The following is a 57,671-nucleotide window of genomic DNA, read 5'->3' as shown; positions in this document are numbered from 1 at the left end:
ACTGACCGGGTAGCGGAAGTACGGGTTGTACTTCTGTGTCAGAGGGATTTCGTCGTCGGTTGACGCCTGGGGTTCCCGGATCACCAGCGCCACTTCGAGAAACTCAAGGCCCAGTGCCCGCAAGACACGGTTCATGTCTTCGATGCCGGGTTCACGACGTTTGTTGAGCCAGTGGCCAATGCCGCCCTGGGACATCCCGAGGCGCTCGGCGAGTATCTCTTGAGTGATTTTGAGTTCACTCATCTTGGCCTTGACCAATTCAATCCATTTATCCATGTGCGGCACGATACGTGGGCGACTCCGGCCATCAAAACACAAATTGTAGTATTTAAATACTCGTCACAAATACAGTTCGTATTAGGATCAATTCACGGATCTGAATCTAACACGGAGCTTGCTATCGCCATGAGCCAACCCACCAATGACCTGCCGGACATGCACATCGACACCACCCTCACCTCGCCCCTGGACTCGGCGGCGGCGCAACGCGCGCTGGACTATTACTTGAAACCAGCTGTTTCAGAGGAAGTGGTCGAGTCGCGTTTTTTTGATGTGAACCGCAATATCAGCGGCGAAGAGGCACTGGTCCATGCCTTGGACCTGTTGCGCTGTGCTGCCGCCACCGCTTACGAGTCAGCCAGTCACCTGCAAGGCGCAAGCCGCGACCTGGCGTTTTCGACGGTGCACATGATCGACATGGCCAAGGCGATGGTCGATCGATCGCTGGAGAAGTATGAAAACGGTTGAGGTGAGAACGCAGATCGAGAAGACAGGAAAGAACTTTCCTGTCGCAAAGGTAAAAACGTTTGACTTGCAAACGAGAATGATTATTATTGCATCGACTGATCGCGAGATCAGTCGATGGACCAGGTGACCTTAGGTCGGTCTCCTGGACTATCTCCTCATCAGGCTAATCACGGTTTTTGACCCGGCTTTTTGCCGGGTCTTTTTTTTGCCAGTTTTTCTGGCTTTGGCTTCAGGCTAATGAAGTCTTTGGGTGCTGCAAATTCGAAGGCGCGGATAATATCAAAAGAATGTCGGTTGGCAAGAGAAGCCCGGCATCATGGGTTGAAACCAGCGACAGATAGCACTTGAGAATCAATCGCACTGTCTCTAAGCTGCGGCAGCGTCAAGGAGGACGCCCCCACCTCTGCACCCCGCAATTTCCCTCGGTTTCACCCCACTCTTGCGTGTAAAGTAGCCGCCATAAAAATCATATTCAGGACCCGATTATGAGCGTGGCTAAATCCTCTTTCGACATCAGTGCCAACTTCGACAGCGGCAACATCCAGGTCATCGACATCAGCGATCCGCTCAAACCGCTTCTGGCCATTCGCCCGGACACACGCAGCGCCCATTTCCAGTGGTTCCACTTCAAGGCCAGCGGCCTGCACGTCGGCCAGGAGCATTGGTTTCGCCTGAACAATGCAAGCCAATCCTCCTACAACAAGGCCTGGACCGGCTATCAGGCGGTGGCGTCCTACGATCACGTCAACTGGTTCCGCGTACCCACCATTTTCGAAGGCGACTGCCTGCGTTTCAGCCTCGAAGCCGAGCAGACCCATGCCTGGTTCGCCTACTTCGAACCCTACAGCCGTGGCCGTCACGACTGGCTGATCGAGCAGGCGCTAACCAAGACCGGCACCGAACTGCTGGCCACCGGCAAGAGCGTCGAAGGCCGCGACATCCAGTTGTTGCGCAAAGGCACCGGGGCCGAAGGTCGACGCAAGGTGTGGATGATTGCCCAGCAACATCCGGGCGAGCACATGGCCGAGTGGTTCATGGAAGGCGTGATCGAGCGCCTGGAAAAACACGACGACCCTGTACTGAACAAACTGCTGGCCAGCGCCGACCTGTACCTGGTGCCGAACATGAACCCGGATGGTGCTTTCCACGGCCACCTGCGCACCAACGCCATGGGCCAGGACCTCAATCGCGCCTGGCAGAGCGCCAGCCAGGAAATCAGTCCGGAAGTCCTGTTCGTACAGCAGCAGATGGAAAAGTACGGCGTCGACCTGTTCCTCGACATCCATGGTGATGAGGAAATTCCTCACGTATTCACCGCCGGTTGCGAAGGTAATCCAGGCTACACACCCCGGATCGAAAAGCTCGAAGAACACTTCCGCAGCCATCTGAAACACACCACCAAAGACTTCCAGACCAAGCACGGCTACACCCGCGACGAACCGGGCCAGGCCAACATGACGCTGGCCTGCAACAGCGTTGGGCAGAAGTACGACTGCCTGTCGCTGACCCTGGAAATGCCCTTCAAGGACCACGACGACCACCCGAACGCGGAAACCGGTTGGTCGGGTAAGCGTTCGAAACAGTTGGGCAAGGATGTGTTGACCACCATTGCCGATATGGTCGACATCTTGCGCTAATTCGACTACATAGCGACGTGGCCTGACAACAGGCCACGTCGCTCACTTGAGCATTTATGGCGTTGTAACAACGGATTTGCTCGGCAGTGAAACCAGTTCAGTAAAGCTGACAGCCTTAACGAAGTACAGGGCCTCACCATAGATATTGGTTGCGGTAAAGGTTAACCCCGTACTGTCTCCAATTTTTTCTGGCAAAGGGCCCAGACCCTCAGCAACTTTCACACTGTATATTTCATATCGAACTGCTTTAGGTGACGCGTTCCAGCTAAAAGTAATTGTGTTAGCGGTTGAACCCGCTTTGGCAAAGTTTACTGGCGCCGTTGGTGGGGATTGGGGGGGAGCGTAAGAGGATAGCCGCACAGCATTTTCGCGCCATACACGCGCTGTATCGGCGATTACAGTATTCCCTAACGGCAAACCATACTGATCCATGACGGCCGGTGTCGAATAATAAATTGAATTTGGACCGTGACATAAGATACTTCGCGACTTCCCATTAAAATATCCAAAATGATAGTTATTCACGCCGTCAACGTTGCAGTGACTACTGCCCGCGTTGTGGCCAATCTCGTGAGCGAATGTCGAAGCGCTACTCGATACACCTATCGCAGAGCCACCTGGTCTCCATCCCCATCCGATTGCCCCTCCCGGCACAATATAAGCAAAATTACCGTACGTAACATCCGGCTGAAACCTGGCCATACCCTCGGCAAAAATTGTACGTAATTTCCCAAGGGTTTCAGTTGTAATAGGATAATCATCTTCAACTACCTGAATACCAACCAGTCTCAATGAAACGTTGTCCACCAATGAGTTGCGCAACATCATATTAACCAACTCTATCTTGGCTAATGCATCTGCATACGCATCGCCACCCGCTCTAATAACCCCTGCCTTGGAATACCCCATCAGTACATCTACAACAAAGTGCTCTGCTTGAGTTGAACCCACAGGTGCAGTAGCGACCTGTTCACTCGGATTGGGGGCAGCGTCTTCAATATCGGTATTAACCTCAGGCTCCGGAATAAAATGACTTATCCCCTTACTATCAACATGTAAAGAACCGAATTGTCCCGGCTTATTGATTAATGCTGTCAAGCTTCCGTCAGCCGAACGAACCGTGACCAATGAACCCTCAGACTTATCCGGCATACGCAGCTTGCCACTCTCGACGGTATAACCATCAATAACCTTTGAACTTGAGCGTTCGAAAACCGCCGGCGCAATCAAATCCGCATACAACTCAGCTGTCGACTTACTGGCAACATTCTCGACAACCCGGCTTTTCGATTCCCCGGAATCAGTCGTCGGCGGATGCGTACAGGCACCGAGTATCACAGCCAGACACACTAACGACAGCCCGGAAAAGGCGCGTCGTTTGGAACGCACACCTGCAGTCTTGAACATGGCTCGTCTCCCTGAATGGCACGATCAGTGCTGTTTGACTGGCCCCCTTTGGGACCACTGCCGTCCTCGAGCATTGAACGTGCTTTTTCAGATCAGCGAAACTGTCAGAGTTGACAGGTGGGCAGGAGATCACTGTGTGACAAAAGCCAAACCACAGTCCTGCGAAATCAACTTCGATCCTTACCCCGCAATATGCTGTCCAGCACTTCATCTCGCCGCACCCAGCCATGAAACAGCGCTGCCGCCAAATGCAGCAACACGGTCAGAAACAGCAGATACGCCAGATACCCATGTGCTTTGCGCAAAAACGCAAACACCTGCGCGTTCGCCGGCACAATCGACGGCAATTGCAGCGAACTGCTGAGCATCACCGGTTCACCCGATGCCGAAATCATCGCCCAACCCAGCAGCGGCAAGACCAGCATCAAGGCGTACAGCAACACATGCGACGCCTTGGCCGCCAGCGCTTGCCAACCCGGCAGGTCCGCCGGCAGCGGTGGCTGCGTGGTGGAAAAGCGCACCACCAGCCGCACGATCACCAACAGCAAAATCGCGATGCCCAAGGGTTTGTGCAAATGAATCAGCCATTCATGACGCTCGGACACCGAGGCAGCCATGCCGGCGCCGATAAACAGCATGGCGATGATCATCAGCGCCATCAGCCAGTGCAGCAGGCGCGCCAGCGGGGCGAAGTGGTTCGGTTGGGTGCTCATTGCCGGGTCTCCTGTTTGGCGGCGGGCAACTGGCTGACTTCGCTGGTGCGACGCAGGTAGGAATTGGCGTAACCGGCTGAACGAGCGGCGAGCAGCGGGTCGTCGGAACCTTCGATCCCGGCAGGCAACACCAGCGGGTCGTAGTTGATGTCACGGCATTCGCCGTTGAGTTGCGGCTGAGCCTTTTCAAGCACCAGAGTGCCAGCGTTCAACACCTTGCGCCCTTCGGGCCAGGCCTTGCTGGCGTCGTTGACCGGATCGCCAGGGTTGGCCAGGGTGATGTTCAACTGCCAGCGCAACGGGCCTGCGGCGATTCGCTGAACCAGGTCTTTCTCCAGGAAATCACTGCCCTCCGGTGCTGTGGCCCCCGGTGCGTCCTGGGCCAGTGGCACCATGTTCCAGCGCACGGCCTGGCGTTGGCCGGCCGCATTGACCAGGTAGAACGCATTGACGCTGTTGTAGTTTTCGGTCACGTAACTGGCCGACGGTTTGGCGGTTTTGATCCAGGCCAGGAACGGTGCGGCTTCCGGGTGTGAAGCAAAGAACGCCGGCACGGCCTTTGGGTCCGGTTTGCCGGTGGCCGGGTCTGGCGACTGGGCTTTTTGCAATTGATAGAACGCCTCGGGCGTGCCCACCGGGAACACCGGCATGCTGTTCATCCCGGTGCGCCACTGCTGGCCGTTGGCCTGAGTAAAACGCAAGGCCATGCTGCGGATCGGCACGGCACTGTCCGGCGCGTATGGATTGCCAGCGGGCAAGGCGAAACGTCCGACCACCGGCGTCCGCGCTTCGTTGAACACTTGAGCGGTGGAATAACTACGTACCTCTCCACTGCTCTCGAAATGCCCGATCACGCACACGCCTTTGGAATGGTTGCGACGGAAACCCGGATGCACGCCGTTGTTGGTTTCCAGCACATTGATGAGTTTCTTCGGGGTCAGGCGCTGTGGGTCGAAGGTGCCATTGACGTAGGCAAACGCCCCGGCCACTGCGGCAACGACCACGGCAATGCCAGCCAGACGCAACGTCAGGCTCGCCGCACTCAAGGGTGGCCGGGATGGCGGTGATGATCGATCTACCATGAAAGACTCCAGGGCCATCGGCCACAAGTGAGAAGAATCAAGCAGACGAACCACACACAGGTTTATTCCAGCGCGCGGTATTTATTTTTTCAGGCGTGGAATAACCTCGGGTGCCGGGCGTCTTCCTAGTCCACAGTCCAGCGTAGTGACTAGCCAGAACTTCATGAACGATATCGACGAACAACTGAGAGAAATTATTCCCGGATTGCGGCGATTTGCTGTGTCGTTGACGCGCAACTCCAGCAGCGCCGACGATCTGGTACAGGCCAGTCTGGAGCGTGCGCTGTCGAGTTGGGGCGACAAACGTGCCGACGGTGATTTGCGCGCCTGGCTGTTCTCGATTCTCTATCGGCAGTTTCTCGATGCGCACCGCCGCTCCCGGCGCTACACGCGCATGCTCGAATTCTTCACCGGCCGTGATGATGCACAGCCCTCGGTGGAGCGCTCCGTGATTGCACAATCCACCCTCAACGCCTTCGATCAACTGCCCACCGAACAACGCGCGCTTCTACTCTGGGTGTCGGTGGAAGGCTTGAGCTACAAAGAGGTCGCCGAGATTCTCGACGTACCCACCGGCACCGTGATGTCCCGCCTGTCCCGGGCCCGCCAGGCCCTGCGCCAACTCAGTGAAGGCGAAATCACCCGCCCTGCTCTGCGGAGACTCAAATGATCAGCATGCCCCCAAGCGAGCGTGACTTTCACGCCTACGTCGACCACCAACTCAGCGAGGACGACCGACGTCTGGTGGAGACTTTTCTCACAAGTAATCCGGAGGTTGCCGACCAAGTGCGGGCCTGGCAGCAAGATGCCCAGCAACTGCGCGCGGCCCTGAGTGGCGTGTTGCAACAACCGGCCAATCCGGAACTCGATCCGGCCATGATTCGCCAACGCCTGAAACGCCAATCGCGGCGACATCTGGCCAGCGCGGCCGTGTTGCTGATCGCGGTCAGCATCGGCGGCTTCAGTGGCTGGCAGGCTCGTGAGATGACCTTCACAGGTGCACAGCTGCCGATGACCGATGCGCTGCAGGCCTATCGTCTGATTGCCCAGCAAGGGATCCTGCCAGCCGACTACAAGGCCAGCGACGACGGCGACATGCAGGGCTGGCTCGACCGTTATTTCACCCAGGCCAATCGCTTGCCTGACCTGTCGGGGGCAGGCTTCAAACCGGCCAGCGGGCGCTTGCTCAGCACCGAACAAGGGCCGGCGGCAATGGTGGTCTACGAGAATCAGGGCGGGCAGAAAATCAGCTTCTACGTGCGCCCACCGGGACCGAAAAACTTCATGTTGCCAAGAGGCAGTCGCAGTGATGGCGACTTGCAGGCCGAGTATTGGTCGGGGGGCGGTTACAACTATGCGATGGTCAGCCCGGCGGATACGCCGGCGGCGCAGATGCTGAGGCAGACCGCTCAGTTCTAATCACCCCCACAGAACATGAATGGAACACTGTTCTATTGTGGGAGAGGGCTTGCTCGCGAAGGCGGTGTATCAGATAAATGAATGTCGACTGATACACCGCCTTCGCGAGCAAGCCCGCTCCCACAGGGGATCTGTGGTGACTCACCCCTGTCCAAACACTTGAGAAGGCCGGCGCAGCAGCGGATCGAACGGATTGATCCGCGGCCCGATCAACGCCGCTTCGCGCTTGAGCATCTCCACCACCGTCGGCAAACGATCCGGCCCCAGGCGGTCACTCACGGTCGCCACGCTCAACGCCGCCACCGCCCGACCCTCACGATCGAGAATCGGCACCGCCACCCCGGCCATACCCTGCAGCACACCGGTGTTGCGCCCGGCGTAACCGAGCTTGCGCACGTTCTCGACTTCCGAGCGCAGGAACACCTCGTCATACAAATGGAAGTCCTTCAGCCGCGGCAGGTTGTAATGGATCACCGTGTCGCGCTCCTCTTCCGGCAGAAACGCCAGGATCGCCAGGCTGCCCTGCCCCACGCCCAGAGCCACGCGTCCGCCGATATCGCCGGTGAAGGTACGAATCGGAAACGGCCCTTCGCTGCGGTCCAGGCAGATCGCATCGAAGCCGCTGCGCGCCAGCAGAAACAAGGAATCGCCCAGCGACGCCGATAGCCGCAGCAGCGCCGGGCGCACCAGTTCGCGCAGGTTGCCGCTGTTGCCCGCGCGGGCGGCCAGGGCGAAAAAGTCCAGGCTCAGTCGATAGCGTTTGCTGCGCGCGTCCTGCTCGACCATGCCCTCGTCCATCAGGTTGCGCAGCAAGCGGTGGGTGGTCGGTTGCGACAAACCGATGTGTTGCGCCAGTTGCGTCACGCGCTCCCCGCCCTCGACGGTATCGCCCAACGCACGCAGCACCGCAAACAGTCGTGAGACGGCGCCGACACCGACGTCATTTTTATTTTCATTCCGCTCAGTGGAATCAGACATGGATTTTCTCGACGATTAATTTACTCACCGAATGAAACTGAAAATAGTCATCGCTTCAGTGAAATAGGCCATTGAGCCCATCCTAGTCTTCGTCCTAATCTGCGTCCAGACAGGGGCGATTCGAACAACAGCGGCAGCCGACTCAAGTCGAGCGCCAACGCACCCCGGAAACATTTTTTCGTATCTGCCCATACAAAAAAGCGCGCCTTCGGGCGACGCATAACAATCTCAGGTGGAGGCGCAGTCATGGCTTTTGTGCAACTTGAAAAACTCGGCAAACGCTACGGTGAAATCGACGCCGTGGTCGCCACCGACCTCTCGGTGGAGAAAGGCGAATTCGTTTCCCTGCTCGGCCCTTCCGGATGCGGTAAAACCACCACCCTGCAAATGATCGCCGGGTTCGTTGAAGTCACCAGCGGGCGTATCGTCCTGGACGGTCGTGACATCACCCATGCCAAGCCCGCCAGCCGTGGCCTGGGCGTGGTGTTCCAGAGTTACGCGCTGTTCCCGCACATGACCGTCAAGGACAACGTCGCCTTCGGCCTGCGCATGCGCAAGGTGCCCAATGCCGAGATCCAGCAGCGGGTTGAGCGGGTACTGAAACTGGTACGCCTGCACCAGCACGCAGAGCGCTACCCACGGGAGCTGTCCGGCGGCCAGCGTCAGCGTGTAGCCCTCGCTCGGGCATTGGTGATCCAGCCACCGGTGCTGCTGCTCGATGAACCGCTGTCCAACCTCGACGCCAATCTGCGCGAAGAGATGCAGTTCGAGATCCGCCGCATCCAGCGTGAGGTCGGCATCACCACGCTGATGGTCACCCACGACCAGTCCGAAGCCCTGTCGATCAGCGACCGCGTGGTGGTGATGCAGGCCGGACGCATCACCCAGATCGACGCGCCCTACACCCTCTACGAACACCCGCGTACCGAGTTCATTTCCGGGTTCGTCGGCAAAGCCAACCTGCTGCCCGGTGAACGCGACACGGCCGGTGTGGTTCAGGTGTGCGGACGTGGCGATGGCGACCTGACCCTGAGCCTGCGTCCGGAGAAAATCGATCTGCGCGAGGCTGGCGTGGGTCGCCTGCAAGGCAAGGTCAGCAGCCGTTTCTTCCTCGGCAGCCAATGGCTGTACGGTGTGTCGACGACCCTGGGCGAACTCTGCGTGGTGCGCCGCAACGACGGCTCGGCACCATTGAGCGAAGGCACGGCGGTCGGCCTTGACTGGGACGTGGCGCTGTTGCGGGTACTGAGCGTCGACGAGGTGACGGCATGAGTGCACTCGCCGCCATTCGCCTGGGGCGTCAGGGTTACCTGCTGTCGGCACCTGCCCTGGCGTTGTATGTCAGCCTGCTGGTGATCCCGCTGATGCTGACGCTGCTGCTGTCGTTCAACGTCTTCGACTACGGCTCGGGGATCAAGGGCGACGCCTACACCGTCGAACACTACGGCAGCCTGCTGGGCGATCCGTACTTCTACGAGATCTTTCTGCGCACCCTGTGGATCAGCGCCCTCACCACATTGCTCTGCGTGCTGATCGGAGTTCCCGAGGCGTACATCCTCAGCCGCATGGGTGCGCCGTGGCGTTCGATTTTTTTGATCCTGATCCTCACTCCGCTACTGATCTCGGTCGTAGTACGCGCTTTCGGCTGGAGCCTGCTGCTCGGCGCCGACGGTCTGGTCAACCAGACCCTGCAAGCCTTCGGTGGCTCGCCGATGAAGCTGCTCTACACGCCGTTCGCAGTGGTGATTGCGTTGGTTCACGTGATGCTGCCGTTCATGATCATTCCGGTGTGGACCTCGCTGCAGAAACTCGACCCGGCCGCCGAACAAGCCGCGCTGTCGCTGGGCGCCGGTCACTTCACGGTGATTCGCCAGGTGGTATTGCCGCAGATCATGCCCGGCATCCTGTCCGGCACCCTGATCGTGTTCGGCCTCGCCGCCAGCTCCTTCGCCATTCCCGGCCTGCTCGGCGGACGTCGCCTGAAGATGGTCGCCACGCTGATCTACGACCAGTACCTGTCGGAACTCAATTGGCCCATGGGCGCGGCTATCGCCGTGGCTCTGCTGCTCATCAACCTGCTGATCATGCTGTCGTGGAACCGCATGATCGAAGGCCGCTACAAGAAGTCATTGGGATAATTCGTCATGTCCAGGAACGGTTCTTTCGCCCTGCTGTTTCACACCCTGGTGGTGCTGTTCATGCTCGCACCGCTGATGGTGGTGTGCCTGGTGGCCTTCACTCCGGAGAACACCCTGAGCCTGCCGACCACCGAGTTTTCCCTGCGCTGGTTCCGGGCCGTGTTCGAGCGCGCCGACTTTGTCGATGCCTTCTACAACAGCCTGATTCTGGCGTTCAGCGCGGCCAGTCTGGCGACGCTGATTGCCGTGCCGGCGGCGCTGGCGATCACCCGCTTCGAATTCCCTGGTCGGGACTTTTTCAACGGGCTGTTTCTGTCGCCAATCATCATTCCGCACCTGGTACTGGGTGTGGCGCTGTTGCGTTTGTTTGCGCTGATAGGGGTCAACGGCAGCTTCGCCTGGCTGATCTTCGCTCACGTGTTGGTGATCACGCCGTATGTGCTGCGCCTGGTGCTGGCGTCGGCCATCGGCCTGGATCGCAGCGCCGAACACGCCGCGCAATCCTTGGGTGCCGGGCGTTTCACGCTGTTCCGGCAGATCACTTTGCCGATGATCCTGCCGGGGGTCGCCGGTGGCTGGCTGCTGGCATTCATCAACAGTTTCGACGAAGTCACCCTGTCGATCTTCGTCACCTCGCCGGCCACGCAAACCCTGCCGGTACGCATGTACGTCTACGCCACCGAATCCATCGATCCGATGATGGCGGCGGTGTCGGCGCTGGTCATCGCGCTGACCGCGCTGACCATGATTCTGCTCGACCGGGTCTATGGCCTGGATCGGGTTCTGGTGGGCAAACAATGAGGACGCCATGGCTCTGCTGAAACGACTGGCCGAAGGCGACCGCCCGGTCCTGGACTTTACGCTCGACGGCCAACCGGCCAGCGGCTTGCTCGGCGACACCGTGCTGACTGCGGTGCTGACCTGCAGCGATCACCTGCGCGGCAGCGACTTCAGCGCCGAACCCCGCGCCGGCTTCTGCCTGATGGGCGCCTGCCAGGACTGCTGGGTGCGCCTGGGCGATGGTCGCCGGGTACGTGCGTGCTCGACGTTGCTGGAAGCCGGGCAACACATCAACCGCGAACCGGGGCGATCGATATGAACACCCATTCCAACTGCAGAAACCGAATCCCCTGTGGGAGCGCGCTTGCTCGCGAAAGCGGCCTGCCAGTCAACATCTCAGCTGCATGTGTCGCCGTCTTCGGGAGCAAGCCCGCTCCCACAAAAGCACAGCAGCCGAGGTGCGCATGAAATCCGTCGTCATCATCGGCGCCGGCCCTGCCGGAATTCGCGCGGCGCAAACCCTGGTCGCCCACGGCGTTCCCCCGGTGCTGCTGGACGAAGCTGCACGCGGTGGCGGACAGATTTATCGGCGTCAACCGGCCAACTTCAAGCGTTCGCCAGTCAAGCTGTATGGCTTCGAAGCGCGCAAGGCCAGTGCGTTGCACCAGACCATCGACGAGTTGCGCGAACAGCTCGATTACCGCCCTGAAACCCTGGTGTGGAATGCCGAGGGCGGCGCCCTCGACACCTTGCAGGACGGACGTGCCGCACGACTGGAATTTTCCCGGGTGATCGTCGCCACCGGCGCCACCGACCGGATTTTGCCGGTGCCGGGCTGGACGCTACCCGGGGTCTACAGCCTCGGCGCGGCGCAAATCGCCTTGAAGTTTCAGGGTTGCGCCATCGGCGAGCGCGTGGTGTTCGCCGGCAGTGGCCCGCTGCTGTACCTGGTCGCGTATCAATACGCCAAGGCTGGCGCCAAGGTGGTCGCGGTACTCGACAGCTCCCCCTTCAGCGCCCAGGCTCGCGCCCTGCCCGGCCTGCTTTCGCAACCGGCCACACTGGCCAAAGGTATCTATTACCGTGGCTGGCTGACCGCCCACGGCATCCCGGTGCATCAGGGTGCAACCTTGAAACACATCGAGGGCGAACAACGAGTGCAGGCGCTGATCTGGTCCGACGCAAAGGGCGAACATCGACTGAACTGCGATGCCGTCGCCTTCGCCCACGGCCTGCGCAGCGAAACCCAGCTCGCCGACCTGCTCGGCTGCGAATTTGCCTGGAACCCGCTCAATCGCGCCTGGCTCCCACAACGCGATCGCGCCGGGCGCAGCAGCGTCGCCGAGGTATACCTGGCCGGTGACGGCGCCGGGATCATGGGCGCCGACGCCGCGGAAGTGGCCGGCGAACTCGCCGCATTGGCGTTGCTCGAAGACATCGGCTTCCTGATCCCGACGCAGCGCGCCACACAGCTTGAACAGGTGCTGGAACGCATCGGCGATTTTCGTCAGGGCCTGGAACGCGCCTTCGCCTTTCCCGAGAACTGGGCCGCCGGCATCGCCGATGACGTGATGGTCTGCCGCTGCGAAGAAGTCCGCGCCGGCGATATTCGTGAAGTGGTGCGTGAGGGTCACTGGGAAATAAATCGGGTCAAGGCCCATTGCCGGGTCGGCATGGGCCGCTGTCAGGGGCGGATGTGCGGCGCGGCGGCAGCGGAGATCATCGCCTGCGAAAGCCAGCGCGCTGTGTCCGACATTGGCCGGCTGCGCGCCCAGGCCCCCATCAAGCCGTTGCCCTTTGGCCTGGAGATCGACGCATGATCGAAGTCGACGCAGTGATCATCGGCGGCGGTATTGTCGGTGCTTCGGCGGCGCTGTTTCTCGGCAAGGCCGGGCATCGCGTGGCGCTGCTGGAGCGGGACTTCTGCGGTTCGCATTCCAGCGGCGTCAACTACGGTGGCGTCCGCCGCCAGGGCCGACCGTTGTCACAATTGCCGCTGTCGCAACGTGCCCACGCCATCTGGGCGCAGCTGCCGCAATTGATTGGCATCGACGGCGAATATCAACGCAGCGGCCACCTGAAACTCGCCCGCAGTACAGACGATTTGCGTGCCCTGCAAGACTACGCTGCCAGCAGCCAGGGCTTCGGCCTCGACTTGCAGGTGCTTGACCGCACCGAGCTGCGCAGCCGTTTTCCATGGGTGGGAGACGTCGCGGTGGGCGCCTCGTATTGCCCGGATGACGGTCACGCCAATCCGCGTCTGGTGTCCCCTGCGTTCGCCCGGGCGGCGCGGCGCCACGGTGTGCAGGTACATGAGCAATGCACGGTCACCGCCGTGGAACACGACGGCCAGCGCTTTTGCGTACGCACGCAAAACGGCCTGCGGTTGCACGCCCCCTGGCTGCTGAACTGCGCCGGGGCTTGGGCGGGCAGCATCGCCGCGCAATTCGGCGAACCGGTGCCGATGCATTCCGGGCACCCGGCAATGCTGGTCACCGAACCCCTGCCCTTGGTGATGGATGCCAGCACCGGCGTCGAGGGTGGCGGCATCTACGCGCGACAGGTCGCCCGCGGCAATTGCGTGTTGGGTGGCGGCCAGGGTTTTGCCCTGGACGACGCCCGCGCCCGCCCCGGTCAAGGCGCCGTGCTGGAAATCCTGCGCCAGGCCGTTGAGCTGTATCCGTTTCTTGAAGGTGCCCAGGCGATTCGTACCTGGAGCGGCACCGAGGGTTACCTGCCTGATCGCCAGCCGGTGATCGGCCACAGCCGTACCCAGCCCGGTCTGTTGCATGCGTTCGGCTTTGCCGGCGCCGGTTTCCAGATCGGCCCGGCGGTGGGCCAGGCGCTCACCGAGATCATCTGTAGCGGCGCGTCAAAGACGTCGCTGGATGCGTTTTCCATCACCCGGTTTCACTCCATCTCCGTAGTTTGATAGAGGAAGGTCGCGCCAATGAAAAACCTCAAACGCAACGCACTGCTCGGTTTGTCCTGCTTGAGCGCCCTGCTCACCATCACCCAGGCCCACGCCGAACCGACGCTTTACCTGGGCATGAACGGCGGGACCATGGAGCGGCTTTACGCCGACAAGGTACTGCCGGCCTTCGAGAAGGCCAACAACGTCAAAGTGGTGATCGTGCCCGGGACCTCCGCCGATATCCTGGCCAAGGTCCAGGCCAGCAAGGACAACCCGCAGATGCATGTGATGTTCCTCGACGACGGCATCATGTACCGCGCCATCGCCATGGGCCTGTGCGACAAACTCGAAGACAACCCGGCCCTCGCGCAGATTCCCGCCAAGGGGCGGATCAAGGATGAAGCGGTGGCCGTCAGTCTCGGCGTCACCGGGCTGGCCTACAACACACGCTTGTTCAAGGAGAAAGGCTGGAGCGCGCCGACCTCGTGGATGGACATGGCTGACCCGCGCTTCAAGGACAAACTGGTGTTCCAGTCGATGGCCTCCTCCACCTTCGGCCTGCACGGTTTCCTGATGTTCAACCGGATCCAGGGCGGCAGCGAAACCAACGTCGATCCGGGGTTCAAGGCCTGGCCGAACACAGTTGGGCGCAACGTACTGGAATACATCCCGAGTTCGGCGAAGATTTCCGAAATGCTCCAGACCGACGAGGCGGCGCTGTTTCCGCTGACACCGACCCAGGTCACCGCCCTGAAGCTCAAGGGCATGCCAGTGGAATACGCACAACCGAAGGAAGGCGCCGTGGTGCTCAACGTCGCTGAATGCGCCATCGCCAACAACACGCAACCGCAACTGGCGCAAAAACTCGCCGCGTTCCTGCTCACCCCCGAAGCCCAGGCCGCCGCGCTTGAGGACGGCGACCAGATTCCTTCCAACCCCAATACCCCGACCTCCGAACGAACCCGTGGGCAGGTCGAAGCGATGAAACAATACCTGGAGACCGCAATCGCGGTGGATTGGGATCAGGTCAACGAACAGCGCCCTGCGTGGAATGCACGGTGGAATCGGAGTATCGAGCGATAGGCGACTGACACGACTGCGCTTCACAAACGACGCCCCCTGTAGGAGCGAGCTTGCTCGCGATGGACGTCAACGATAACGCGTGCTGCCTGAGTGCCCGCGCTATCCAGAGTTTTTCGCGAGCAAGCTCGCTCCTACAGGCCCTTCCAAGTGACCGGTCGGAACCGCTCCGACGCGCACTGACACAACTGGAAGCAAATTCCCTGCTCTGGTTACACTATGGCGCCGCAGCTCGGGGAGCATGCCCGCACACCAGAGGTGACATCTCAGTGGCCGTTCGACCGCCCAATCGTTCGCGAATCAAATCGCGCTGGCAATCGTTGCGTCGCCTTCTCGGCAAGGCACCGGCCGCCGGCAGCGCCGAGGCGGGCGAGGTTATCCACGACTACTTTCGCCACCAGGCCCATTCCCGGGGCTACACCCTCAGCCACAGCCAACGACGCGTGATCGACTGCATGGCCCGGCATGCCTGCATGCTGATGGGTGCTTCGACGAAATCCCTTCCCGGCCTTTACCTGCATGGTGCCGTGGGACGCGGCAAGAGCTGGCTGCTCGACGGTTTTTTCCGGGCCGTTCCCGTGGCGCAAAAACAACGCCTGCACTTCCATCAATTTTTCGCCCAACTGCACCAGGGCATGTTCAAGCACCGCGAACAGGCCGACGCCCTGGCGGTCACCCTCGATGAACTGCTCAGGGATTGCCGGGTGCTGTGTTTCGATGAGTTCCATGTACACGACATCGGCGATGCGATGCTCATCACCCGGTTGTTCAAGGCACTGTTCCAGCGTGGCATCCTGTTGCTGGTCACCTCCAACTACCCGCCCGCAGGCCTGTTGCCCAATCCGCTGTACCACGCCCGCTTCAAACCGGTGATCGACTTGATCAATGCGCGCATGCAGGTGATGGAAGTCGGCGGGCCGCACGATTATCGCAGCCAGGTCCGCAGCCACACGCAACAGCTGTTCACCCAAGGCCGTTATGTGTGGCCGGCCAGCGCGCTGCAGCGGCACTCATTGAATCTGCCGGATCGCGGTGCCCCGCCGCTGTCGCTCCCCGTGGGCACCCGACACTTCCAGGCGCGTTTGTGCGATGAGCGCCGCATCGGTTTTACTTTCGCCGACCTGTGCGACCAGCCTGTGGCCGTGATGGATTACCTGGAGCTGTGCCGCCGCTTCGATAGCTGGATCATCGATGACCTGCCGCGGCTCGGTGAATGCTCGATTGCCGCCCAGCAGCGTTTCATCAACCTCATCGACGTGCTCTACGACCAGGACAAGCACCTGACGCTGCTCGGGCAGCACGCCTTGCGCGAAAGCCTGGACGGCGATGCCATTGACCTGGCACGCACCCGCAGTCGATTGGGGCAACTGGTGGAAGTCAGCGAGCCGGCCTGATCGTTGTTTTTTTGTTGTATTGAAGGGCCTCTTCGCGAGCAAGTCGAATCGTCGCACCGCCACTCCCACATTGGATCTGTGCCACGACAAAAATCCAGTATGGGAGCGAGCTTGCTCGCGAAAGCGGCCTGACAGTCGCCACATCTTTCCCGCTATCATGTCGCCCATTTCCAGGGCCACGCGCCCTCCCCTTGGTTAATGGCGAATCTGTTCATGCATACCCTTGCTCAATTGCGTGCCGGCGAGTTGTCGGGCATCACGCGGCTGGATCTGGTCGACGGCCTCACCGAATTCCCTCGGGAGATTTTCGATCTGGCGGACTCGCTGGAAGTGCTCAACCTCAGCGGCAATGCGTTGAGCGCCCTGCCCGAGGACTTGCATCGCCTGACCCGTTTGCGCGTGCTGTTCTGTTCCGATAACCGCTTCACCGAGTTGCCGGCCTGCCTGGGCCAATGCGCCGCTCTGACGATGATCGGCTTCAAGGCCAACCGCATCGCCCAAGTGCCCGCAGCGGCGCTACCACCGCTGCTGCGCTGGCTGATCCTGACCGACAACTGCATCGAGACGCTGCCGAGCGAGTTGGGAGAGCGGCCATACCTGCAAAAGCTCATGCTCGCCGGCAACCGTTTGCACGCGCTGCCGGAGTCGTTGCGTCAGTGTCATCGGCTGGAGCTGATCCGCATCGCCGCCAACCAGTTGACCGGGTTGCCGCAATGGTTGCTGGAATTGCCGAGCCTGACCTGGCTGGCCTATGCCGGTAACCCGCTGGAAACCGAAGCCGATGCCACGGCCCTCGACGCGACACCGCGCATTGACTGGTCGACATTACGCCTGGAGAAAAAACTCGGCGAAGGTGCGTCCGGGGTGATCCATCAGGCTGTTTGGCAACCGGCTGAGCAGCCAACCATGGCCGTTGCGGTGAAGCTCTACAAGGGTGAAATGACCAGCGATGGTTCACCGCTGCACGAGATGAACGCCTGCATCACCGCCGGCCTGCACCCGAACCTGATCCGCGTCGAAGGGCGGATTGTCGATCACCCGCAGCAAACCGCCGGGCTGGTGATGCAACTGATCGCACCGAGTTACCGCAACCTCGCCGCACTGCCGAGCCTGGCGTCGTGCAGCCGCGACATCTACCCCGACGACTTGCGCTTGAGTGCCACGGTGGCGCTACGCATTGCCTCGGGGATTGCCTCGGTGGCCGAGCACCTGCACGGTCATGGCATCACCCACGGCGACCTCTACGGGCACAATATTCTGTGGAATGAACAGGGTGATTGCTTGCTGGGGGACTTTGGCGCGGCGTCGTTCCACGGGATTTCCGACAGCCTTGAAAGCCGTGCCTTGCAGCGGATCGAGGTGCGGGCGTTCGGGGTGTTGTTGGGGGAGTTACTGGCGCGAATCGACTCGGGGTTGAGCGATGAACGGCGTGGAGTGCTGGAAGATCTGGAGCGGCGTTGCTGTCAGCCGCAAGTGCTGGCGCGGCCGGGGTTCAGCGAAGTCCTGCGGCAATTGGAAAGTCTGTGACCGCTATGCGGTCAATCGCGAGCAAGCTCGCTCCCACATTAGACCGCGCCCGATCAGACAACTCGGTCAACTGTGGGAGCGAGCTTGCTCGCGATGACGGTGTCACTGGCGAATCAGATCAACCCGCCAACCCGACAAACATATCCTGCACGTCGTCATGGTTATCGAGGCCTTCGAGGAACGCTTCGACTTCAGCCATCTGCTCATCGCTCAGGCCGCTGACCGGGTTTTTCGGCTGGTAGCCCAGTTTTGCCGACAGCACGGTGAAGCCTTGTTCCGGCAGGGCTTTCTGTACCGCGTCGAGGTCGGTCGGCTCGGTCAGGAACAGGGTTGCACCCTCTTCACCCGGTTCGAAATCCTGCGCACCGGCTTCGATGGCGGCCATTTCCGGGTCGGCGTCCGGGGTGTCCGGCGACGCTTCGATCATGCCGACATGGTTGAAGTCCCAGGCCACCGAACCGGAAGCGCCCAGTTGGCCCTTGCGGAACGCCACGCGGATCTCGGCGACGGTGCGGTTGATGTTGTCGGTCACGCATTCAACGATCAACGGCACCTGATGCGGGGCGAACCCTTCATAGGTCACGCGATGGTATTGCACGGTCTCGCCCAACAGGCCCGCACCCTTCTTGATGGCGCGATCCAGTGTTTCCTTGGGCATCGAAGCTTTCTTGGCCTGTTCAACCACCAGACGCAAATGCGCGTTGGTAGCAATATCGGCACCGTTGCGCGCAGCAATGGTGATTTCCTTCACCAGTTTGCCGAAGATCTTGCCCTTGGCATTGGCTGCCGCTTCTTTGTGTTTAACCTTCCACTGTGCGCCCATTTCTCACTCTCTTATCTGTGGCATCTGTGGCGCCGAGACATCTATTGGCCGACGCATTGCGCAAGTTTATACGGCCTAAAGTTGGCAATCGACCAAAAAATCCCGACTGGCATCGACATCTTCACCAGCGGTTGTAGGGGGATTCTGAAATGCCGCTTTAGCGTGTCCGCAATGCGCCGGGGTTTCGTACGCTTTGCCCCCTATTCAACGGCAGCAGCGTGTTCGATGCACAACGACAAGGAAAGTCCCACCACCCTGACGCTTCTCGATGACGACCTGAGTTTCCAGGTAGTCCGGTTCAGCGGTCATGAAGCACTCAACCAGCCCTATCGATTCGACATCGAGGTTATCGGGCTGGCACCGGCCCTGAACCTCGAACGATTGCTGCACCAGCCGGCGTTCCTCGAATTTGGCCACGACCAAGGCATTCATGGTGTGTTGCACAGCGCCGGCTGTGAACATCGAAGCGCACACCGGGTCGCTTACAAACTGGTGTTGGTGCCCCGTGTCCAGGCGCTGGATCAGCAACGCTGCCGACGGGTTTTCCAGCGCGCCAGCGTGCCCATGATCCTGCGCCAGTTGCTGGAGGAACATGCGCTGCCCGCTGGCAGTTATCGCTTTGAACTGGCAACCGGGCACTATCCCCTGCGACCTTTTTGCATTCAGTACGAAGAAACCGACCTGGCGTTGCTGCAACGGTTGTGCGAGGAAGAAGGCATTCATTATCACTTCGAGCATCAACGCGACGGCCATGTGCTGGTGCTGGCAGATGACAGCCTGAGTTTCCCCCAGGAACCGCTGTGCATGCCGCTGCGCAGCGACGCCCTCGATGAACACCACGAACCGGTGATCAGCGAATTGTTCCAGCGCCATGACGCTCCGCGCTCCCCCGTGCAGCCAAGTGCCAGGAATCCTGGTGCACCGGACATCAGCGACGGCGCAGCCAATCACTCGTTCGCCACTGCGAGACACTTTCCCGCTCGCGAACAACAGCATCGCGACCAGCTCAGCCGTCGCCAACTGGAACGCCTGCGCTGCCGACACCTGCAGATCCACGGTCAAAGTAACCAGGGTGCATTACGCAGTGGCCGGATCGTTCAGGTGGCCGGGCATCCGCTGGCGAATTTCAACGATCAATGGCTGGTCACCGAAATCCGCCATCAGGGGCGTCAGTCATCCATTCTGCTCGACGACGCGCCGGGCATGCCGCCGGGCTACGGCAATCAATTCAGCGCCATCCCTTGGTCGACGGTGTTCAGGCCTGCGCTCAAACAACCCAGACCGAGTATCCCCGGGTATCAGCCCGGCCAGGTGTGCGGCCCGGTCGGGCAACCGGCGGCAGTGGATGAAGATGGCCGGGTTCAGGTGCACCTCTGGCCCGCCACACAATCAGCCGCAGAGGCGTCCGATGGCCTGTGGCTACCGCTGGCGCTGACCACCGCCGAGGACTGGATTGATCCAACCCGCTTGCCCGTGGCTGGCAGCGAAGTACTGGTGATTTTCCTCGACAGTGATCCGGATCGCCCGGTGCTCTGCACGGCCATGGGCCCTCGGCCACAACCTCGCCACCCTCGTCCGCGCGAGCCCCGTGGCGATACCCGCCTGCTGTTCGACTGGCTGCTCAACCGCTCGGACCTTGCGCCCTGATGCTCAACCCTTGTCGGCCTTGCCGGCCGCAGCGGCGAACTTCGCCAGACGCACGTCCAGATGCCGTGGCCGACGCCCGTGATCCTCCGCTCGCTCCTTGCGGCGGATGGCGTTGCGCACCATCAGCGAACCGATGTAGCGAATCGGCTCCGGCGGGAAAAACCCCAGCGGCCCGTTGACCAGCGGCGAGCGGGTCCAGGGGTTGTCCAGGCCCTGGACCATCGACGCCAGAATCTGCCCGCCCATATGGCATGGCCCGACACCGCTGCCGGAGTAGCCGAAACCGTAGAACACATTGCCACTGGCGCTCATCTGCCCGAAAAACGGCAGCCCGGTCACCGAACGATCCGACGGACCATTCCAGGTCGCCTCGACCTTGACGTCGGCAAACGCCGGGAAGAAATCCGTCAGGCTGTTCTGCAACAGACCAGCATAAGGCGAAGGCTGATCGAACACCGGCAGCATGCGTCCGCCATAAGCGAAGGTATTGCCGCCCTTGCCGAGCATGATCCGGCCGTCGGGGGTGTTGTGGTAGTAGTGCACGAAAATCCGCGAATCGAGCACCGTGACACCGCTGGTCAAGCCGATTTCATCGAGCAAATCCGGCCGTGGCTCGGTGATCAGCATGTCGCTGGAAACGATCGCCACGCTGCGTTCGAACTGCGGGAACGCCCGGGCCATCCAGGCGTTCATCGCCAGCACCACGCGGTCAGCGCGAATGGTGCCATTGGGGGTTTGGATGCCCGCCGGCCGGCCCTCTTCCAGCCCGGTCATCGCGGTATTTTCGTGAATCCTCACACCCAATTGCAGGGCGACCCGACGTAGACCACGTACCAGTTTGCCCGGCTGCACACTGGCCGCGGCCGGGGAAAACCAGCCCTCCAGGTGTTTGCTGGAACCGGCCATGCGCTGCACATCGGCCACCGGTCGCTGGGTGAACGAGTTGATGCCGTTGCGCTCCAGCGCGGCGATGACCGCATCGGTCGAGCCGCATTGGGCACGATTGGTGGCAGTGTAGAGCGTACCGTCGAGGCGGTAATCGGCGTCCACCGCATATTGTTCGCAGAAGGCACCGATGGCATGGATGCTGCGCTCGGACTCCTTGACCAGGCGCACCGCCTCTTCGACGCCGAACAAACGCTCAAGGGTGAAATACTTGGCCGACCACGACAATGCACAACCACCATTGCGTCCACTGGCCCCGGCACCGCAGATATCCGCTTCGATCAGCAACACGTCGAGTTCTGGGTTCTGTTCCTTGAGCATGATCGCGGTCCATAACCCGGTGTAACCGCCGCCGACGATGCACACGTCGGCGCGGCTGTCGCCTTCCAGTGGCGGACAGGTTTCGGATGCATCAGCCTTCAAGGCCTGGTCCAGCCAAAAGGGTCTCATGGGTCAATCTCCAGTCAGTGGCCCACACGCCGGCCTGCCGCAGACGCAGCAGGCCGCGAGGGACGGGATTCAGGAACGCAGGGGTTTGACGGTCATCGCTTGATTGGGTACGTAGGCGAAGTGAGTACCCAAACCGCCAGGGCGGCTGTTCCAGTGCGGGATCAACACCAGTGCGGAGAACATTGCGCAGCCGGCGAAGACGATGAACACGGTAACGGTGTCGAAGTAGCCCGGCAGCAGCCCGCCGAGAATCGCCCCGACCGAGCCGCAGCCGTTGACGAACCCGGCCGCCGTCGCCCCGGCCTTGGCGGTGCCGAAGTCGATGGCGGCCGCACCGCTGATCATCGAGTCAGGTCCATAAAGGGTCAGGCCCATGACGAACAGCAATGCCACCACCAGGATCACACTGCCGGTGTGCAAGGCACCCATGAACAGCGCCAAAGACACGGTCAGTGCCAACAGGCTGAGCACACAAGCGGGCATGCGCCGGGCGCCGAACAGTTTGTCCGAGGCCAGGCCGATCATGATCGGCCCGAGCAACCCGGCCAGCTCGAACGAGGTCGGAATGATCGCCGCACCGACCTTGCCCACCGAAGGCATCTGTTCGAAGACGATCACCGGCCCCCACAGCAGGATCGCGTAACGCGCCGGTTTCAGCATGAAGTACGCCAACCCCAGCACCAGCACCGTGCGGTTGCGCAGGATTCCCTTCAGCGGCTCCCAGATGCTTATTTTGCTTTGGGCAAGGGTTTCTTCAGCCGTCAGTTCGGGCTCCGGCTCCACGGCCGGCAAGCCCACGTCTTCCGGTTTGTTGCGTTGGAAAATAAAAAACAGCACGGCGACCAGCCCAACCACCGCCGCACTGGAAACAAACGCCGCATGCCAGGTGCCGATGAGCGTATACGCCCACCACCCGGCAAACGGCGACGCCACGAGACCGCCAAAGGCGTAGCAGGAACTCCATAGGCCCAATACCCGCCCGCGTTGTTCGGAGGGGAAGAAACTGCCGAGGTTCTTGCACAGCCCCGACCAACCGGTGGACTGCGCCAGGCCTTGTATCAGCATGCAGGTAGCGAAAATCGGTAATGTTGCGAAGTTACCCATCACCAGCGCCGCGCCAGCGGAAATCAGCAACCCGCCAAGCACCACCACCCGCGGCCCGAAACGGTCGGCCAGGATGCCCCAGGTGAATTGACCGACGGCGTAAGCCGTCAGGTAGATGGCGTCGAGGTTGGCCATGGCCATTTTGTCGAGCATGAAGGTCGGGTCTTCGGCGATGCCGAGCTTGGCCACCGAGAAGGCTTTGCGGGTGAAGTAGAAAGCGGCGTAGGCGAGCCAGGTGATCGCGAAGATCTGCACGCGCCAACGCTTGATGGTGCCGATGTGCTTGTTCATTGTGGTTCTGACCTCAGGGTGTGAGTGTGCCGGCAGAATTGGAAGAAAACGCCTGTGTTTTTATTGTTGAGCACTGCGAAATCACCTTGTCCCTGTGGGCGATTCCGGTCAGATGAGTCCTGTAGTTGCACGCACAGGCTCATGGCACCCGCTGCTGTTCGATTGACCAGTCACCGGGGCTGAGGTGGATAAAAACAATTACTGATTAATAAGTGAAATCGATTTATCGTATTTCAAAAATAAGCTCAGCTTGTTACTGGAGATTCCCATGTCGGTTTCCCACGCCCAGCTCAAAGCGTTCCACGCCGTGGCGGTCCATGGAAGCTTTACCAAAGCCGCCGAGCGGCTTTTTCTGACGCAACCGGCGATTTCCGACCAGGTGCGCAAACTCGAAGAGCGCTACGGGGTTTTGCTGTTTCACCGCAACAAGCGTTCGGTGCGCCTGACCGATCTGGGTGAGCGCCTGCTGAGCGTTACCCAGCGGCTTTTTGTGATCGAGGCGGAAGCCCAGGAACTGCTGCAGGAGTCCCAGGCCTTGCAGACCGGCAGCCTGATTCTGGCGGTGGATGCACCGGTGCACGTGCTGCCGCAGATCGCGCGGTTCTGCGAACGCTACCCCGGGATCAGCGTGAAGATCGAAACCGGCAACACCGATGAGTCGCTGTTTCGACTGTTCAACTATCAGGCCGACCTGGCGTTGCTCGGCCGTGACGTCAGCGATGAACGGCTGATCTCCCTGCCCCTGCGTAACGACCCGATGGTGGCGTTCGTGTCGCGCAATCATCCGTGGGCCGACCGCGAATCCATTACCCTTGCGGACCTCGACGACACGCCACTGGTGTTGCGGGAAATCGGTTCGGTGACGCGCCAGACCCTGGAGGAAGAAATGGCCGGCGCCGGGTTTCGGATTCGTCCGGCGATACAGGTCGAAGGCCGGGAAGCGGCGCGTGAGGCGGTGGTGGTGGGAATTGGCGTTGGCGTGGTGTCCGCCGCCGAGTTCGGTGCGGACTCCAGGGTGTGCGCGTTACCGATTACCGACTGCAAACGACGATTGACCGAGACGCTGGTGTGCTTGCGCGAGCAGAGTTCGCGGCGGCTGGTGGCGACCTTTCTGCAGATGGTGCGCGAGAGTCTTGCGTAGGCAGGTCCGGCCTCATCGCGAGCAAGCTCGCTCCCACAGGGATTTATGCTTCTCGCCGATTTTGTGTACGACACAGAACACTGTGGGAGCGGGCTTGCTCGCGAATGCAGGCGACTCGGTCTACCTGACAGGCGCCAGCCCCAAAAACGCCTGAATCAACCGCAAATCCCGCCGCCGCTCCATGCAACCGATCATGTGCCGATTCACCAACCCCTCGCCAATGATCGGTACTGCCGCCACCCGCGGGTCATGGCTGACCTCCACCGACGACACCACCCCGACCCCCAGTTCGGCGGCCACCGCCTCGGTCACCGCTTCGCGGCTGTCCAGTTCCAGCAGCACCCGTGGATTGACCTTGGCCTGGGCGCAAGCCTCGTCGAAGGTGCGCCGGGTAATCGAACTCGGCTCGCGCAGCACCATGATCACCTGATCCAGCTCCCTGAGCTGTACGCCTTTGGCCTTCTGCGCCCAAGGATGCCCGTCGGGCACCAGCGCACAAATCCGTGATTCGCTCAGCGCCTGCAGATGCAAGCCCTTGCGCGGCTCGACTTCGGTCAGGACCGCCACGTCGGCATGTTCGGACAGCAGCGCCGCCAGGGTTTCCTGGGCGTTGCCCAGGCGCAGGTTCACCGTGATCCCCGGATAGCGCGCGCGCAGACTGGCGAGCATCGGCATGACCATGTGCGGACCGTCCGCCGCCACCTCCAGGCGCCCGGTCAGCAACTGTCGGTTGGCTTCAAGCATCACCTGTGCCTCTTCGGCCAGACCGAACATCGCCCGGGTGATGGCCGCGAGTTTGGTGCCCTCCTCCGTCAGTTCCACCCGTCGGGCGGTGCGACGCAACAAGGTGATCTGGTAGTGCTCCTCCAGGGCCTTGATGTGCCCGGTGACCGCCGGCTGGCTGATGAACAGCCGCGCCGCCGCCCGGGTAAAGCTGCCTTCCCGGGCCACGGCATCGAAGGCGCGGAGCTGAAACAGGTTCATGAATAACTCTCACTGATGGCTGGCATAACAACAAACAATTTGATTGATAACTCGGCAAATTGCAATTTAGGCCACGTAGCTTCATCCCATCGATTGCGAGGACACGAGAATGAGTACTGCCGCACCCATCCTGCTCACCCCCGGCCCGTTGACCACTTCGCCCCGCACCCGTCAGGCGATGATGATCGACTGGGGTTCATGGGATGACCGCTTCAATCAACTGACCGCCAGCCTCTGCGAGCAACTGCTGGCGATCATCAACGGCGCCGCCACTCACCACTGCGTGCCCCTGCAAGGCAGCGGCACCTTCGCGGTCGAGGCGGCGATCGGCACCCTGGTGCCTCGGGACGGCAAGGTTCTGGTACTGATCAACGGCGCCTACGGCAAACGCCTGGCAAAAATCTGTGAAGTGCTGGGCCGCGCCTTCAGCACCTTCGAAACCGCCGAAGACGAACCGACCACCGCCGCCGACGTCGACCGTCTGCTGCGTGCAGATAACGGCATCACCCACGTCGCCCTGATTCACTGTGAAACCAGCACCGGCATCCTCAATCCGCTGCCAGAAATCGCTGACGTCATTGCACAACACGGCAAACGCCTGATCATCGACGCCATGAGCTCGTTCGGCGCGCTGCCGGTGGACGCGCAACAGGTGCCCTTCGATGCACTGATCGCCGCCTCGGGCAAATGCCTGGAAGGCGTGCCAGGCATGGGCTTTGTCTTCGCCCGCAAAGAATCCCTGGCCAGCGCCGCCGGCAACTCGCATTCGCTGGCGATGGACTTGCAGGACCAGCACGCTTACATGGCCAAGACCGGCCAGTGGCGCTTCACCCCGCCGACCCATGTGGTCGCGGCGCTGCATGAAGCCCTGCTGCAGTACAACGAAGAAGGCGGCTTGCCGGCCCGGCACGAACGTTACGCCGCCAACTGTCAGGCACTGATGGAGGAGATGGGCAAACTCGGGCTGCGCAGCTTCCTGCCCGCGGCCATTCAGGCACCGATCATCGCCACCTTCCATGCCCCGAAAGATCCGCGCTACCAGTTCAAGGAGTTCTACGAGCGGGTCAAGGCCAAGGGTTACATCCTCTACCCCGGCAAACTGACCCAGGTCGAAACCTTCCGCGTCGGCTGCATCGGTCATGTCCAGCCAGCCGAAATGCGCGAAGCCGTAGCGGCGATCGCTGAAGTACTGCGCGAGATGGAAGTCCTCGACATCTAGATCACACCGCATTCCCCTGTAGGAGCGAGCTTGCTCGCGATGAGGCCCGGTCAGTCGACACACCTGTTGAATGAAAGACCATCGCGAGCAAGCTCGCTCCTACAGTAAAGCTGCTCTTCAATAGCCAGTTATTACAGGATTCAGATCACCATGAACTACACCAACCCAACCAAACTGCAAGCCGCCATCCTCGACTGGGCCGGCACCGTGGTCGACTTCGGCTCCTTCGCCCCGACGCAGATTTTCGTCGAGGCCTTCGCCGAGTTCGACGTCCAGGTGTCCATCGAAGAAGCCCGTGGCCCGATGGGCATGGGCAAGTGGGACCACATCCGCACCTTGTGCGATCAGCCGGAAGTTGCCGAGCGTTATCGCAAAGTGTTCGGCCGCACGCCGACCGACGATGACGTCACCGCGATCTACCAGCGCTTCATGCCCCTGCAGATCGAAAAAATCGCCGAACACTCGGCGCTGATTCCGGGGGCGCTGGAGACCATTGCCAACCTGCGCCAGCAAGGGATCAGGATTGGCTCCTGCTCCGGTTACCCGAAACAGGTCATGGACAAAGTGGTCGAACTGGCCGCCACCAACGGCTACGTCGCCGATCACGTGGTCGCCACCGACGAAGTCCCAAATGGCCGCCCATGGCCGGCCCAGGCGCTGGCCAACGTCATCGCCCTGGGCATCGACGATGTCGCCGCGTGCGTGAAGATCGATGACACTGTGCCGGGCATTCTCGAAGGTCGCCGCGCCGGCATGTGGACCGTGGCTTTGATCTGCTCGGGCAACGCCCTGGGCCTGGACTACGAAGGTTATCGCGCGCTGGGCAGCGACCAACTGGACAGCGAACGCAAGCGCATCCACGCCATGTTCGAAGGTTCGCGCCCGCACTACATGATCGACACCATCACCGATCTGCCGGAAGTGATCGCCGACATCAACAAGCGTCTGGCCAAAGGCGAAATGCCGCAATCGAGCTAAAAAACGCAACTCCCCCCCCTGTAGGAGCGAGCTTGCTCGCGATGGTGTGTCAGTCGACATCAACGTATCTGACACTCCATCGCGAGCAAGCTCGCTCCTACAGGTTTTTCTGTCCAGGATATGAACGAGGGCATTCAGCGACCAATCGCCTCAGGCAAACCCGGTGAAACAGGATTACAGTTAAAGCACACCGTCGGACAAGAACGGTGGCTTTAAACCGGACCTCTGAGGAACACCGTATGCCGTGGAAAAATTCCGCCTCGCGCTACAGCACCGTATCGATCGCGCTGCATTGGTTGATGCTGGTCCTGCTGGTGCTGGTTTACGCCTGTATCGAGTTTCGCGGGCTCTTTCCCAAGGGCAGTGGCGGGCGCACGCTGATCGTCGAATCGCACTTCATGCTCGGCCTGACCGTATTCGTTCTGGTCTGGCTGCGATTGTTCGCACGCAGTCTAGGCCCGGCGCCGGAGGTCTTCCCGGCCTCGCCGCACTGGCAAACGACACTGGCCAGGCTGATGCACTGGGCGCTGTACATTTTCATGATCGCCACGCCGATTCTCGGGTGGCTGGTCGTCAGCGCCAAAGGCAATCAGGTGATGTTCTATGGTTTCGACCTGCCGATGCTGATAGCGGAAAACAAGGACCTGGCCAAACAACTCCAGGACTGGCACGAGCTCGGCGGCACTATCGGCTATTGGCTGATCGGCCTGCATGCCGCGGCCGCGCTGTATCACCACTATGTGGTGGGCGATAACACCTTGCTGCGGATGATGCCCAAGAGCGTGAACCGCGATACCTGAGGCCACTGGCAAAACCTGTGGGAGCGAGCCTGCTCGCGATAGCGGAGTGTCAGGCGAATCATCATTGCCTGACGGATCGCCATCGCGAGCAGGCTCGCTCCCACATGAGATTGCGTGTGTGCTTCAGATTTGTGGACTGAACCCCCGCCACCCCTGCAAGCCGCCGGTGTGGATGAAGATCAGTCGCGTACCTTGGGCGAATCGGCCCGCTTCGACTTGCTGCTTGAGTGCCAGCAGCGCTTTGCCCGTATACAGCGGTTCCAGGGGGATGCCGCTGGCCTGCCCGGTCTTTTCGATGAAGTCGAGCAGCAGCGGATCAACCTTGGCAAACCCGCCGCGACTGGCCTCAAACAATTCATACACCGGATTTGACACGCCCGCTTGCCCCACGATCATCTCGACCTGCTGCGCCACGCCATGATCGTCAGGCACCGCCAACGCCCCGTAAACCGGATGATCACCGGCTTCGGCCAGCACCAGCCCCGCGAGGGTCGTGCCGGTGCCGCAGGCCAGCCACCAGCCGTCGTAATCACTCCAGCCCAATCCAGCCAGTTGCGCACCAACCTGCGCCCGCAACTGCATGCACCCTCGTGCGCCGGGTAATCCGCCTCCACCTTCAGGCACCGGATGCAACGTCGGATACTGCGTTTGCCAGGGCTGCCAAAAACCCGCTTCATGTCGCGCCCGATAGCCGCCGTAACCCAGCCAGTGCAACTGCATGCCGAACGCCTGCAAATCCCTCACCGTTGGCGTTTCCTGAGGATGCCCGCGCAACAGGCCGACGGTGGAAAAGCCGAAACGCTTGCCCGCCGCCGCCAACGCGTGGAGGTGATTGGAGTGCGCCCCACCGAGACTGATGATGCCTTCGGCACCAATGCGCTCGGCGGTCTTCAGGTGCTCGATGAGCTTGAACCATTTGTTGCCGCTGATCAGCGGGTCGATCTTGTCCAGACGCAGGATGGCGACTTCGATGCCGGCGTGAGCAAGCCAGTCGAGATCAAGGCGTTCGAGAGGGGCCTGGGGTAGCCAGGTGTCGGGAGGGAGAAGCATCAATGCCGGCTCTAGGTGAAGAGCCGGCATCTTAACAGCCATGCGGACGCTATCGCGGGTAAGTCGAATCGTCGCACCGCCGCTCCCGCAGTGGATTTGTGTCGCTCACAGAACTCATGAACAACGCAATAACTGTGGGAGCGAGCTCGCTCGCGATGGCCATTGGTACGCTGAACCTGCTATTACAACTGCGCAGCCAACCGCGACCCCTGATTGATCGCCCGCTTGGCATCCAGCTCCGCCGCGACGTCCGCGCCGCCGATCAGATGCACGTTCTGCCCCGCTGCCACCAGGCTTTCATGCAATTCACGCAGCGGATCCTGCCCGGCGCAAATCACGATGTTGTCCACCGGCAGCACCTGCGGTTCGCCGGTTTCACCGATGCGGATGTGCAGGCCTTCGTCGTCGATCTTCAGGTATTCAACGCTGTTGAGCATCTGTACCTGCTTGTTCTTCAGACCCGTGCGATGAATCCAGCCGGTGGTCTTGCCCAGGCCGTCGCCGACCTTGGACTTCTTGCGTTGCAGCAGGAACACCTCTCGGGCCGGCGCATGGGGCGCAGCCTTGATACCGGCAACACCACCGCGTGCCTCAAGGTGCGTATCGATGCCCCATTCCCTCCAGAACGCGGTGCGATCCTGACTGGTAGCCACGCCTTCATGAACGAGGAACTCGGAAACGTCGAAACCGATACCACCGGCACCAATCACCGCGACACGCTTGCCGACCGGTTTACGCCCCAGGATCACATCCAGGTAGCTCAACACCTTGGCGTTTTCCACTCCCGGAATCGCCGGCACGCGCGGCGCAATACCGGTGGCCAGGATGATCTCGTCGTAGCCGCCCTCGAGCAGCGAGGCCACGTCAACGCGGGTGTTCAGGCACACCTCGACGTTGGTGGTCTGCAACTTGCGGTTGAAGTAGCGAATGGTCTCAAAGAACTCTTCCTTGCCCGGAACGCGCTTGGCGATGTTGAACTGACCGCCGATTTCGCTGGCCGAATCGAACAGCGTCACCTGATGGCCACGCTCGGCGGCCACGGTCGCGGCGGACAAACCGGCAGGGCCGGCACCGACCACGGCGATTTTCTTCAGTTGCTGCACCGGCAGGTAATTGAGTTCGGTTTCGTGGCAGGCACGCGGGTTGACCAGGCAACTGGTCAACTTGCCGCCAAAGGTGTGATCAAGGCAGGCCTGGTTGCAGCCGATGCAGGTGTTGATTTCATCGGCGCGACCTTCAGCGGCCTTGTTGACGAAATCCGGGTCGGCGAGGAACGGCCGCGCCATGGACACCATGTCGGCATCGCCCTCGGCGAGAATCTGCTCGGCGACTTCCGGGGTGTTGATACGGTTGGTGGTGATCAACGGAATATTGACCGAGCCCCGCAGCTTGGCCGTGACCTTGCTGAACGCCGCACGCGGCACTTTGGTGGCGATGGTCGGAATTCGCGCTTCGTGCCAGCCGATACCGGTGTTGATGATGGTCGCGCCGGCCTGCTCGATGGCCTTGGCCAGTTGCACGATTTCTTCCCAGGTGCTGCCACCTTCGACCAGGTCGAGCATCGACAGACGGAAGATGATGATGAAATTCGGGCCAACTGCATCACGCACGCGACGAACGATTTCCACTGGCAGGCGCATGCGGTTTTCGTAGCTGCCGCCCCAGCGGTCGGTACGGTGGTTGGTGTGGGCGGCGAGGAACTGGTTAATGAAATAACCTTCGGAGCCCATGATTTCCACACCGTCGTACTCGGCGGTTTGTGCCAGTACCGAGCAGGTGACGAAATCGCTGATCTGCTTCTCGATGCCTTCCTCGTCCAGTTCCTTGGGCTTGAACGGGTTGATCGGCGCCTGTATCGCACTGGGCGCGACCTGTTTCGGGCTGTAGGCATAACGACCGGCATGGAGGATCTGCATGCAGATTTTACCGCCTGCGTCATGCACGGCACGGGTGACGATACGGTGCTTGAACGCCTCTTCTTCGGTCGTCAGCTTGGCCGCACCGGAATACACGCCGCCCTCGTCATTCGGGCCGATACCGCCGGTGACCATCAGGCCGACACCGCCACGGGCACGTTCGGCGAAGTACGCCGCCATGCGTTCGAAGCCACCCGGCTTTTCTTCAAGACCGGTGTGCATCGACCCCATCAGGGTGCGATTGCGCAGCGTGGTGAAACCCAGGTCCAGCGGAGCCAACAGGTGCGGGTATTGAGCGGCGGTCATCGGTAACTCCACATCGAGCGATCACGGAAAGTGCAGGAGCTCTACGGCCCCCATCAGTCATGTTCGACAGACTAAGAGTCGCGACGCTGTCGCTCAATGACTGTAACTGACAACTTAATGATCGAAATGAGCAGCTACAATTCGACACTAAAACGACCTTCCGGTGCAGGTCCGGGTTGAAACCTGCTCCAGGAAGGTCGCACCTTTCGGACTTTGGACAAGCCCGCAAGGTTTACGCGCAGAACCGGCTTAGCATGCGCCTGCTACCGTCTGCTGAGGTGCAACGTAGTCGTCCTGTTGCTTCGCTCGCTGAGTCAGCGCCAGCATCATCAGGAACCCGAGCACAATCAGTACCGGATAAGCCATCAACAGTTCGGAAAGGGAGTACTTCCAGGCCAAAGGGCGCCCGACACCCAGCATGGCGGCATACATCCAGGACACTGCCGACAACGAGCCGCAGGCTAACGCCAATATCCGTGCACTGAATCCGAGATTGAGCAACGAACCTGCCTTTTGCAGGGCTGGCAGTACCAGGCGATGCAACAAGACGCCGTTGTAACTCAATAACGCGACAATAATGACTTTGGCTTGAAGCTTTGGATTCATGAAGTATTCGACACCTTTATCCAGGTAATCGATACCGACGACAGCGACACCCGTTACCCACAGAGCTATCAGCGCAACGATGACAGACTTCTGAAGGCTTTCCATGTGAGCATTATCATGCTCAGTGAATACCTTTCGCCTTAACAGGTCTTTAACCATAGCGACATCACTGGTCAACACCAAACCAATGGCTACACAACACGCCACTAAATGAACGTAAATAACACCCAGACGTAAAAACTCCAGGAATTGTTTATTTTCCAGCAGGCTCATGATTGTATTTATCGCCACAGTATTTTCTCCACCTTATTCGACAGTACAGATCGACTAACTGACAGGATTTTTAATTATTAAAACCCTGTGCGACCTTACTTCTAAAAGATAAGCCAAATCATGGACTCGGCACTGTTAACCTCATTGATTCGCCTGGCAAATCAATGACCGGCTTGTTTATCCCCTCCCTGAATTTCAGATAAAAACCCCATTTGCACTCACTGCATTTGAGATTCAACTTCCACTTCTTTTTTTGCGATTGCTGGGGCAGGTCATGGCTGACGTGCTTGGGAATCAGAGGCCACAGACGCTGCAATGTTCACTTTCCGAGCAAGCCACCGACAAACGGTGCGTAACGCAAGTGCACATGAAGCGACGGTAATGAGTCAACTTTCACGCTATGCCACACCACAACTGGCCTGCTTGACTACATGCACTTTTACAACTGCATATTGGATCCACTAGTTGTTATACATCCGACAACACGCACAATAGCGAGCGACTCTCATCCAGAGCAAAGTCTCACTGCGGATTCCACCGCAATCCGCCCCCCCTTTCAGGCAGGCAACAACGCAGGATTAATTGAAACAATCAGGGTGCGAACCAGGTTACTTGATCGTCAGCGAATGGAAGTTTGGGTCGCGGATCAAACTGGAATACGAGGACCTGTGTCATATTCAAAACCCGAAGTAAACAAATGCCGTAGCTGCCGCCATACCCCATGCGGCCAACGCCATGACTGTTGAATTGTACGGTAATCGGGATTCGCTCAATCGCTGCAAGCCGGGCTTCGAAAAACCGGTCTGGTCATAACGGCAATCCATGATTGCCCGGTAGGTATATCGGAGGCCGACTAACAGAAGCAGGGTAATCAGGCCGAGGACAAGTCCACGCCTGATAGGCGGTTTAACCAATGGCGCAAGGTGATTCTGTGCACAGGCAACGCTATAGACTTGCGCAACCGTGATTAGTTGATAGTCCGTCGAAGACCGCTTCTGGCCATTCTGGATCGCCGCCAGTTGCTCCAGATCCAACACCTGATACTTCCAGAGCGTTGACGAACCTTTGCGGCAGAAGGTAAACGCAGCAGGACTTGAGACGGCGATAATAAAAGCGTCGTTGATGTCCAGTTTTTTCAGCGTTTCCGTGGCTGACCTGGTGAAGTCCAGGTCGAAGACCGAAGTAACCCCGGTAGCAGAAGCCGCGACCGCAACCAAAAGGCTGCTCAAGACGCAGATGGCTGAAATGTTCAAGGCAGGGTTTCCTTTTTCCATTGTTTCTTTGATTTCGCAGTTCGGTTCCAACCTGCTTTGATGAGTTCCAGTACGCTGCTGGCACCCCGATAGCTAATGGGCAATTGAATGGAAGGAGAAAGGGAGGGCATCCATTGCCCTCCCCTCCGCTGTCCACGCTCCCTGCGACAGTACTGACCAGGACCTCAAGTGGCCAGAATGAAGTCCGTCTGATCAACGGCCGCGCTGTTGACGCCGACAAGACGGATGGAGTCCGCCCCGAACCCAACCACCGTGTCTGCCCCGTCAGCCGCTATGCTCACGTTGGCAGCGAACGTCGCGCTGGTGATCCCCAGCCCCGTGACATTGAGCAAGTCCTGCTCTGCGGCCAAATTGGCTCCGAAGTTCAGGATCGTATCGTTGCCGAAACCCGCGGCAGCAAACACGAACGTATCGTTGCCGGCGACGCCGCCACTCATCACGTCGTTACCGCCACCGCCGATGAGAACGTCGTTACCCGCACCACCCACGATCGTATTGGCCAGCCCGTTGCCGGTGCCCGCGAAGTTGCCGCTGCCGCCGAAAAACAGATTTTCGACGTTGGCACCCAGGGTGTAGCTCGCGAGCGAGCTCCAGACCGTGTCGTTGCCGGCACCGGCGAGCTCGATCACCACGTCCCCAAGGTCGGTGACTTCGTAGACATCGTTGCCAGCACCGCCGGCCATCGTGTCGGCACCTGCGCCACCGATGAGGAGGTCGTTACCCGCACCGCCCACGAGCGTGTTGGCGAGTACGTTGCCGGTGCCCGCAAAGTTGCCGCTGCCGCCGAAAAACAGATTCTCGACGTTGGCACTCAGGCTGTAGCTCGCGAGCGAGGTCCAGACCGTGTCGTTGCCGGCACCGGCGAGCTCGATCACCACGTCCCCAAGGTCGGTGGCTTCGTAGACATCGTTGCCAGCACCGCCGGCCATCGTGTCGGCACCGGCGCCACCGATGAGGAGGTCGTTACCCGCACCGCCCGCGATCGTATTGCCGAGCACGTTACCGGTGCCCGCGAAGTTGCCGCTGCCGCCGAAAAACAGATTCTCGACGTTGGCACCCAGGGTGTAGCTCGCAAGCGAGGTCCAGACCGTGTCGCTGCCGGCACCGGCGAGCTCGATCACCACGTCCCCAAGGTCGGTGACTTCGTAGACATCGTTGCCAGCACCGCCGGCCATCGTGTCGGCACCTGCGGCACCGATGAGGACGTCGTTACCCGCACCGCCCACGAGCGTGTTGGCGAGCGCGTTGCCGGTGCCCGCGAAGTTGCCGCTGCCGCCGAAAAACAGATTCTCGACGTTGGCGCTCAGGGTGTAGCTCGCGAGCGAGGTCCAGACCGTGTCAATACCCTCACCGCCAAGCTCGGTCACCACGTCCCCAAGGTCGGTGACTTCGAAGATATCGTCACCGAGACCTCCAGCCATGATGTCGGCACCCGTACCGCCGATGAGAATGTCATTGCCCGCATCACCATTGAGGAGGTCGTTGCCGCCCAAGCCGTTCAGGATGTCGTTGCCAGCAGCTCCGCTGGCAATGTCGTCGCCTGTCGTGCCGGTCCATATGTCGACACCGGCAGTACCGACAAACACATCACCGGCGGCCACCGGGGCCGTAGCGTCGGACGCAATGCTTTCGGCCGCACCGAAGTCATCCACGTAACTGACCACCACGCGTACCTGATCGCCGACCTGAGCCAGGCCAAGCGTGAACGTGCTGGCGGTGGCTCCGACGATGTCGACGAAGGTGACCCCGTTGGTCTCCTGCCACTGGAAGGTGAACTGCGGATTGCTGAGGCCATCGACGTCGATGATGGTCGACGTGTCGGCGGTCAACACCTGGTCCGGAAACGCAAGCCCGAGGATGGTCGGCCCGGCGGTCGGTGCGTTGTTCCCCGACGAGTCGACGATCTCCAGCGTACCCTGGGCATCCTGATACACCGCCCGAACGCGGAGGTTCAGACCGGCGACATCATCCGCCACCAGGTAAGTGGCGCCGACCGCCCGCGATACCTCACCGGCGGCAAAAAAGGTGATGTCTTCAAAGATACCCGAGCCGGCAACGTTTTCGACCTGCCAGTAGTAAGCCACGGGACCGGTAACCGCGCCGGTCGGATTGGCCGCACTCACATTGTCCGCGTCGCGTACCGACTGATCACTGACACGCAGCAATTGGCCGGCGACAGACGCGTCGGTACGTGCACCAGTGGTAGCATCGAGGATTGCCAGACGCCCCACAGGACCACTGTTCAAGGCGGTGCCAACGCCGGACGCCTGCGCCTGGTCGGCGAACTGCAGACGCTCGATGCCCGTCAGGCGATCGACGCCATCACGGCCCGCCACCAGATCGGTCACGATGACGGTGTTGCCATCGACAGCGACGCTGTACTCCGACGCATTACCGGAGAACACCGCGGTGTCGAAGCTGTCAGTGCCAGTCAGAATCTCCCGTACGATGACCAGCTGGCCCGGGTTGTAAGTACCGTTGAGCATCGCCTGAACCATCGGCACCATGCTGTCGAACGTGGCGATTTCATCGCCAGTTCCATCAGCGTTTGCCCGTACGCTGATACGCACGTTCAGCCACTTGTCACCGTCGATGATGTCGTCACCACCGCGACCTTCGATGAGGTCGCTGCCGCTGCCACCGAGGATGATGTTGCCGCCGTCGAAGAACGTCGCTCCGACTGGCAGCAGACCCGCCAGGCCATTGATCAGGCTGATGTTGGTCAGCACACTGCCGGTTGCACCCGCGGTGGGTAGCGATGTCGCATCTTCGTTATCACCGCGCAGGAAGTCACCGTGGGACGAACCCGACAGCCCTTCCATGATGTCGAAACGCACCAGTGCCGAAGCTCCCGAACCCGGCTGCACTGGCACATCGAAGAAGCGGTCGCTGTAATCGATGGTCACGCCCTGGGCGAGATCCTTGAAGGTCGCCCAGTCATAGCCGGAGCCGCCGATATAGCGGTCACCGAAGCCGAGACTGCCGACCATGATGTCGTCGCCGCCTTCGCCGTTGAACTTGTCGTTCTCGTTGCCGCCGATGAATACATCGTGACCGATCACCGGGTCGTTGCCGAGCGGATCGAAGTTGTCGCCAGGCGCACCGTCCGAAGTGCCCTTCTCGATCCAGTCGTCGCCTTCGTTACCCATGTCCTGTTCGTTGGCTTTGCTGCCCAGGATGAAGTCGTTGCCCTGGCCACCAATGGCCTCGGAGGCATCCTCACCGGTAATGATGAAGTCGTTGCCGAACCCGCCAATGATCAGGTTGATGCCGTTGCCTCCGTGCAACACGTCGTTGCCGTCGCCACCCTGGATGTTATCGTCGCCGCCGGTGTCGGTGATGATGTCGTCGCCGGCACCACCGCGCAGCTGGTCGTTGCCGTTACCGCCGTCGATGCGATCGTTGCCGGCATCACCCCAGACCGTGTCATCGCCATCGCCCGAGAGGAGGATGTCTGCGTTGTCGGTGCCACCCAGTACGATGTGCTCTTCACCTGTGTACTTGATGTAGTTGGTGTCCAGCCCCACGGTCAGCGGGTTGTCACGGAACACCACCTGTTCACCGGTCGGACCGAACGGATCGGCCGCGAGCAGGCCCTCGTTGAACTGCTTGCCCGGGTCCACTTCCAGATAGAACGCCATGTCCGAGAACACCAGGCCCGGCAAGTGCGTGGCCGAGGTGTTGGCCATGATCAGCTTGGCGAACGAGTTGCTTTCAAGTTCGGCATTCATCGACAGGCCAGAGGTACGCTCCAGGTAGTAGAAGCGGTCGCCGTCCTGCAGTTTTTCCAGCTGGTTCTCGAACACGAAGTTGAAGGTCGTGCCGAGCATGCCGCCGAACGGGGTTTTCTGTTCGGCCAGGCCGCCGATCCAGAGGTCGATGGCATCGACGCCCGTGATAGTCACCCCCTTCAGGTCGTCGGCAGTCCCCAGCACCCCATCCTTGCCGGCCAGCGTCACGTTGGCCCAGGAATTGGTGCCGTTGAGGAAGTCCAAACGGTCAGCCGGCGCACCCGTACCACCGAGTACCAGCGCCATGGCTGCAGCGCGTTTGTCTGCCAGCGTGGTCGCCAACGTGATCGTGTCATGCGTGCCATAGGCCGCGATGAAGTTGATCAACGACTCCGGATGTTTGAGGTGCTGCATCAGATCAACCCAGCTGTTGTACGGCTTGAGTTGGGTATCGCCGGTTTGGCTGTAGATGTCGCGGCGGATCGCATTGAGTGAGGGAATTCCCACGTCGCGGCCACGGGCGATGTTGAGCGCCGGCAGGTCGAGCGGCAAGCCGAGCAGGTTATTGCGCAGCGCCTCGGTGACGAACTCGTCGATTTCGTTACCGGCTTGCCGGGTCACCCCACGGATGATCGCACTGGTCGCATCCTCTGGCGACACGCCACTGGCGGCGTACGCCAACGGGTTGAGGAACGCTGCGATCAGGCCGGTCTGTTGATTGCCCGCGACATTCGGATTGCCGTCGCCCACCACGTTGAAGTCGATATCGTAGCGATCGACGGTCTCGGTCAGCATCGAGTGGCCAAACCGGTACACAGTATGGGCGAACTCGGCGACGATCGAGGCATCGAGGTCGACGTCATAGACCTGGGTCGGTGCGAAGAACAGGTCGATGTTGGGCTGGATGGTCCGCGCAAACTCTTCGAATACCAGGTGCTGATACTGCATCTCGGTGCCGAACTTGGCCGCCTGGAACAAGCGCTCGCCATTCCATACCAGCGCATCGAACTCGGCCTGGGTGGCTGGCAATGCGGCCACCGGCGTGAGCAGCCACTCGTTGAGGAAAGCCACGTCACCCGAATCGAGCACCGTGTCCTTGGTTTGCTGGACCAGGCGGTTGTGCTCGGAGTGGAAGATCGCATGCACCGCGGTCAGGCCGATGTTCTCGTTGACCCGGCCGTCGCCAGCGATGTAGTGCGCATCCAGCAGTTCGTCGTCGTAGGCCAGTTTGGCCCCGGTCAGCGGATCGATCGGCACGGCGTTGCCAGCAACGTCGTCCGCGTCAGGAACGAGCTCGCCAAGGTTGTTGAACACCGGCACTGCATTGTTGTTAATGTCGATAAGGAACTGGTGACCGGTGCGCACAGCATCGGTCAGGTCAACGGGAGCAAGCGGATCACCTTCGACAAGGACGTCATCCGGCGTGCCGCCAAGGCCGTCAACCCCCTTCATCACGACCATCGGGAAGCCGTGCGGCCCCTTAATGAAATTGCCATAGGCATCGGTCGCCAACAGCGGGGCATTATCGACGTCGGCGTCGGTCAGGTTGATGCCGAGAATGTCACGGGCTTGCGCCTTGACCACCTTCCAGGTCGCCATGCCACCAATTTCGACGTCGTCCGCAGTACCAAACTTGCCATCCACTCCCAGATCACGGTTGGTGATCAGTCTGCCGGTCGCTATCGGGCCGCTATCGGTCATCTGATAAGCGCGCAGGAACACCTGGTGCGATGGGTGCGAGCTATAGGTCTGGTTCTGGTCCACGAACGGCGAGGTGGTGTTGGTGTGCTCATGGATGTCGTCGGCCGTACCGAGAACGCCATCCGCCCCTGGCAGGTTGGTTGCGCGGCTCAGCACCATGAAGTTGGTGTTGCCGCCTGGCACAAACAGCGGATCGTCCGGTTTCAGCGGGATGAACACGGTGCCCGAACCACCTTTGGTGACCAGGTCCAGGCCATGATCGAAGAACTGCCCGAAGAAGGTCATCCAGGCGTTGAACGGTGCGGACAATCCCGCATCCGCCGTGGTGTTCTCGAAAAAGTACACATTGCGATCATCGCCAGTACCGAACTGACCATCCATGCCGGGGCTGGCGACAATCTGTACGCCATCCTTGAGCACGTCGTCATTACCCACCGCGCCGAAGTCGAGCACACCGTTCAAGCCCGGGTCGAAAGCCGCGGCATAGGCCGCCGGGTTATTCGCCGTCTGGTCGACGATCAGATTACTGATGGTGCGCGGCTGCGAGTCAAACACAGCTCCGCTGGTCTGCTGATACGTCGTTCCCGGGCCGGCCGGCGAGCCGGGACCGAAGAAGTCGGCAGGAGCACCTTCCGCCGGATTGAAGACCGGATCGGTCAAGCGCGGGAAGACGTTATCGGCGGCACCAAACTCGGTGTGATTGTTGCCGTTGAGGTTCATCAGGTTGTTGTTCGACCCGTCGACCGTACGCAGCCCTAATGGCGCACGGATATTCGGGATCAGCGAGAGGATGTCCTGACCGGCCGCATCAGCCTCGGCAATCTTGATCTGGTCAAGAATGAAGTTGAGGTCGGAGCGGACCATGTGAAGGCCCGCGCCACCCGCGGTGGCATCGACTACAGGTACCAGCGGCGTTGGCGTGACCGGTGCACCGGCGACTACGGTAGCCGTCGGCGTGGAGAACAGGATCTCCGTGGTGCCGTGACCATCCTGATAGATCGCCTTGACCCGCAACGACAACCCGGCGAGGTCAGGAGAGACCTTGAACGCGGTACCATCGGCGCTTTGGAACGCCAGGTCGCCAGCCGGCAGCAGGATGATGTCCTCGAATACGCCGCTGCCTGGAGTGGCCTCGAACTGCCAGATGTAGGACACCGAGGAGTTGGTGATGAACCCCTGCGGATTACCCGGCGCGACGTTATTGCCATCACGCACCCCGGCCACGCTGACCGTCAGCGTGTCGCCCACCGTTATCGCCCCGCCGTTTCCATCAGAAACGGTAGGTCTGCCAACCGGTTGTGCATTCTGCCCTGGCACCAGCACTTGCTGGGTATCGGCAAACTGCAGGCGTTCGATATGCAGCAGGGTATCGGTGCCGTCGCGACCCGCTACGTTATCGGCCACTGTCCAGACATCGTCCGCCACGTTGGCCGTGCCGCGGTTGTCAACGGTAACCGTATACTCGGACGCAACCCCGGAGAAAATGGCGGTGTCGAAGGCCGCCCCGCCAGTCGAAGTGCCGGGCATGATTTCCCGCACGGCCTTGAGCTGGCCAGGGTTATAGGTGCGGTCCAGCATGAACGGGATCATATCGACCATGCTGTCGAAGCTGGCGATTTCTGGACCGGTATGGTTGACATCACCAGGAGCATAAACGGCAATTCTGACGTTGATCCATTTGTCGCCGTCGATCAGATCATCGCCACCACGACCTTCGATCAGGTCACTGCCATTGCCGCCGAGGATGATGTTGCCAGTGGCAAAGCCGGTGGTCGGCAATCCGGCATCGGCGAGGAACTGTTCCAGGCCGCGGATCAACGCCACATTGGTCAGCGCACTGCCCGTGGTACCGCCGTGGTTGATGATAGTGACTGCATCAACATCGTCGCCTTTGAGCACATCGCCGAAACTCGAACCGGACAAGCCTTCGACCTCGGCAAAACGGTCGAGAATCGAGGCTGGCGAGGCACCGACCGGATTGAATATGCCGGCATTCTGGTTGGGTGCATTGCCATGTGGCTGCGCCAGTGCAGCCAGGCTCAGGTCAACGGTCACGCCAACCTTGTCATTCTTGTAGGTCACCCAGTCGAAACCGGACATGCCGTCCATCTTGTCCTGGGCATCGCTGCCGACAAAAATGTCATCGCCACCCTCGCCGATCATTTCGTCGAAGCCGCCGCCACCGACAAAGATGTCGTTGCCGATCACATCGTCATTGAGCAGCGGCGAGAAGTTATCGCCAGGCGCACCGTCCTGGGTGCCCTTCTCGATCCAGTCATCACCTTCGTTGCCGGTAGGTGGCAGGTTGGTCTTGGCACCGAGGATGAAGTCGTCACCCTGGCCGCCGAAGGTGGTGCTGATGTCTTCAGTGGTGATGATGAAGTCCTGGCCATCGCCACCCAGGATCAGGTTGCCTGCAGCAAGCATGCTGCCAACCACGATCACATCGTTACCGGCATTACCTTCCAGACGGTTGTCGCCGAACGAGTCGGAAATGATGTCATCGCCTGCGCCGCCCAGTACCGCATCGTTCCCGGCCCCGCCTTCGAGGCGGTCGTTGCCGGCGTCGCCGTAAACGGTGTCATCGCCGTCACCAGAGATGATGATGTCATCGCCGGCGGTGCCGCCCAGGACAACATGGTCTTCACCGGTGTACTGCAGATAATTGGTGTCCGGACCGGGGGTGTCGGGGTTGTCGCGAATCACCAACGGCACGACTTCCACGCCGTTGATCATGATGCCGCCCGTCGGATCGGCGCGGCTATCCAGGCCAAGGCCAGTGAACTGAGCGGCCTGATTCACTTCGAGGGTGAACGTCGGCGTCAGGAACACGGTGTTCGCCAGGTGGGTGACATCGCTGTTGAGCATGATCAGCTTGGCAAAGGAGTTGTTCTCAAGCTCAGTGCCGAAGTTCAGACCCGCGGTACGCGACAGGTAGTAGAAGCGGTCGCCGTTCTGCAACGCCTCCATCTGGGTTTCAAACACGAAGTTGAACGTCGAGCCGAGCATGCCGCCGAACGGCATCTTCTGTTCAGCGAGGCCACCGACCCAGAAGTCGATGTCGTCGACGCCGGTGACGGTCACTCCCGTCTGGTCATCTGCAGTACCGAGTACCCCATCCCTGCCGGCCGTCGTTATGTTGGCATAGGCACCGGTGCTGTTGAGGAAGTCCAGGCGATCAGCCGGCGAACCCGAACCACCCAGTACCAGCGCCATGGCTGCAGCGCGTTTGTCTGCCAGCGTGGTCGCCGCCGTGATCGAGGTATGCGTGCCAAAGGCTGCGATGAAGTTGACCAGCGACTCGGGGTGCTTGAGGCTGTCCGCCAGGTCAGCCCAACTGATGTAGGGCTTGAGTTGGCTGTCGCCGGTCATTGCGTAAAACTCTCGGCGCGCCTCATTCAATGTAGGGATGCCCGTGTCGCGACCACGCGCCAGGTTCAGGCTCGGCAAATCGAGCGGCAGACCGAGCAGGTTGTTGCGCAACGCTTCGGTGACGAACTCATCGATCTCGTTGCCGACCTGGCGGGTCACACCGCGGATGATCGCCCCTGCCGCCTGGTCCGCAGTCACCCCGCTGCCGGCGAACGCCAGTGGGTTGAGGAAGGCCGCGATCAGACCCAGTTGCGAATCCGGGTTGGCCGGGTTAGTGAGCAGCGGATTGAACGCGGGATCGAAGCGATCGACGGTCTCGGTCAACATCGAGTGACCGAAGCGGTACACCACGTGGGCGAACTCGGCGAGGATTGCCGGGTTGATCGAGGTGTCATACCCACTGGGCGCAAGGAATCCGTCGACCTGTGGCTGAATGGTCCGCGCGAACTCCTCGAACACCAGGTGCTGGTACTGCATCTCGGTGCCGAACTTGGCGGCCTGGAACAGGCGTTCACCGTCCCACACCAGCGCTGCGATCCCGGCGGGGGTAGTCGGTATCGCGGCTACGTCGTCAATCAACCACTCATTGAGGAAGGCCAGGTCGCCGGAAGCCAGGATGGTGTCCTTGGATTGCTGGACCAGGCGGTTGTGCTCGGAGTGGAACACATGGTGCACGGTGGTCAGGCCGATGTTCTCGTTTACCCGGCCGTCGCCGGCAATGTAGTGGGCGTCGAGCAGTTCGTTGTCATAGGTCAGGTTATTGCCGCCCGCGCCAACGGGCTGCGGGTTACCGACATCGCTGTCACCATCCGCCTGCAGAACCCCGCCGACGATAACCGGCGCAGCATTGTGGGCGATGTCGTCGAGGAAGCCATGCCCGGTGCTCACGGCGTTGGCCAGACTGATCGGATTAAGCAGGTTGCCTTCGACCAGTTGCGTGACGTCATCAGCTGTCCCGGCAATGCCGTCAGCACCGTTACCGATGCGCATCACCACCTGCGGCATGCCGCTCGGCCCGCGGATGAAGTTGCCGTACGCATCGGTTGCCAGCAATGGCACGTTGTGTACATCGGCGTCAGTCAGGTCGATGCCGAGAATGTCACGGGCCTGGGCCTTGACCACCTTCCAGGTCGCCATGCCGCCATTTTCGCCGTTGCCATCATCGGCAGTGCCGAACTTGCCATCGGCGCCGAGATCGCGGTTGGTAATCAAGCGTCCCGTTGCAACAGGATCGCCTGCCGCATTGAGGACGTACTCGCGCAGGAACACCTGATGCGAGGGGTGCGAGCTGTAGGTCTGGCTTTGGTCGACGAACGGCGAGGTGGTGTTGGGCTGGCCATCATCGGTCGTGCCGAGTATTCCGTCTGCGCCGGCGGTACGCACTGCACGTGGCAGCACCATGAAGTTGGTCGGGCTGTTCAGTACAAACAACGGATCGTCCGGCTGCAGCGGAATAAACACGACGTCGGTAGCGCTCTTGGTGACCAGGTCGAGACCGTGGTCGAAGAACTGGCCGAAGAAGGTCATCCACGAGTTGAAGCTGGCGGTCAGGCCGACGTCCGGCGACACGTTGGGCATGAAGAACACTGGCTTGTCATCGGTCGTGCCGAATACGCCATCCAGCCCGGGGCTGGTGACTACCTGTACGCCATCCTTGAGTACGTCGTCATTACCCGGCGAGCCGAAGTTGAGCACACCGTCCAGGCCCGGGTCGAACGCTGAGGCATAGGCCGCCGGGTTATTGGCGGTCTGGTCGACGATCAGGTTACTGATAATCCGTGGTTGCGGATCGGTCACCGACCCTGTCCCGGCGTATGCCGGCGACAGAAAGGAAGGATCAAGCAGGCGCGGGAAAGCATTGTCCGCGGCGCCAAACTCGCTCTGGCCGGTGACCAGGTTGTTGAAGCTGCCATCGACGGTACGCAGGCCGAACGGCACCTGAGAGTTGGGAAGCAAATCAATGAGGCTTGCGCCGTCGGCATTCGCTTCTGCGATAAAAATTTGCTTAAGGATGAACTCCAGGTCCGACTTGTTGAAATTGGCCATTTTGGATTGCCCTCGATCTATTTGGGTAAAGGCACGGGACGAGAAAACCCTCCCGCGCCAAGTCAAGTGCTGGCTTGCGCAGTTTGTTGGTTATGTTTTTTTGCGAGAGATCTGGCGTTACCCGGGACCCGGGATACACGCCTGGAATTCGCGAAATGAATTGCTCGCCGGGCGATCAGGCAGAGCGAATCCGAGCCCTGGGCGGGTCATGGAATCTGGAAGTGAAGGCGAACATCCTGGACACCCCCCTCCCTCTGCAAAAGAACGAAATGATCGACATGGCTCTGCTCCTCTCAGGAGAGTCACCGCGCCTTGCGTTGCCAAAGCGATGGCAAGCTTCAGGCGGGCGGCCCCCCCGATAACTAAGACTAAAGTTCCATAGCAAAACTTTGTCAATTTTACGTCTTTAAAACAGACGACCGGTGTTAGGCCGCGCAACTAGCTGTTTTTAAAAGACATATAGAAAGTTGAGTGTAGGTATAGAGCGAAATGTTATTTCTAACTGTCGGAGTGCAAATAACAAAGGAATAACGTCGTAACGCGTAACTACCCAAGTACCTTTCATGTCCTTCATCCAGAAGAAGGCTGTGCCCCTCCAGACTTGGGTGGAGAGTTTGCGCGTGCCGAACCTGAGGGCAGGTACGGGTGGCCGTCGAAAAAGGCCCTTAAGCAAATACAGAAAGCCTGGGCCGATCGTTTCGGTAGCCCTGATGCGGCATGGGCCGTCATCGCTCAATGTGTGGGAGCGCAAGTCCTGTCCCGAGCAGTCGAGAAAGAACGAACTCGCACGGAAATCATTGCCTCGACTCGCAAAGCTATTGAGAAGAGCTATTTCACGCCGGAAAAATAGAAGAACGTCTCCGATTATTTGAGAGCAGCTTGCAACGTCATGCTCATCGCTATCGCGGCAAAAACCTGGTCGATTCAGCCCTCCCTGAATTCCCACACCGAATGCAGTCATGAGGCAATTGAGTGGAAGGAGAAAGGGAGGGCATCCATTGCCCTCCCCTCCGCTGTCCACGCTCCCTGCGACAGTACTGACCAGGACCTCAGGTGGCCAGAATGAAGTCCGTCTGATCAACGGCCGCACTGCTGACACCAACAAGGCGGATGGAGTCCACTCCGATTCCAACCACCGTGTCCGCCCCGTTAGCCGTTATGCTCACGTTGGCAGCGAACGTCGCGCTGGTGATCCCCAGCGCCGTGATATTGAGCAAGTCCTGCCCGGCCGGATTGGCTCCGAAGTTCAGGATCGTATCGTTGCCGAAACCCGCGACAGCAAACACGAACGTATCGTTGCCGACGACACCACTCATCACGTCGTTACCGCCACCGCCGGTGAGGACGTCGTTACCCGTACCACCCACGATTATGTTGGCGAGCTCGTTGCCGGTGCCCGCGAAGTTACCGTTGCCGCCGAAATACAGATTCTCGACGTTGGCATCCAGGGTGTAGCCCGCGAGCGAAGTCCAGACCGTGTCGCTGCCGGCACCGGCGAGCTCGCCCACCACGTCCCCAAGGTCGGTGACTTCGTAGACATCGTCGCCAACACCGCCGAACATCGTGTCGGCACCGCCACCGCCGAGCATCGTGTCGGCACCGCCGCTGCCGCCGAGGAAGTCGTTACCCGCGCCACCCCCGAGCGTGTTGTCGAGCGTGTTGCCGCTGCCCGCAAAGTTGCCGCTACCGCCGAAAAACAGATTTTCGACGTCGGCACCCAGGGTGTAGCTCGCAAGCGAGGTCCAGACCGTGTCGCTGCCGGAACCGGCGAGCTCGGCCACCACGTCCCCAAGGTCGGCGACTTCGTAGACATCGTCGCCAACACCGCCGAACATCGTGTCGGCACCGCCACCGCCGAGTAGCGTGTCGGCACCGCCGTTGCCGTTGAGGAAGTCGTTACCCGCGCCACCCACGATCGTGTTGGCGAGCTCGTTGCCGATGCCCGCAAAGTTGCCGCTGCCGCCGAAAAACAGATTCTCGACGTTGGCACCCAGCGTGTAGCTCGCAAGCGAGGTCCAGACCGTGTCGATGCCGGCACCGGCGAGCTCGCTCACCACGTCCCCAAGCTCGGTGACTTCGTAGACATCGTTGCCGCCACCGCCGGCCATCGTGTCGGCACCTGCGCCACCGATGAGGACATCAACACCTGCACCGCCCACGAGCGTGTTGTCGAGCGCGTTGCCGGTGCCCGCGAAGGTGCCGCTGCCGCCGTTATTCAGATTTTCGACGTTGGCACCCAGGGTGTAACTCGCGAGCGAGGTCCAGACCGTGTCAATACCCTCACCGCCAAGCTCGGTCACCACGTCCCCAAGGTCGGTGACTTCGTAGATATCGTCGCCTACACCGCCGGTCATGGTATCGGCACCCGAACCGCCGATGAGAATGTCATTGCCCGCGTCACCATTGAGGATGTCGTTGCCGCCCAAGGCGTTCAGGATGTCGTTGCCATCGCCTCCGCTGGCCACGTCGTCGCCTGCCGTGCCGGTCCATATGTCGGCACCGGCGGTACCGACAAACACATCACCGACCACTGTCGTTGCGGCAGAGGTGACCCGCTCAAGCGTGCCGAGGTCATCGGTGTAACTCGCGACGACACGCAGTTGCTGACCGACCTGCGCCTGGCCGGGCGTGAAGGTCGTGCCCGTCGCACCGGCGATGTCGGCAAAGATCGTACCGCTCCCCACTTGCCACTGACGGGTAATCACCGAGGTCGTGGTCCCATCGGGGTCGGTGAACGCATCCGTAGCGGTCAAGGCCGAGCCTTCCGTCGGGGTCGTATCGCTGATCAGCACCGTGCCAACCGGTAGGAGGTTGAAGGGGCTGCCGCCGAGCGGCGCAGTTGGCGCGGTCGGCGCCGAGAACACGCTTTCCAGCACGCCGTGGGCGTCCTGATAGACGGCCCTGACGCGCAGCAGCAGTCCCTCCTCAGCCGCGGTCACCGTGAAGGTCGGACCGGTCGCGGTTGCTAGTCCGCCTCCGAGCGCAATACCGATGTCGTCGAAGATACCGGTGCCCGGGTTTGTTTCGACCTGCCATACGAAGGCGATGGGACTGGTGATCGCACCTGCGCTAGCGACATTGTCCGCATCGCTGACGGTGTCGGCCAACACCGTCAACACTTGGCCAACGGCCGGCGTGCCATCGCTGATCCTCAGCAAGCCCACCGGCTCGGCGTTCAAGCCATTGACGAGAACCAGCGACTGATCGGCGAACTGCAGCCGCTCGATACTGCTGAGCCTGTCAGTACCGTCCCGACCAACGACGCTGTCGGTCACGGTGGTCGTGCCGTCGACGTTCGCGATGACGGTGTAGTCGGCCAGAAGGCCGGTGTACAGGGCCGTGTCAAAGGAATGGCCAGGGTTAAGGGGGTCAGGCGCATCCGTCAGGATCTCACGGACGGCGACGAGTTGACCGGGGTTGTAAGTGCCGTTGAGCATGAGCGGCACCAACGGGACCATGCTGTCGAACGTTGCGATCTCCGGCCCGGTGCCATCAATGTTCTGCCGCACGCTGATACGTACGTTGAGCCACTTGTCACCGTCGACCAGGTCATCGCCACCACCACCTTCGATGATGTCGCTGCCGCCGCCGCCGAGGACGATGTTGCCGGCACCGAACTGATCGTCTGCCGTGCCCACAATGCCGTCCGGGCCGGCTGCTGCGGTGCCGACGAACGAGCGCAGGCCGTTGACCAGGTCGAAGTTGGTGAGCACGCTGCCCTGAGCACCGGCAGCCGCGATCACGGTGGCATCGGCATCATCGCCACGCAGGATGTCGCTGAAGTGCGACCCCGCCAGACCTTCCACCAGTTGGAACCGAGCCACGGTTGCGGCCAGCTCCGGCAGTGGCGGCGCGAGAGCGATCTCGGCGAGGCCCAGGTCGACGGACACGCCGAACGGGTCGTCCTTGAAGCCGGCCCAGTCGTAACCGGAGCCACCCAGGTAGCGGTCCCCCGCGCCGCCGTTGCCGAACATGATGTCGTCGCCACCTTCGGCCATGAATCTGTCGGGCCCGCCCGTGCCGGTGAAGATGTCGTTACCGCGTATCAGGTCGAGCCCGTTCGGGTCGAAATTGTCGCCGGGAGCACCATCGGCGGTTCCCTTCTCGATCCAGTCGTCACCTTCGTTACCCATCAGCTGTTCATCGGCCATGCTGCCCATGATGAAGTCGTCGCCTGCGCCACCGAAGACCTCCGAGGAGTCCTCACCGGTGACGACGAAGTCCTTGCCGAAGCCGCCGAGGTTCAGATTCACGCCGTTGCCACTGTGGATGACGTCGTTGCCGTCGCCGCCATGAATGGTGTCGTCGCCGCCCATGTCGGTGATGATGTCGTCGCCGTCGCCCCCGACGATGAAGTCGTTGCCGTAGCCACCTTCGAGGCGGTCATTGCCACCGTCGCCATAGAGCGTGTCGTCGCCGTCGCCAGAAACGAGAATGTCATTGACTGCCGAACCACCGAGCACCACATGGTCTTCGCCGGTGTACTGCAGGTAGTTGGTATCAGGGCCGACCGTCGCAGGGTTGTCCCGGATGACCAGCGGCGTGAGGAGGATGCCGCCGACTGGATCGGTATTACCGGGCAGGTCGTCAATGGTGCCCACGATGCCGTCCGGACCGGCAATCACACTCTCGTTGAACTGCCTGGCCGGGTCGACCTCCAGGGTAAAGGCCGGAGTCAAGAACATGACGGCTGGGAGGTGGGTCGCATCGGTGTTGGCCATCACCAGTCTCGCGAACGAGTTGTTCTCCAACTCGGTGACGAAGTTAAGCCCCGCGTTGCGTTCCAGGTAGTAGAAGCGGTCGGCGTTCTGCAGCTTCTCCATCTGGTTCTCGAACACGAAGTTGAAGGTCGAGCCGAGCATGCCGCCAAACGGCATTTTTTCCTCGGCGAGGCCGCCGATCCAGAGGTCGATGTTGTCCAGACCGGTAATGGTGACGCCGGTCGGGCCACTCGCCCAGACGCCGGTGCTATTGAGGAAGTCCAGCCGGTCCGCCGGCTCGCCGGCGCCGCCCAACACCAGGAGCGAGGCCGCGGCGCGCTTCCCGTCGAGCGTGGTGGCGCTGGTAATGGAGGCGTGCGTGCCATAGGCGGCGATGAAGTTGATCAGCGATTCCGGGTGCTTCAGGTGTTGCACCAAATCGGCCCAGCTGATGTAGGGCTTCAGGTTGCTGTCGCCGGTCGCGGTGAAGAACTCACGACGCGCCTCGTTCAGGGTCGGAAGCCCGGTATCACGGCCGCGCGCGATGTTGATGGCGGGCAGGTCGAGCGGCAGACCCAGCAAGTTGTTGCGCACCGCTTCGGTGACGAACTCATCGATCTCGTTGCCGACCTGGCGCGTCAAGCCACGGACGATGGCACCGGCCGCCTGCTCCGGTGTCGGGCCGCTGGCCGCAAACGCCAGCGGATTGAGGAAGGCCTGAATCAGGCCGATCTCGCTGGAGGCGAAGTTAGGGTCCAGCCGGTCGATGGTCTCGGTCAGCATCGAGTGGCCAAGGCGATAGACCGCGTGCGCGAACTCGGCGACGATCGCCGGGTCGATCTCGGTTTGATAATTCTGGTGCTCGCCAAGGAACGGATCGATATTCGGCTGAATGGTACGCGCGAACTCTTCGAACACCAGGTGCTGGTACTGCATCTCGGTACCGAATCTCGCCGCCTGGAACAGGCGCTCTCCGTTCCAGTGCAGGGCAGCGATCTCAGCCGCGGTTGTTGGCAACACCAACAATTGGGCATCGGGCATCAGCCACTGGTTCAGGAAGTTGACATCGTTGGAGGCGATGGCCACATCCTTGGTGTGCTGGACCAGACGGTTGTGTTCCGAGTGGAAAATCGCGTGGACGGTGGTCAGGCCGATGTTCTCGTTGACCCGGCCGTCGCCGGCAATGTAGTGCGCGTCAAGCAGTTCGTTGTCGTAGAAGCCCGCGGCCACCGGGCCGCCGGCAACGAGGTCGGCATCGGCCGTCAGTGGCGCACCGGTCTGGCTGTCCACCGGAACGGCGTTGTGGGCGATATCGATGAGGAACTGGTGGCCGGTGCGCACGGCATTGACCAGGCTGATTGGCGCAGCAGGATTACCCTCGACGAGAACATCATCGGCGGTATCAGCAATACCATCCGCGCCCCTCATCATGACCATCGGGAAGCCGTTCGGGCCCTTGATGAAATTGCCGTAGGCGTCGGTAGCGAGCAGCGGCACGTTGTCGAAGTCGGCATCGGTAAGATTAATGCCAAGCAGATCGCGCGCCTGCGCCTTCACCACTTTCCAGGTGGCCATCCCACCGATTTCGACGTCGTCCGCAGTGCCGAACAGGCCATCGGCGCCCAGGTCACGATTGGTGATCAGCCTGCCGGTCGCCACCGGATCGCCGGCGGCATTGAACTCGTAGGCGCGCAGGAACACCTGGTGCGAAGGGTGCGAGGTGTAGGTCTGGTTCTGGTCGACGAACGGCGTGGTGGTGTTTGAAGCCTCGTGGATGTCGTCGGCGGTGCCGAGGATGCCATCAGGACCTGGCAGGTTGGTGGCCCGCGTCATCACCATGAAGTTGGTCGGGCTGCCCGGAACGAACAGCGGGTCGTCCGGCTGCAGCGGGATGAACACCGTGCCGCTGCCGCCCTTGGTCACCAGGTCGAGGCCGTGGTCGAAGAACTGACCGAAGAAGGTCATCCAGGGATTGAACGGTGCGGACAGGCCCGCGTCCGGCGCCACGTTAGGCATGAAAAAGGTCTGGAACGTCGTGCCGTCGGTACGGGTTCCAGTAATCACCTGCGCACCGTCCTTCAAGACATCGTCAACCGTGCCGAGGATGCCATCCGGACCGGGATCGAACGTGGCCGCGACCGCTGCCGGGTTGGTGGCGGTGTTGTCGGCGATCAGATTGCTGATGGTGCGCGGCTGCGAGTCGATCACCAGGCCGCTGGTCTGAGCGTAAGAGGTGCCCGCCTCCGCCGTATCGAACTGCGCCGGAACCAGTCGCGGGAAGACCGTATCGGCTGCACCGAACTCGTTCTGACCCGCCACCAGGTTGTTGAACGACCCGTCGACCGTGCGCAGGCCCAAAGGCAACCGTGCACTCGGCAGCATGCTGAGGAGATCCTCACCGGCCGCATTCCTTTCCGAGATCAGAATCTGGTCGAGAATGAACTGCAGATCGGCCCGGATATAGTGCACACCGGTGCTGGCGACCGGCGTCTCGACCGGCAGCGGGGCTGCCGGTGGCGGAGCAACGCCGGCTACGACCGCTGCGGTTGGAGCAGAGAACGCAGTCTCAAGCACACCATTTTGATCCTTGTAGACGGCCCTGACGCGCAATTCCAGCCCGGCGAGATCCGGGGTCACCCTGAAGGTCGGCCCGGTTATGTGCGCCAATGCTGCGCCCCCGACCGCAACACGGGTGATGTCCTGAAAGATGCCCGTACCCGGGACTGCTTCGAACTGCCAGTAGAAGGCGATCGGTCCGGTGATGGCACCGCCGGCGTTGTCGGCATCGGTCACGCCGGCAGCCGATACCCTCAGCAGTTGACCCGTGGTCGGCGTAGCGTCCGGGGTGTTGCTGGCAGCATCGAGTATGGTCAGCAAGCCCAGCGGGTCGTTGTTGAGCCCGACCCCGCCTGGCAGGGTGAGCGACTGATCGTTGAACTGCAGCCGCTCGATATTGGTCAGGCGGTCGATGCCGTCGCGCCCGACGACGCTGTCGGCCACGGTGGTCACGCCGCCCACAGTGGTGACGGTATAGTCGAGCCGGTTGCCAGTGAACAAGGCCGTGTCAAAGGCGGGGGCATCCGTCAGGACCTCGCGGACGATGACCAACTGACCGGGGTTGAAGGTGCCATCGAGCATGAACGGGATCATGGGCTCCATGCTGTCGAAGGTGGCAATCTCCGGCCCGGTTCCGTCAAGGTTCTGGCGCACGCTGATACGCACATTCAGCCACATGTCGCCGTCGATCAGGTCGTCACCGCCGCGGCCTTCGATGATGTCGCTGCCACCACCGCCGAGGAGGATGTTGCCCGCGCCGAACTGATCGTCTGCCGTGCCCAGGATACCGTCCGGGCCGGCTGCAGCCGCGCCAAGAAACGCCCGCAGACCGTTGACGAGGTCAATATTGGTGAGCACGCTGCCTGGGACACCGGCAGTGGCGATCGCGACCGCGTCGGCATCATCGCCGGTCAGCATGTCGCTGAACGCCGACCCCGACAGACCTTCCACCTGGGCGAACTTGGCTTGCACGCCTGCAACTGAAGGCGACAGGGCCGATTGTTCGAAGGTGATGCGGCTCATGTCCACAGTCACGCCGTAAGGATCATCCTTGTAGGTGGTCCAGTCGAAACCGGACATGCCCAACATCTTGTCCTTGGACTCACTGCCGATGAAGATGTCATCGCCGCCTTCACCGATCATTTCATCGAAGCCGCCGTCACCGCTGAAGACGTCGTTGCCGCCGGTCAACTCTGCCAGCAAAGCCAGTGGCAGGTTACCGGCGAAATTGTCGCCGGGGGATCCGTCCTGGGTCCCGACCTCGATCCAGTCGTCGCCATCGCCGCCCATCATTTGTCCGTTCAGCCGGCTGCCGAGCATGAAGTCATCGCCAGCGCCGCCGAAGACCTCCGAAAAGTCCTCGCCGGTGACGAAGAAATCGTTGCCGTCACCGCCGAGTTCGATATTGATGCCGTTGCCGCCGTGGATGACGTCGTTGCCGGCCCCGCCGTGGATGACGTCGTCGCCGCCCATGTCGGTGATGATGTCATCGCCATCGCCACCCTCGATCTCGTCATTGCCGTAGCCGCCTTCGAGGCGATCATTACCGGCGTCGCCCCAGAGCGTGTCGTCGCCGTCGCCAGAGACGAGAATGTCATTGCCGGCGGTGCCGCCGAGCACGACATGGTCTTCGCCGGTGTACTGCAGGTAGTTGGTATCGGGCCCGACCGTGTTGGGGTTGTCGCGAATGACCAGCGGTGTGATCACGACCCCGTTGATCATGGTGCCGCCAGTGGGATCGGTGTTGCCAGACAGGTCGTCGGCGGTGCCCACAATGCCGTCCAGACCGGCAATCACGCTCCGGTTGAACTGCCTGGCGGGGTCGACCTCGAGAGTAAAGGTCGGGGTCGAGAACATAAGAGCCGGGAGATGGGTCGCGTCGGTATTGAGCATCACCATCTTGGCGAACGAGTTGTTCTCGAGCTCACTCAGGAAGTTGAGTCCCTGGGTGCGGTGCAGGTAGTAGAGCCGGTCGCCGTTTTGCAGCTTCTCGAGCTGGTCCTCGAAGACGAAGTTGAAGGTCGAGCCGAGCATGCCGCCGAACGGCATTTTTTCCTCGGCCAGGCCGCCGATCCAGAAGTCGATGGCATCAACGCCGGTAATGGTTGCCCCATTTGCCAGGTTGGCATAGACGCCGGTGCTGTTGAGGAAGTCCAGGCGATCCGCCGGCTCACCGACGCCGCCCAACACCAGGAGCGTGGCCGCTGCGCGTTTCGCGTCGAGCGTGGTGGCGCTGGTAATGGAGGCGTGCGTGCCGTAGGCGGCGATGAAGTTGATCAGCGATTCCGGGTGCTTCAGGTGTTGCACCAAGTCGACCCAGCTGGTGTAGGGCTTCAACTGGCTGTCGCCGGTGCCGGCGTAGAACTCACGGCGCGCCGCGTTCAAGGACGGGATGCCGGTATCGCGGCCGCGCGCGATGTTGAGGGCGGGCAGGTCAAGCGGCAGGCCCAGCAAGTTGTTGCGCACCGCTTCGGTGACGAACTCATCGATCTCGTTGCCGACCTGGCGCGTCAAGCCGCGGACGATGGCGCCGGCCGCCTGTTCCGGGGTCGGGCCGCTGGTCGCAAACGCCAGCGGGTTGAGGAAGGCCTGAATCAGGCCGATCTCACTGGAGACGAAGTTGGGGTCCAGCCGGTCAATGGTCTCGGTCAGCATCGAGTGGCCGAAGCGAAAGACCGTGTGCGCGAACTCGGCGACGATCGACGGATTGATTGTGTCATCGAAGTCAAGGAAGGCATCGACCTGCGGTTGAATGGTGCGCGCGAACTCTTCGAACACCAGGTGCTGATACTGCATCTCGGTGCCGAATTTCGCCGCCTGGAACAGGCGCTCACCATTCCAGTTCAAGGTCGACAGATCAGCAGGAACAGCCGTGACGGGCGTCAGCAGCCACTGGTTCAGGAACGTCAGGTCGCCGGCGGCCGTTGAGGCGAGGATCGTGTCCTTGGTCTGCTGGACCAGCCGGTTGTGCTCGGAGTGGAAGATGGAGTGGACGGTGGTCAGGCCGATGTTCTCGTTGACCCGGCCGTCGCCGGCGATGTAGTGCGCGTCGAGCAGTTCGTTGTCGTAGAAGCCTGCGGCCACCGGGCCGCCGGCAACTAGGTCGGCATCGGCCGACAGTGGCGCACCGGTCTGGCTGTCCACCGGGCTGGCATTGTGCGCGATGTCGATAAGGAACTGGTGACCGGTGCGAATCGCCAGCGATGCGTCGATCGGCGCCAGCGGATTGCCCTCGACCAAGCCGGTCGTGGTCACGATCTGCGCAAAGCCGTTCGCCCCCCGAATGAAGTTGCCGTACGCGTCGGTCGCCAACAGCGGCAGGTCGAGGACGTCGAGATCGTCGAGATCAATGCCAAGCATGTCGCGCGCCTGCGCCTTCACCACTTTCCAGGTGGCCATCCCGCCGATTTCGACGTCGTCGGCAGTACCGAACAGGCCATCGGCGCCCAGGTCACGGTTGGTGATCAGCTTGCCGGTTGCCACCGGCTTGCCGGCGGCATCGAGTTCATAGGCACGCAGGAACACCTGGTGCGAGGGATGCGAGCTGTAGGTCTGGTTCTGATCGACGAATGGCGTGGTGGTGTTTGAAGCCTCGTGAATGTCGTCGGCGGTGCCGAGGATGCCATCGGGCCCGGGCAGGTTGGTGGCCCGCGTCAACACCATGAAATTGGTCGGGCTACCCGGAACAAACAACGGATCGTCCGGCTGCAGCGGGATGAACACCGTGCCGCTGCCGCCTTTGGTCACCAGGTCGAGGCCGTGGTCGAAGAACTGACCGAAGAAGGTCATCCACGAGTTGAACGGCGCGGACAGGCCCGCGTCCGGCGCCACGTTAGGCATGAAAAAGGTCTGGAAAGTCGTGCCGTCGGTACGGGTTCCAGTAACGACCTGCGCACCGGCCTTCAAGACATCGTCAACCGTGCCGAGGATGCCATCCAGACCGGGATCGAACGTGGCCGCGACCGCCGCCGGGTTGGTGGCGGTATCGTTGACGATCAGGTTGCTGATGGTGCGCGGCTGCGAGTCGATCACCAGGTCGCTGGTCTGAGTGTAAGAGGTGCCCGCCTCAGCCGGGCGGAAGACTGGAGTGGTCAAGCGCGGGAAAATGTTGTCGGCTGCGCCGAACTCGCTCTGACCCAGTCTCAGGTTGTTAAACGTCCCGTCGACCGTGCGCAGACCGAAAGCAAATTCCGGGTTCGGTAACAGGCTGGCGAGCGACTGGCCAGCAGTATCCGCTTCAGCGATGAAAATCTGCTGGAGAATGAACTCCAGGTCCGATTTGTTGAAATTGGCCATTTTGGAATGCCCTCGATCTGTCTGGGTAAAAGCGCGGGACGAGAAAACCCTCCCGCGCCAAGTCAAGTGCTGGCTTGCGCAGTTTGTTGGTTAGGTTTTTTTGCGAGAGCTCTGGCGTTACCCGGGACCCGGGATACGCGCCTGGAATTCGCGAAATGAATTGCTCGCCGGGCGATCAGGCAGAGCGGATTCGAGCCATGGGCGGGCCATGGAATCTGGAAGTGAAGACGAACGTCCTGGACAGCTCCTTCCCTGCGCAAAAGCACGAAATGATCGACATGACTCTGCTCCTCTCAGGAGAATCACCGCGCCTTGCGTTGCCAAAACGATGGCAAGCTTCAGGCGGGCGCCCCCCCCGATAACTAAGACTAAAGTTCCATAGCAAATCTTTGTCAATATTACGTCGCTAAAACGGACGACCGGCTCTTGAGCAGTACAACTAGCTGTTTTTAAAAGACATATAGGAAGTTGAGTGCAGGTATAGAGCGAAATGTTATTTCTAACTGTTTCAACGCCACCTACGCTGCTGCATAAGGGAGCAACGCAGCGATTTCGGAAGACTCGCCATCCATAGAGCGACCAGCCTGCGTGTCCATAAGCTGTTAACGGGACTACATTTACTGTTACCTGTTGCGCCGCCAGGGCAACCGGCTTTTCGAAGTGGGAGGATCAACATGCCCAAGCAGTCGAGCATCCGTTCCGAACTGGCCGACGCGCTCTTTCGTATGCGTCGCAGTTTTTACTTGCTGGCAGGGTTCAGCGGCGTCATAAACGTCATGATGTTGACGCCAGCCGTTTATATGTTGCAGGTCTATGATCGAGCCCTGGTCAGTCGCAACGTCACGACGCTGGCGATGTTGACTGTCCTGGTGGTAGGTCTGTTCTTGCTGATGTCCACGCTGGAAATGGTCCGCACCCGCGTACTGATCCGGGTCGGCAACTGCCTCGACATGGACCTCAACCGGCGCGTTTTCACCGCGGCATTCGAGCGCAACCTGAGCCGCGCCGGAGGTAATCCGGCCCAGGCCCTGCAAGATCTCGCCCAGGTTCGTCAGTTCGTCACCGGTAACTCCCTGTTCGCTTTCTTCGATGCACCGTGGACGCCGATCTACCTGCTGGTCGCCTACCTGATCCACCCACTGCTCGGACTGCTCACGCTGATCGGCTCGCTGATTCTGATGGGCCTGGCCTATCTGACTGAAAAGGCGACGCAGAAGCCGCTGGCCGAAGCCAATCAGGCCGCCATGTCCTCCGCCCTATACGCCAACAACAACCTGCGCAATGCCGAGGTCATCGAGGCCATGGGCATGCTGCCGTCGATCAGCAAGCGCTGGTTCCAAAGCCATTTGCGCATTCTGGAAATGCAGACCATGGCCTCCGACCGCGCCGCCTTGATCAGCAGCACCGGGCGCTTCGTGCGTATCACCTTGCAGTCGCTGATCCTCGGCGCCGGCGCGCTGCTGGCGATCGAAGGCAAGATCACCCCGGGGATGATGATTGCCTGCTCGATCCTCACCGGCCGCGCACTGGGCCCGGTGGAACAGGTGATCGCGTCGTGGAAGCAACTGCTCGGTTGCCGTTCGGCCTGGGGCCGGCTCAACGAGATGCTGCACGACTATCCGCACCGGCCACCGAGCATGTCGCTG

Annotated in this window: 34 protein-coding genes (2 of these 34 running past the window's edge); 19 read left to right on the top strand and 15 right to left on the bottom strand. The window is 60.9% G+C overall.

The window, feature by feature from the left end; translation table 11 throughout:
- On the bottom strand, positions 1-276 hold the beginning of the coding sequence (locus ACEN8Z_RS12430) for a LexA family protein (RefSeq protein WP_108230168.1). It extends 372 nt beyond the left edge of the window; 276 of the gene's 648 nt are visible here — the first part of the coding sequence; it begins with the start codon at positions 274-276; its stop codon lies beyond the left edge, outside the window.
- Between the two features lie 129 nt (positions 277-405).
- Here ACEN8Z_RS12430 and ACEN8Z_RS12425 point away from each other — a divergent pair, with 129 nt between their 5' ends.
- Both ACEN8Z_RS12425 and ACEN8Z_RS12420 read left to right on the top strand, forming a co-directional pair.
- Positions 406-747: a DUF6124 family protein gene (locus ACEN8Z_RS12425; RefSeq protein WP_108230169.1), complete on the top strand. Its 342-nt coding sequence runs from the start codon at positions 406-408 to the stop codon at positions 745-747.
- Positions 748-1,232: 485 nt separating this feature from the next.
- Positions 1,233-2,384 carry a M14 family metallopeptidase gene (locus ACEN8Z_RS12420; RefSeq protein ID WP_495597839.1) on the top strand — a complete coding sequence of 384 codons (1,152 nt, stop codon included), beginning with the start codon at positions 1,233-1,235 and terminating at the stop codon, positions 2,382-2,384.
- A gap of 54 nt (positions 2,385-2,438) precedes the next feature.
- Here the strand turns inward: ACEN8Z_RS12420 and ACEN8Z_RS12415 are convergent, their stop codons facing one another.
- From ACEN8Z_RS12415 to ACEN8Z_RS12405, 3 genes are all read right to left on the bottom strand, one after another.
- Positions 2,439-3,791, bottom strand: coding sequence for a hypothetical protein (locus ACEN8Z_RS12415; RefSeq protein ID WP_495597838.1), 1,353 nt, complete (start codon positions 3,789-3,791; stop codon positions 2,439-2,441).
- A 167-nt stretch (positions 3,792-3,958) separates the two neighbouring features.
- Positions 3,959-4,504 (bottom strand): cytochrome b, encoded by a 546-nt coding sequence (locus ACEN8Z_RS12410; protein WP_495597837.1) that lies wholly within the window; start codon positions 4,502-4,504, stop codon positions 3,959-3,961.
- Positions 4,501-5,586: a catalase family peroxidase gene (locus ACEN8Z_RS12405; RefSeq protein WP_495597836.1), complete on the bottom strand. Its 1,086-nt coding sequence runs from the start codon at positions 5,584-5,586 to the stop codon at positions 4,501-4,503. The genes ACEN8Z_RS12410 and ACEN8Z_RS12405 overlap by 4 nt, the downstream gene beginning before the upstream one ends.
- A gap of 163 nt (positions 5,587-5,749) precedes the next feature.
- Between ACEN8Z_RS12405 and ACEN8Z_RS12400 the strand changes: the two genes are divergently transcribed.
- On the top strand, positions 5,750-6,256 hold the full coding sequence (locus tag ACEN8Z_RS12400; protein ID WP_495597835.1) for a sigma-70 family RNA polymerase sigma factor: 507 nt from the start codon (positions 5,750-5,752) through the stop codon (positions 6,254-6,256).
- Complete coding sequence (locus ACEN8Z_RS12395; RefSeq protein ID WP_495597834.1) at positions 6,253-7,005, top strand: anti-sigma factor family protein; 753 nt, start codon at positions 6,253-6,255, stop codon at positions 7,003-7,005. Before ACEN8Z_RS12400 ends, ACEN8Z_RS12395 begins: the two co-directional genes overlap by 4 nt.
- 141 nt (positions 7,006-7,146) lie before the next feature.
- Here ACEN8Z_RS12395 and ACEN8Z_RS12390 read toward each other — a convergent pair whose 3' ends face one another.
- Positions 7,147-7,983: an IclR family transcriptional regulator gene (locus ACEN8Z_RS12390; protein WP_495597833.1), complete on the bottom strand. Its 837-nt coding sequence runs from the start codon at positions 7,981-7,983 to the stop codon at positions 7,147-7,149.
- Between the two features lie 246 nt (positions 7,984-8,229).
- Here ACEN8Z_RS12390 and ACEN8Z_RS12385 point away from each other — a divergent pair, with 246 nt between their 5' ends.
- The 9 genes from ACEN8Z_RS12385 to ACEN8Z_RS12345 all read left to right on the top strand — a co-directional run bounded on the left by ACEN8Z_RS12385 (position 8,230) and on the right by ACEN8Z_RS12345 (position 17,816).
- Positions 8,230-9,255: an ABC transporter ATP-binding protein gene (locus ACEN8Z_RS12385; RefSeq protein ID WP_495597832.1), complete on the top strand. Its 1,026-nt coding sequence runs from the start codon at positions 8,230-8,232 to the stop codon at positions 9,253-9,255.
- Positions 9,252-10,121: an ABC transporter permease gene (locus ACEN8Z_RS12380; RefSeq protein WP_007992817.1), complete on the top strand. Its 870-nt coding sequence runs from the start codon at positions 9,252-9,254 to the stop codon at positions 10,119-10,121. Before ACEN8Z_RS12385 ends, ACEN8Z_RS12380 begins: the two co-directional genes overlap by 4 nt.
- A 6-nt stretch (positions 10,122-10,127) precedes the next feature.
- Positions 10,128-10,922, top strand: a complete 795-nt coding sequence (locus ACEN8Z_RS12375) for an ABC transporter permease (RefSeq protein ID WP_007999512.1) — start codon at positions 10,128-10,130, stop codon at positions 10,920-10,922.
- Between the two features lie 7 nt (positions 10,923-10,929).
- Complete coding sequence (locus ACEN8Z_RS12370; protein ID WP_095966538.1) at positions 10,930-11,220, top strand: (2Fe-2S)-binding protein; 291 nt, start codon at positions 10,930-10,932, stop codon at positions 11,218-11,220.
- A 145-nt stretch (positions 11,221-11,365) separates the two neighbouring features.
- Entirely contained in the window at positions 11,366-12,721 is a 1,356-nt protein-coding gene (locus ACEN8Z_RS12365; RefSeq protein WP_495597831.1) for an FAD/NAD(P)-dependent oxidoreductase, read from the top strand.
- Positions 12,718-13,833 (top strand): NAD(P)/FAD-dependent oxidoreductase, encoded by a 1,116-nt coding sequence (locus ACEN8Z_RS12360; RefSeq protein WP_495597830.1) that lies wholly within the window; start codon positions 12,718-12,720, stop codon positions 13,831-13,833. The genes ACEN8Z_RS12365 and ACEN8Z_RS12360 overlap by 4 nt, the downstream gene beginning before the upstream one ends.
- 18 nt (positions 13,834-13,851) lie before the next feature.
- Complete coding sequence (locus ACEN8Z_RS12355) at positions 13,852-14,898, top strand: ABC transporter substrate-binding protein (RefSeq protein ID WP_495597829.1); 1,047 nt, start codon at positions 13,852-13,854, stop codon at positions 14,896-14,898.
- Positions 14,899-15,164: 266 nt separating this feature from the next.
- A complete protein-coding gene (gene zapE, locus ACEN8Z_RS12350; RefSeq protein ID WP_495597828.1) occupies positions 15,165-16,289 on the top strand; it encodes a cell division protein ZapE in 1,125 nt (374 codons plus the stop codon).
- Between the two features lie 213 nt (positions 16,290-16,502).
- Positions 16,503-17,816, top strand: a complete 1,314-nt coding sequence (locus tag ACEN8Z_RS12345) for a leucine-rich repeat-containing protein kinase family protein (RefSeq protein ID WP_495597827.1) — start codon at positions 16,503-16,505, stop codon at positions 17,814-17,816.
- A gap of 118 nt (positions 17,817-17,934) precedes the next feature.
- On the opposite strand, the gene ACEN8Z_RS12340 is transcribed toward ACEN8Z_RS12345, so the two are convergent.
- Positions 17,935-18,639, bottom strand: a complete 705-nt coding sequence (locus ACEN8Z_RS12340) for a YebC/PmpR family DNA-binding transcriptional regulator (RefSeq protein ID WP_008051121.1) — start codon at positions 18,637-18,639, stop codon at positions 17,935-17,937.
- Positions 18,640-18,864: 225 nt separating this feature from the next.
- Between ACEN8Z_RS12340 and ACEN8Z_RS12335 the strand changes: the two genes are divergently transcribed.
- On the top strand, positions 18,865-20,286 hold the full coding sequence (locus tag ACEN8Z_RS12335; protein ID WP_495597826.1) for a type VI secretion system Vgr family protein: 1,422 nt from the start codon (positions 18,865-18,867) through the stop codon (positions 20,284-20,286).
- 3 nt (positions 20,287-20,289) lie between these two features.
- Here the strand turns inward: ACEN8Z_RS12335 and ACEN8Z_RS12330 are convergent, their stop codons facing one another.
- Together ACEN8Z_RS12330 and ACEN8Z_RS12325 are read right to left on the bottom strand one after the other, a co-directional pair.
- Complete coding sequence (locus tag ACEN8Z_RS12330) at positions 20,290-21,681, bottom strand: FAD-dependent oxidoreductase (RefSeq protein ID WP_108230182.1); 1,392 nt, start codon at positions 21,679-21,681, stop codon at positions 20,290-20,292.
- A 69-nt stretch (positions 21,682-21,750) separates the two neighbouring features.
- Positions 21,751-23,076 carry an MFS transporter gene (locus ACEN8Z_RS12325; RefSeq protein ID WP_495597825.1) on the bottom strand — a complete coding sequence of 442 codons (1,326 nt, stop codon included), beginning with the start codon at positions 23,074-23,076 and terminating at the stop codon, positions 21,751-21,753.
- Between the two features lie 268 nt (positions 23,077-23,344).
- Here ACEN8Z_RS12325 and ACEN8Z_RS12320 point away from each other — a divergent pair, with 268 nt between their 5' ends.
- On the top strand, positions 23,345-24,217 hold the full coding sequence (locus tag ACEN8Z_RS12320; protein WP_007989132.1) for a LysR family transcriptional regulator: 873 nt from the start codon (positions 23,345-23,347) through the stop codon (positions 24,215-24,217).
- A gap of 120 nt (positions 24,218-24,337) precedes the next feature.
- Here the strand turns inward: ACEN8Z_RS12320 and ACEN8Z_RS12315 are convergent, their stop codons facing one another.
- The gene (locus ACEN8Z_RS12315) at positions 24,338-25,201 is read right to left on the bottom strand and encodes a LysR substrate-binding domain-containing protein (RefSeq protein ID WP_495597824.1); all 864 of its coding nucleotides are present in this window, start codon (positions 25,199-25,201) and stop codon (positions 24,338-24,340) included.
- Between the two features lie 109 nt (positions 25,202-25,310).
- Between ACEN8Z_RS12315 and ACEN8Z_RS12310 the strand changes: the two genes are divergently transcribed.
- The 3 genes from ACEN8Z_RS12310 (at position 25,311) to ACEN8Z_RS12300 (ending at position 28,198) form a co-directional block, all read left to right on the top strand.
- Positions 25,311-26,420, top strand: coding sequence for a 2-aminoethylphosphonate--pyruvate transaminase (locus ACEN8Z_RS12310; protein ID WP_007999485.1), 1,110 nt, complete (start codon positions 25,311-25,313; stop codon positions 26,418-26,420).
- A gap of 150 nt (positions 26,421-26,570) precedes the next feature.
- A complete protein-coding gene (gene phnX / locus ACEN8Z_RS12305) occupies positions 26,571-27,398 on the top strand; it encodes a phosphonoacetaldehyde hydrolase (RefSeq protein ID WP_495597823.1) in 828 nt (275 codons plus the stop codon).
- A gap of 239 nt (positions 27,399-27,637) precedes the next feature.
- A complete protein-coding gene (locus tag ACEN8Z_RS12300; RefSeq protein ID WP_495597822.1) occupies positions 27,638-28,198 on the top strand; it encodes a cytochrome b in 561 nt (186 codons plus the stop codon).
- Positions 28,199-28,321: 123 nt separating this feature from the next.
- Here the strand turns inward: ACEN8Z_RS12300 and ACEN8Z_RS12295 are convergent, their stop codons facing one another.
- The 6 genes from ACEN8Z_RS12295 to ACEN8Z_RS12270 form a co-directional block, all read right to left on the bottom strand.
- The gene (locus tag ACEN8Z_RS12295) at positions 28,322-29,248 is read right to left on the bottom strand and encodes a 1-aminocyclopropane-1-carboxylate deaminase/D-cysteine desulfhydrase (protein ID WP_495597821.1); all 927 of its coding nucleotides are present in this window, start codon (positions 29,246-29,248) and stop codon (positions 28,322-28,324) included.
- A gap of 182 nt (positions 29,249-29,430) precedes the next feature.
- The gene (locus ACEN8Z_RS12290) at positions 29,431-31,470 is read right to left on the bottom strand and encodes a 2,4-dienoyl-CoA reductase FMN-binding domain-containing protein (protein ID WP_495597820.1); all 2,040 of its coding nucleotides are present in this window, start codon (positions 31,468-31,470) and stop codon (positions 29,431-29,433) included.
- Positions 31,471-31,719: 249 nt separating this feature from the next.
- A complete protein-coding gene (locus ACEN8Z_RS12285; protein WP_495597819.1) occupies positions 31,720-32,367 on the bottom strand; it encodes a hypothetical protein in 648 nt (215 codons plus the stop codon).
- Between the two features lie 659 nt (positions 32,368-33,026).
- Positions 33,027-33,602 (bottom strand): hypothetical protein, encoded by a 576-nt coding sequence (locus ACEN8Z_RS12280; protein ID WP_495597818.1) that lies wholly within the window; start codon positions 33,600-33,602, stop codon positions 33,027-33,029.
- A gap of 185 nt (positions 33,603-33,787) precedes the next feature.
- On the bottom strand, positions 33,788-44,473 hold the full coding sequence (locus tag ACEN8Z_RS12275) for a peroxidase family protein (protein ID WP_495597817.1): 10,686 nt from the start codon (positions 44,471-44,473) through the stop codon (positions 33,788-33,790).
- 1,049 nt (positions 44,474-45,522) lie between these two features.
- Positions 45,523-56,025 carry a peroxidase family protein gene (locus ACEN8Z_RS12270; protein ID WP_495597816.1) on the bottom strand — a complete coding sequence of 3,501 codons (10,503 nt, stop codon included), beginning with the start codon at positions 56,023-56,025 and terminating at the stop codon, positions 45,523-45,525.
- A 674-nt stretch (positions 56,026-56,699) separates the two neighbouring features.
- Between ACEN8Z_RS12270 and ACEN8Z_RS12265 the strand changes: the two genes are divergently transcribed.
- Positions 56,700-57,671: the 5' portion of a type I secretion system permease/ATPase gene (locus ACEN8Z_RS12265; protein ID WP_495597815.1), read on the top strand. 765 nt of this gene lie beyond the right edge of the window; 972 of the gene's 1,737 nt are visible here — the first part of the coding sequence; it begins with the start codon at positions 56,700-56,702; the stop codon falls past the right edge of the window.

This window comes from Pseudomonas sp. Pseusp10 (genome assembly GCF_059492225.1).
The sequence above is the reverse complement of the archived record's forward strand: the minus strand, read 5'-3'. Positions and strand labels throughout refer to the sequence as shown.

Excerpts from the sequence above, each read along its gene's own strand:
- ACEN8Z_RS12345 (WP_495597827.1), top strand. The coding sequence starts at position 16,503 with ATGCATACCCTTGCTCAATTGCGTGCCGGCGAGTTGTCGGGCATCACG.
- ACEN8Z_RS12275 (WP_495597817.1), bottom strand. The coding sequence starts at position 44,473 with ATGGCCAATTTCAACAAGTCGGACCTGGAGTTCATCCTTAAGCAAATT.
- ACEN8Z_RS12400 (WP_495597835.1), top strand. The coding sequence starts at position 5,750 with ATGAACGATATCGACGAACAACTGAGAGAAATTATTCCCGGATTGCGG.
- phnX (WP_495597823.1), top strand. The coding sequence starts at position 26,571 with ATGAACTACACCAACCCAACCAAACTGCAAGCCGCCATCCTCGACTGG.
- ACEN8Z_RS12290 (WP_495597820.1), bottom strand. The coding sequence starts at position 31,470 with ATGACCGCCGCTCAATACCCGCACCTGTTGGCTCCGCTGGACCTGGGT.
- ACEN8Z_RS12320 (WP_007989132.1), top strand. The coding sequence starts at position 23,345 with ATGTCGGTTTCCCACGCCCAGCTCAAAGCGTTCCACGCCGTGGCGGTC.
- ACEN8Z_RS12415 (WP_495597838.1), bottom strand. The coding sequence starts at position 3,791 with ATGTTCAAGACTGCAGGTGTGCGTTCCAAACGACGCGCCTTTTCCGGG.
- ACEN8Z_RS12380 (WP_007992817.1), top strand. The coding sequence starts at position 9,252 with ATGAGTGCACTCGCCGCCATTCGCCTGGGGCGTCAGGGTTACCTGCTG.
- ACEN8Z_RS12405 (WP_495597836.1), bottom strand. The coding sequence starts at position 5,586 with ATGGTAGATCGATCATCACCGCCATCCCGGCCACCCTTGAGTGCGGCG.
- ACEN8Z_RS12325 (WP_495597825.1), bottom strand. The coding sequence starts at position 23,076 with ATGAACAAGCACATCGGCACCATCAAGCGTTGGCGCGTGCAGATCTTC.
- ACEN8Z_RS12295 (WP_495597821.1), bottom strand. The coding sequence starts at position 29,248 with ATGCTTCTCCCTCCCGACACCTGGCTACCCCAGGCCCCTCTCGAACGC.
- ACEN8Z_RS12310 (WP_007999485.1), top strand. The coding sequence starts at position 25,311 with ATGAGTACTGCCGCACCCATCCTGCTCACCCCCGGCCCGTTGACCACT.
- ACEN8Z_RS12410 (WP_495597837.1), bottom strand. The coding sequence starts at position 4,504 with ATGAGCACCCAACCGAACCACTTCGCCCCGCTGGCGCGCCTGCTGCAC.
- ACEN8Z_RS12425 (WP_108230169.1), top strand. The coding sequence starts at position 406 with ATGAGCCAACCCACCAATGACCTGCCGGACATGCACATCGACACCACC.
- ACEN8Z_RS12335 (WP_495597826.1), top strand. The coding sequence starts at position 18,865 with ATGCACAACGACAAGGAAAGTCCCACCACCCTGACGCTTCTCGATGAC.
- ACEN8Z_RS12330 (WP_108230182.1), bottom strand. The coding sequence starts at position 21,681 with ATGAGACCCTTTTGGCTGGACCAGGCCTTGAAGGCTGATGCATCCGAA.
- ACEN8Z_RS12395 (WP_495597834.1), top strand. The coding sequence starts at position 6,253 with ATGATCAGCATGCCCCCAAGCGAGCGTGACTTTCACGCCTACGTCGAC.
- ACEN8Z_RS12375 (WP_007999512.1), top strand. The coding sequence starts at position 10,128 with ATGTCCAGGAACGGTTCTTTCGCCCTGCTGTTTCACACCCTGGTGGTG.
- ACEN8Z_RS12355 (WP_495597829.1), top strand. The coding sequence starts at position 13,852 with ATGAAAAACCTCAAACGCAACGCACTGCTCGGTTTGTCCTGCTTGAGC.
- ACEN8Z_RS12390 (WP_495597833.1), bottom strand. The coding sequence starts at position 7,983 with ATGTCTGATTCCACTGAGCGGAATGAAAATAAAAATGACGTCGGTGTC.
- ACEN8Z_RS12385 (WP_495597832.1), top strand. The coding sequence starts at position 8,230 with ATGGCTTTTGTGCAACTTGAAAAACTCGGCAAACGCTACGGTGAAATC.
- ACEN8Z_RS12270 (WP_495597816.1), bottom strand. The coding sequence starts at position 56,025 with ATGGCCAATTTCAACAAATCGGACCTGGAGTTCATTCTCCAGCAGATT.
- ACEN8Z_RS12300 (WP_495597822.1), top strand. The coding sequence starts at position 27,638 with ATGCCGTGGAAAAATTCCGCCTCGCGCTACAGCACCGTATCGATCGCG.
- ACEN8Z_RS12420 (WP_495597839.1), top strand. The coding sequence starts at position 1,233 with ATGAGCGTGGCTAAATCCTCTTTCGACATCAGTGCCAACTTCGACAGC.
- ACEN8Z_RS12340 (WP_008051121.1), bottom strand. The coding sequence starts at position 18,639 with ATGGGCGCACAGTGGAAGGTTAAACACAAAGAAGCGGCAGCCAATGCC.
- ACEN8Z_RS12360 (WP_495597830.1), top strand. The coding sequence starts at position 12,718 with ATGATCGAAGTCGACGCAGTGATCATCGGCGGCGGTATTGTCGGTGCT.
- ACEN8Z_RS12365 (WP_495597831.1), top strand. The coding sequence starts at position 11,366 with ATGAAATCCGTCGTCATCATCGGCGCCGGCCCTGCCGGAATTCGCGCG.
- ACEN8Z_RS12315 (WP_495597824.1), bottom strand. The coding sequence starts at position 25,201 with ATGAACCTGTTTCAGCTCCGCGCCTTCGATGCCGTGGCCCGGGAAGGC.
- ACEN8Z_RS12370 (WP_095966538.1), top strand. The coding sequence starts at position 10,930 with ATGGCTCTGCTGAAACGACTGGCCGAAGGCGACCGCCCGGTCCTGGAC.